The sequence below is a fragment of the Sphingobacterium sp. MAE genome (assembly GCF_056711605.1).
Genome location: NZ_CM160044.1, coordinates 5,014,994 through 5,072,664, shown reverse-complemented (window position 1 = coordinate 5,072,664; position 57,671 = coordinate 5,014,994). Strand labels below are relative to the sequence as shown.

Here is a 57,671-nt window from a genome sequence, read left to right as displayed (position 1 = left end):
AACCAGGTTTATTTTTAATGGTAACAGACACCCCTACCATAGGTTCGTTTTTGGTATTTGTCACAGTACCTGTAATCACAACAGGTTTACTGCTTGCTTCCTGTGCAATTAATTGGGTAAAAGACCCAATTAAGATTATAAAAAATATTATATAATGCTTCATTGATTTATATTAATATGTACTTGATCTGTCAGAATTATTCTACCGAAATTGTGCGTATACGCTTGTTCACTTCTTCGGTAATGTAAAATATCTTTCGTTCAGCATCGTAAGCAATGCCACTAGGTTTATTGAATCTCGCCTCTAATCGTAGATCACCATCAATATATCCTTCCTTTTTTCCATCGGAAGATGGACTACCTTTGCCAGCATAGGTAGAAACCTCGCCTGTTGGAGTTACCTTACGAATACTATGATTATTAATATCTGCCAAATAAAAATCATACTCATCTACTTGTCCAGCATATAATGGATTTTTGACAAATACACCTTGTCTGATATAGCCAAATTTCGCCGTTGTACCAATGGCATCGACATCTCCAGAACTACCGCCAGCAAATACAATAGGAAACTCCAACTCTTTTGTATTCCAGTTATATTTACTCTTCCATATTGTCTGTGCAATCATAAAGTATGCATATTCTCCTGAAGGGTGAAAGAAAATATTAGGTTTAATATTTGAAGTACCTCCAACTTTAAACAATTCTTTTGAAGCCAGTTCCTTCGTAATTGGATCTGTAAAAGCCTTGAGAATTCCCCCTCCTATGTAGGTGTTAAAAAACATAATATTATCAGTCGGATGTGGAGCACAGGCATAACTTGTATAGTCATATATATAAGGGTGTACTCTTCTGTAATTTTCACTCCGTAATGTATATGCAATAGCTACCTGATTTTTATTATTTGTCTGTCCATTATCATCGGTCAGAAATAAGCTGTCATTATCAAAACTCAAAGAAATAGTTTGCATTTTCTTAAAGGAAGCCTGTCCATTGGTTATTAGAGTGGATACTCGTTCTTCATTCAAATCCACATGACGCACAGCGAACTCTGTTTCAACAACGAATAAACTATTACTTAAAGGTTCGAATAAGGCCCACATAGGGTTCCTAAAACGAGCCGCCTCAAATGTTCCATCGACAATAGAAGAATTCCCTAATTCATCAACCTCACCTACAAGCGTACCAACTGTAGAAGTAGCACGATACGTAAAATTTTCATCAAAGATATGTTCAACACCATTGCCTCTATCTATAACCACCCGAACAGCACCCGACTCTACTTGCTTCGTCACCATACAGTAGATTTGATTACCATCAGATCCAATTACTTTCAATTTCTTGTCACCAACATAAACATGTATCTTGGTAATATCTGTACCAAAGTTTTTACCTTCAATAAATAAACGAGTTCTAACTGCGCCGGTTTTCGGAAGAAAATCGGAAAATACAACAGGACTATTTGATTCATAATCAGTCCCGGTTGATTCATTTTTACCACAGCTCCAAATGCCAATAAGGCAGATAAAAACAAGCAATAAATAGTTTGATAATTTTTTCATTTCATAACAATTAAGATTTATTTCGTAAAGTTCTACAAATATGTCTTACTTTAATCTGCTACTATGCTGTGTCAAAAAAAATCTAGATAACATATAATATAAATAATTGATATACAATTAATTGTGTATTAATCAAAATTCTAAAATCTAAACTTTAACGTGGGAAAAAGTTTAAAAAAAATGAAAAATATAGACAAAACAAATCGCTTAAGCTTAAGCTTAAAAAAATGTAAGTCATCTACCTACTGTAATACTAAATTTCAAAAAAAGGAAAAGGAATTTGAGGTATAAAAGAAGGAGTGTAACTCAAACTCACATCTTTGAAAATAATAGATAATTAATAATTTGTAACCTCCTGGTTTAGCATTTCTCGACAATGCTGCGTTATTTTTTACTTTTGTTTTCATATTACAAATCAAGAATATGGAACAAAAAAGAAGACGATCATCACGTCAGTTAGTTCATCGTAGTCCATCTGAGATCTACGGTATATTGCAGAATTTCGAAGAACAAAAGGTCAAGATGACCACATGACCACAAGTTAATTTTGCACTAGTCACGTAGTTGCCTCAGGCAGTTTTTATACATCACGTAAGGACGAAGATCTGCATAGTAAATATTCCAAAAGTTCAAATTTCGTAAAAATAAAACCTGAAGCATCATAATTTATTAGCAGTGTTGAAACTGATGGACCGATGCCCGTATCTTCCATTTTTGCAAGCGTGAGTTTAGTAGCATTTCAATTGGATATCCACGGATAGGTGGATGCGGAGTATTTACGCAGACTGCTCATTGGATAGGGCATTAATATTCCTACTACAAAAAAAATATTTCGTTTATCATGAATGCGTCGATGGCCGTAAAAGTTTCAACGGGATATCAAGTCTGGTGAAAAGTGAACGCTTTGCCAGCTCGCAACAAAATCCTGATCAATTGCGGATTGAGCTAGAGCAAGAAGTCCTTGTCGAGCAGATCAGCATTGAGAAAATACAGAAACCATAAACTGATAAAAAAAAAGTTTCAAACATTTCGTAATTCCTGAAACACTTATCGATGAAGTAGTCGAACTCGATCTTATCAACCTTCCTCCTGGAAATGCGAAAATAGGCAATGAGGTAACTTATAAACTCAAATATACGCCAGCAAAGCTGAGCGCAAAGAAAATAATCCGCTACAAATAGCTCTTGCCTGTAGATCCCGCAGATGCTGGACTTAAGAACAAGATCGTTATTGCACCAATTGAACCGGGGCTGATCAGGAATTGTATGGACGATGCTTCATTGCTGACAGCTTTAGTAGTAGAGAAATATGCCTACCATATGCCCGTTTATCGCCAGATGTAATGCTTTGCACAAACTGGTGTCAAACTTGCTCACTCGATTATTCTGGGGATTGGGTGGCCAAGGCTGCAAATCTGCTAGAACTGCTTTAAAGATGAAATAATCCGTTCTGATTACCTGATGATGTACGAAACGACGATGAAAGTATTGAATAAAACAAAAAATGGAACAACACATCGCGGGTATTATTGGGCAGTACAATCCCCTGGAAAAAAATGGCATAATTTAAATATCATCCCAGAAGAGAGCAGCAAATACCCAAAATTATCCTAAAAAGATTATAAAGATATCTCCAATCGGACGCCGATCAAGTATATCAAAATCTAACAAATGAACATATAAAATTGCTCTGTTACATCGCACATGCAAGGCGCTACTTTTTCGATGCTAAAAACAATGACCCAGATCGGGCTGCATTGTAGGTATTCAGGTCACTATATGCTATCGAGCAGAAAATTAAAGATGCGGATTCTAAAGATTGTCTAGAAGCTGGACAAAATGAGGCAAAACCTATTTGGAAGGATTTTGGAATATGGTTAATCGAAAATATCGTGCTCTTAAATGAAAAAAGTACCACTTACAAAGCTTTTGCCTATACCATGGCCCGATTCAAGCGTTTAGCTTTGTATATTGAATGTAAAAAATTGAATATTGATAATAATCTCATCGAATCATCTATTAGAGGAATTGCATTGTGTTGTAAGGATTTTTTATTCTGCGGATCACATCTGACAGCGTAGCGCTGTATTTTACTCTTTCATCGCCACATGCAAAATGCACTAGGTAAACTTAATGGATTGACTAATTGATATCCTCGGTCGTATCTCCAACACTACACAAAAGCAGTTAAGCCAATTGTTACCTCATAATTGGGTGAAATATCAAAAAAATCTAACAATAACTCCCATTAAAGAAATAATAGAAATCGGTGCTTAACATATATTAAAAGCTAATTTTAAGCATTCATATACTATGAACATGTGCTAAACCGGGTGCTTACAGATATCTGTAAGTACTATTCCGACTCTTCAGAAAGAGACTAAAGCAGGTTTCTCTGTATCCCAGTATCCTCAAAGAAAAGTGCCTAGTTTAATGTTCAAGTTACTTCTTTAGCTCTGTTAATTTTTAATATAAAATTATTTTTAAAGATATGAGTTTAATTTACACTCTCATAAAAGTCGACTCCTAGGTTACGATATAAATGAAAAGATATTTTTCTTATTTAAACTCTCGTATTTTCTCTTCGAATGAGTTGGGAAAAAAAGACCTATTTTTAATCTTAGATCTATATGTGTATACTGTTGTAATAGAACAATGCAGAAATCGAGCTATTTTATTATTATCTGTGATTCCCAATAATATCAGTGCATAAATCCGCAGTTCTGTCGTCAGCAATTCATTTTTCTTTACGTCTTGTTTCTCTTCTTTAGGAAACAAGTTATTGAATTCGGTTACAAAATTGGGATACAATTTTAAAAAAGTTTCATCGAAATTTAAGATGAAACCTTTATACTCAGCTTCGATAAATGCTTTGGAGTCGAGTTCCTTTTGTAGTTTATCCATATTTCCAATCTTAAATAGCCGTTTAAAGACTCTTCTATAATCATCAAGTTTGTCAATATAATCCGAACATAAATCGATAAATTTGATTAGATAAGTTTCTTTAAGTAAACTAGCTGTTATCAACTCATTATTTAAAATAATAAGCTGACTATTAACAACTTGAAATTCTGCATTGGATAGATTCAAAATTTCACTGACATTATTAAGTTCCTTATTAACTAATTTGAGGTCTTCATTGATCTGTGCCAACTCCTTCTTATTGTTTTTCAATTTTAGATATTGCCTGACAATACCTACCAATAATAAAGCTATAATCAAAAAACCTCCAAATATTGCGTTTCGCTGTTGTATGATTTTTGTATTATAAGCTTTGTAAATATTAGGAAGAACTTGTGTAATTTGTTGTATCCAACGATATGCACCTGTGGACATAGCATCTTGAAGCGATATTTCTATAAATTTATATGATACTTCAATATCTCCCTCATGATACAATATGATTCCCAATTTCCATAAAGAAACATACTCTTTAACCGAATGTTTCAAATCGGCAATAGCCGAAATACTCAGATATAATTTTTCCTTTTCGCTATCTCCTTTTATTCTATATAGGTCTCCTATATAGAAGGCGACATGTGCCATCTCTCGATCTTCCGTCGTCAGCTTATTGAATACCTCAAAGAGAACGGTCAAAGCCTCATCATACTTACCATTTATTTTTAATTTATTTCCATAATAAATTGCCTGCCATATTGGATTTTTATCAAAAAGTAAGATCAAAGAGTCCAAATTTACAACAATCTCTTTTCGAATTTGTTTAAGTTTCCAATCAATAGTAACATGATCAGCCAAACTCTTATACAGTTCCAAGTTCACTAAAAAATAGAGTTGCTTTACATGCACTGGCAGGAACTCTGAATATACAAACTGTTTATTAAGGAGTTCCTCACACTCTCTATACATTCCTTTATAAGCATAGGAACGAGCAATATACAATATAGACTCATTTCTTTTATGCTTATCATAATTTAAAGATGTTTCAGCAATAGAAAACATTTTTTCCGCATAGTATAATGCGCTATCTATCTGAAGGTCGTAGTATTTATTAAATAATGCTCTACCTGTATCAAATTGCTTAATCGGATCATCACTATGGTCCAACTTATATTTGATTTCGGTTATCTGTTCACATTTTTTATGGAAGTAGGTCTCTCTACTTGCCAATACAGTATGGAGTTCTTTTAATGACTCTTCCAAAGAAATCGTCGACTGTGCATGCACTCTTAAGTTTGCATACATCATAATTATCGTTAGAATAATCAAAAATACTCTCATACAACTAACTAAATATTATTAAAAAAAATCCTGAAATTATAGATTAATACCCTCTTCGCTGTTATTCACTAGATTATTACGTAAAAGTAGCATCTTGACATTACTTAAAAACAACATTTAAGTTAAAAAAATATTAACGTAAGTTTCATTAAATGCAAATTAATTGGTTTACTCAGTCCTAGATTTTAAAATTTAGCATATTTTAAAACACGAAATAAATAGGTTTATTTTATTAGTGAACTCAAATAAAATTATTTTAAACGACATTTACAACTTTTCCTGTAAATAATTGAATCAGTAGCGTCCTAAATAAAATTTAGACTCTTAAAAATCACTTATTTTGTGACAAATAAGCTTGATTTTTTACTTAGTATTTTTTTGAACCCTAGGTTCTTTTCAAAAGACTGTAAATTGACCATTTTTATGAGGCACCTTTTCCTTTATAAATGGATCGTTTGCCCATTTCCAAAAATCAATTTTCACAAAAATATTCATCCTTATAAATCCGACCAAATTGGACAGGTTCCATTTATAGATGACCTTCTTTTGGATGTATTTCAATAGAAGTATTCCGATCAGTGCCGTCCATATCTGTATCTGAACCGCATTCTCTGAAGTTCCAACAAAACTGGTCACTTTGAGGCGCTGTTTGAGATGTTTGAAAAAGATTTCGATCTGCCACCGCTGTTTATATATCATTGAGACCATTGTAGGCTTCCATTGCAGGTTATTGGTTAAAAATTCATACTCATCTCCGGTTGTGCTGTCCAAAACGTGGACAAGTCTGAGCTTTTTGTTACCATATCGTTTTGCAGTAGCCCCATCCAATGTAATGAGCTGATCTTTAATGATCCCACCTCCTAACATAGCTTCACTCTGATAGCTCTTGATCACGCTATATTCCATGTTAACCTTACTGCGCGTAACAAAATAACATCCCTTGCTGTCCAAAACGTTCATCCACTGAAAATCAACATAACCACGATCCACAACAACAATAGAGCAAGCGGAAGTTGGGCAGAGCCCTACTTTACTTGCCGTATGCACTGCAAACGGGGTTTTGGGTATCCTCCGGGGATACCCATCTTTGTTTAAGACCCCATCAGCGTTATTTTCAGTATACTTAAAGGTATACCCGATTAATTTTTTAGATATAACTTATATCTTCTTATAAGGTTATATCGATTTTTCTGTATGTAGTTCTAACTATTTTAAAACTTGAATGTCCATCAGGAATACTTAACTATTGTAAATGTGAACAATAACAGCTTCCCTGTCGATCGGATATAGATGCCGAGTCAAGAAAATATCGGCAGAAAGTTGAAAGTTTAGCGTTTTGTACCTGGCGCACCAGCACACAGCAACGAACTCTATCGGGACATGTTACGGATGACCTGGACATGTGAACCAAAAGCCTTTCCGAAGGTCTTATATTCCACGTACATGATGTCGTATTCCCTGCAGGTCTCCTTGACGATGAGATTGATTGCAGGATAGTGAACATGGCTGATCTTTGGAAAAAGATGGTGCTCCACCTGAAAATTCAGCCCGCCCAATAGCCAGGTCAATATCTTACTCCGTGTTGCAAAATTAGCCGTGGAGTTCAATTGATGAACCATCCACTCGTCTTCTACCCTTGATGACTCTACTGTCTTTAGTTCCGTGTCGGATACGACATGTGCCAACTGGAACACCGTGGCCAGGCAAAGTCCGCAGGCAACACCTGTGATAAATAGACCGATAAGAACCGGTAACCAGCCTGCAACAAGGACCGGAACAATGATAAACAGTACGAAATGCAGGATCTTACTGATCCAAAAAACCAACTTTTCACGCAAAGGGAAAAGAAATGGTTCCGAATTTCTGCCAAGCTTCTGCCTGAAATATTTTTCATAGTCCTGGTAAAATATCCATGCAAGGTATGATACGCTGTACAGCAGCAGAAAATAGATACTGCTGGAAGCGGTGGTGCTTCCGCAATGGCTGATCGGGGTGTACCCTCATGAACTTGATCTCGATGTCGTGGTCTTCCCCCTCGATGTTGGTATAGGTGTGGTGGGCAATATTATGCTTCAGCTTCCAGAAATAGATATTCCCTCCCAGAAGGTTCAGGGAATACGAGAGGAAAGAGTTTACAGTTTTGTTTTCGGAAAAGGAACCATGGCCGGCATCGTGCATAATGTTGAAGCCGATCGCAGCAAGGTTTACGCCGAAGGCGATACAGAGCAGTACACCGATAGACCAATGCGGCTGGACAAATACCAAAATGGTGTACAGTACCACTGCTAGACCAAGAAGAACCGCTGCCTTGATAAAGATCCTTCCGTCTCCGGTTTTTTTTCTGGAATTTTCTTTAAAATAGTTGTTTATTCTTTCCTTCAGCGCTTTGGAGAACAATGTGTTTACATTGTTGAATTTGACCATGGTTTTCATTTGAACTTGAAGTGGATTTTAAATTGTTATATTTTAATCCGAAAATTAATCAAACCATTAAAATACACCAAATAAATTTTAAAAATTTACAAATCAGTCCTAGAAACGGTTAGCTTTGTGAGCAGCCCGCGCCCAGTTTCCACCGTGGCATACTTTATGGTCCTTCGTAGCATTTGCCCTCCGTCCTTATGCTATGTAGCGGATCCTTGATCTTTTTTAGTAAATTTGGTTTATGTCGTCAAAGTACTTTAAATATCGAAAAGCATTCCAGCGTAATGCACACCCGTACGATCTGGGCGTATTGACAGGTCTGAGAAGGGGCAGTGACGACAACCATTTTCTGTTGAAGATCTATAAGCTTGAGCTTTCTTCTTTCGAAGATTATTACCGCTACCACCTCGATCATTATCTGGCAAGGGATGAAGGAAACAGTGAAAAGGAGTTTTTTGCACATGTCTGGCAGCGTGTTGCCAGAAGGATCGAATATTTTGAAAGAAAGGATCCGTTCTCCTCCAAACATGCCCTGCATATGTCCAACATCGAAAAGCTACAGGAGTTTCAGAAATTCCTTTTGCCGAGGGACAAATGGAATATTGCGCCCAGTGATGTCCTCCTCAAGGAAAAAGATGCAAAGATTGCCGAACTGAATGAAAAGATCGAAACCTTGGAGAAAAAGCTCGAGAAACTCGAAGCGTTCAACGTGTCCGGCAAAGCGATGATACAGGACGAATACCTCTCCACCTTTATGGACCTGATCCACCAGATAAAAGTCCTGTCTCTTCCAAATGGGAGAAAGCTCGTGAGGAGTGATTTTGACAGCCCCTATTACAAACTCGTTGCCAAGTACTTTAGCCACAAGGGGAAAGCCATATCCATCGATACCGCCCGCAACTATTTTGTCAAAAAGGATCCCAAAGATGCCGCCAAGGGCGTGAAGATCGAAGAGCACGAAAAACTCTTCAGGATCGTGCCCAAAGACCAAAAATAACCCTCCCGTCCACTATCTGGACATGACCAAGCAAACTTGGTTGGTCATCCAACCTCTCGTAATATCCCCCAATTTTGTTCCGTGGCACCGCCCATATCGGTGGCCGCTACGAATCGGAAACAAATTTGGAAAATATGCATATAGACATCGTAACGAAAGAAGATCTCTGCAGGATGCAAAAGGAAATGATGGAGGAGATCAGGCAACTTGTGAGGGGAAATGTGAAAAAGGAAAATGACCGCCAATGGCTGCGCAGTGCCGAGGTAAGGAAGATGCTCGGTATATCGCCGGGAACTTTGCAGAACCTCCGTATCAACGGGACGCTGCCCTACAAAAAGATCGGTGGGAGTATGTATTACCGTGGGGATGATATCCAAAAGATGATGGAAGGGGGACATGGGAATGGATAGACACATGGGGATGCCCGGACATCTTTTCAGCACATACTTCGAGGAAATAACCGGCGCCGAGAGACTGTTACCTTCGCACATCGGTCTGGTCATGGCACTTTTCTATTACCATGACCCTATTAGCCCTTTCGACTTCTTCCATGCCAGCCGGAGCAGACTGATGCGCTTTTCACGTATAAAGTCGATAACGACCTACCATAAATGCCTTTCGGAGCTGGTAGCGTACGGCTATCTGGAATACATCCCCTCGTGGCATCCGATCAATGCCAGCAGGTTCCGGTTTATATTCGATGACACAGGAGGTAGTAATGGTCAGGGTTGATCCCAACAGCAAATCGGTACGTTACCCCAAGGAGGTGGACGAACGGCTATCGTTACTGGCACGCAAGCTGGGACGGACAAAACGGGAACTGGTGATACAGATGGTGGATTATTTCTATAAGAGCAAAAAGGATCCAGCAGACCTGAACGATGAAATGCTGAAAAAGGAACTGTCCAGCGGAATCAGCAGGATACTCTCCTTTATCCGTAAACAGGAGGGTGATCTGTTGGTGCCGATCTATTCGATGGCGAGTGAACTCTCGACTCTGGCAAAATTACAGGGTACGGTCACCAAGGCGATAGCCGAAGCGCAGCTCAAGGGAAATGCGGCTGTCGGGGAAAGCGTCAGTCACCTCAAAATTTTGGACAGCGACCTGAAACGGCTGATCGTAGCACTTGCGGAAAGGGATAAACTGAAATCCGGTTTCAGAAAGATACTGGAACATTATATCGCCCAAAGGGAAACCTTAGGTTGGCCGGTATCAGCCGCAAAGAAGGAAGAACTGGCAAAACAGGTGCGTCAGGCTTTAGAAAATTTATGACAAGAGGAAAATATGTTTATCAATATATCGGCATCCGAAACGGGAAACAACAAAGCTAGCTCCGCAGGGCTGGTGAACTATCTCGAAAAAGAGAACAGAAATATGAAAAGCATGGCCGAACATGAAAAGTGGTTCAATGGGAACAGGGACGACATCAGACCGCATGAGGTTCGGATCGGGCTGGACAACAATATCGCTAAGTTGGGAAAAGATGACAGCAAGTTCTTCCTGATCAACATCAGTCCAAGCCAGAAGGAACTGGCGCACCTCACCTCCCTTTATGGGGAAGAGGGCGCAAAAGGAAAAGCTGAAAGAGTTTGCTGTCAAGGCCATGGACGAATATGCAAAAAATTTCAAGCGGGACAATATCAGTAGTCACAAAGATCTGCTCTGGTTCGGTAAACTGGAGAACCATAGATACTATGGACACAACGACAAGGAAGTCAGGAACGGAACGAGGCAACGGGGAGAGCGCAAGGATGGCCAGCAGCTGCATATCCAGATCATTGTAAGCAGGAAGGATATTACCAATACAATTAAGCTCAGTCCGCAGAATACCTCGCGGGGTAAGAATACTTCCCATTCCAGGAAAATGGGGCAGTTTGACCGTACCGCATTTAAGCAATCGGGCGAAACCCTCTTTGATGGGGTGTTCGGATTTGAGCGTGGGCTGAAAGAAAGGATGCATTATGCCAATATGATGAAGAACGGAACGATGCAGCAGAAGGTACAGATGCATGCACTTGGAAATTTTATGCAAAGATATCCGAAGTTGCATGACGGCCATGTAACAGATGATCTCATGGCCAATATCCACCATGAAAAATATCCGGATGTCGGAAGTATGCTGTCCTCCATTGCAGGAGGGGCATGGGGTCTTTTTGACATGTTGTTAGAACCTGCATTCGATGCATCGGGTGCACAGCAGACTGTTGCGGGTGAGGAGGAACGGAAACGCAGGCGCAGAAAAAAGAATCAGGGGATGAAAAGATAGAACTGCCCTTTCTCCCTGCGGTACACATGCATTCCTTCTTCGTCGGAAAGCACGTAAACCTCGGTCATGGATGCAAGAGGTGTTTTGCTCTGCTCACACCACTTGTGATGTACCATAATATTGTATAACCTAGACCGGATTCTAGTTATTCCCATCTGCACCGCTCTGGCAAATTTACCCGCTGAGTCGGAAAGGTAAAGGGTATATGAACGCACCCACGCTCTTGTCCATCACACGTGCGCCCTTGACCCGATTCCGCCTCCTTGCGTCTTAGTTGCCTAAGCGGTGAAAATGGGATGGTGTGTACGAGATTGACGATAGATCAGAAATTTATCGAAGGATTACAATAATCATCATATTTATTTATCCTATGCCTAATGAAAAATAGCGAAACTATTTTATTATCCGATATGAAGATGCACGATTATAAACCGAAAAGAAATAATAGGAATCGTTTTTTGTATTTTATTTTTTTCACAATTTCCAGATTGAATATATGAAAGTATCATTTTAAGCGATTTGTACTTTTTAAAAGTGGAAGATGTATAGGGCCACTAGACATCTTCCTGGTAATGAATTTGTTTTCTTTTAATTATTAATCCATATTCTTTGAATATCCTTTGTTGTAAATTTTTAAACTTCTGGTCAGCGGCTTTAGGGACAGCGCTGGATACTACGATACCGGTATAATTCTTGAAGTCTTCTCCGATTTTTTTATTGATAATCGAAAAAGTGCTTTTGATCTGTTCCACAGCATCATCAATAGACTGACCCTTTAGTTCAACCAGATAATATTTTTTGGTTTCTTCTACTACAAAAAAGAAATCACATTTCTTTATTCTTTTATCGACGATTAAGCAATCATCAATCCGAACCCTACAGATGGTGTTCTGGGTTTTATTATTTAAGACAAACCTTTTACCTTTTTCCAAAGCAGATGAAGAATTGCTATAACATTCAGGTGTTCCACCTAATTTATTAAAAATGTCCTTGCAAACCATATTACGAATATCTTAAAGTCAGTAGACTTTCGAAAGTTTCACTAAGACCGCCTGAAACATCGTCAATATTTGAAGGACCGATTGATTTAAGTTCATCATCCATGGTGGATCTAGCAGTTCCGTTATTGAAATAATAGCAGGAGACATTATCATAGTCAATCCATTTTGAACTGGGAACCAGCTCTTCAACGTCCTTCTTCATTTCTGGATGCTCTTTTACTACATTTCCTGCTTGTATGAGATTATCAAGGGAAGTCAGTAAATAAGGACTGTGCGTAGTGATAATAAGTCGATCTCCAGATTGATTAATCCTTTCTACAATAAACTCTAATAAATCTTTCTGAGAAGACGGGTAGAGATTAAGTTCCGGTTCTTCTATAATAAAAATGTCATCTTCTTTTTTTTCCGAATTGGTATTATGTTGAACAACAAGTAACAAAGGAACTATAGATTGGATGCCACTTGACGCCTGAGATAATTTTATTGTGGTGTGATTCCCAACTTTTATATAGTCTGTTCCGTCAACCCATTGATATTGAGCTTGAAGAAACTCAATTGAGAGTTCTTTGATCTTTGTCCTTGCATTTTCAAACTTAGCTCCAAAATCAATCAACCATTTTGGAAGTGCTACATCGCTGTTCATCAAACTGAACACTGATTGAGAGAGCGTGGTAAAGAAAACTCTCTCGGCTGGAATATACAGAGGATTCAACGGTTGAATATGTTGATTGTCCTGAATGTTTGTTTTAAAATTTAATCCTTTAACCTCATAATATAGTCCATTGTTTTCATAACGGATCTGTGTGTCACCACTTATTTTAAAATCAATATTAGAGTTAGCCAGTGCCTTTTTGAATAGTTCAAAAGGATTCGCAGTCGTGCTTAAAGATCCAGCTTTAAAAATCGAAATAAGTTTTGCAACAGTACTTTTCCCGCTGGACGTGGTGCCGATATAGATATTAATATCTTTCAGCTGTACACTTATGTCGATCAATGGACCAAAATTCTTTACTATTATTCTTTCCATAGATTACTTTCCCCTTTTTTTTTCGCGTTCATTCTGTTCTTTAGCTTCATGCAGTGCAATGACCTTTTTCTGTGTTTCAATTAAATCCATTAAATGTCTAAGATTTTCATTTTTGCTCTCTAACTCATTGCTGATTTCAAGCACAGACTGCTGAAGCACCTGAACTTGTTTATCAAACATACTTTTGATAGGTTCTTCTTGTAGATAATGCAAGAAGAGATTATTATTGAACAATTGTGAGAATTTGATTAATTTTTCAATGTCTATCGATGGACGTTTGTAAATATCATATAAAGTGGATTCACTTACGCTGACAAAATCTGCGACAAATTTGACTTTGAGCCCCTTCTCTTTAACAAGACCATGTATTATTTTTCCTATGTGAACCGCCATAAACAAAGCTCCCGAATTTTCGTTGTTTAACAGGCTTGGCTTACTATCAAAATATTGCAGTAAATACTATGATTATTTTGTAGTATTGATAATAATTAAGTATATTCGTCTATTATATAAATAATATAATGACAATTAACATGAAATGATAGGTAAATAGACAGTAATTATAGTGTAATAAACGAGCCTTGTTATCGAAAACTACCGCATTTATCGAGAAACCCGAGGCGATAAGGGAACCACCCTACTTATTTTGTATTTTTGCAGAAATACGGGGTGGCTCTTATTGAAATTGGGTTTTGGGTTCTAGCGGTAGTACCTCGATACAACGTAGATAGGAGTTCACTCCGTTCTTGCAGTTCAGGCTTGTAAAACTTTATGAGCCATGAACATAACGAACTTTTCTTATATAAATCTCATCGTGCCCCCTGATTAAGGATGGCAAAGCCATTTAATGGCTTTTTCATACCTATATATGATTGGGCGCCCATCAAATAGGTATTTTTTAAATAACAAAGTTATGAACGTTATAAATCTATTTACATATGAAGCTATTTTACAGCTACATGAGGCGCTTATTTTCCAATATTCCGGACTTTTCAAAAATTGCTGGGATACTTCTTAGAAGATTTTCGCATGCCGCTAAAAGGCATAAACTGGTATATGTCCGGCAGGCATTTTTTACACCGCTTTTTTGTTTCGTATTGTTTAGTTATGCTCCTGCGCAGTCCGTTGGAGAGCGGACTGATGCAGGGCTAAATGATGTAAAGCCGTTACAGATCGGCGACACCATTCCTGAAGCGACAATTTCAAACCTACATGGCTATAAAGATATCAACGGAAAGCCAGCGACTACGGCAAAACTATCTGATTTCAAGGCGAAACTTCTGATCCTTGATTTCTGGGCAACGTGGTGCAGTCCATGTGTGGCCATGATCCCGAAGATGGACAGCCTCCAAAAAACTTTTGGTGAAAGTGTACAGTTTCTGTCCGTTACCTATCAAAACGAAAAGGAAGTAATGCCTTTTTTGGAGAAGTTCGAAAAGCAAAGAGATCGGCATTTCGACATTCCAGTAATGACAAATGACACTGTACTGCGTAATTTATTTCCCCACAACTACTTACCGCATTATGTCTGGATTGATGGAGATGGTATAGTAAAGGCCATTACGGAATCCTTTTATGTTACAGAGGACAACATCAAAAATCTGTTGAACACAGGGACCATAAATGCCCGAATGAAAACTGATGTTCCGATCACTATTGACAAGACAAAACCACTTTTTTATACGGAAAGACCTTACGGAGCATCCGGTTTCAAGCAATCCACCTTCTCGGGATATGTTGACGGAGCGTCAAGCGGATACTGGCAGAATATTTACGGATCGGATTCCGTACCAATAAAAAGGTTTACGGGCAGAAATTTGACCATCCCAGCGCTTTACAGGGCAGCATACCAAAAGCAACGCAACGAGACTATCCTCGAAGTAAGAGATCCGTCAAAACTAACATCAGAAACAACAATTTCTTCCGAATTTACGGATTGGCTCCGACAGGGCAATGCCTTCTGTTATGAACTTGTGTTGGACAGTGCACTGGCTAATAACGGCTACCACTTCATGAAGGCAGACCTTGAGCGCTATTTTCCCCAATATTCAGCGAGTATCGAAAATAGAAAGATGAAATGCCTGACCTTGATCAGGACATCCGATATTGACAAACTGTACACAAAGGGTGGTAAACCCGATGTACAGATCGACCGCTTCGGCGCAAAATTTACTAGTTGCTATCTTTTTGTCTTCATGGGAAGGATGAAATATTACTTACAGAAAAACCTTCCGCTGGTCGATGAAACGGGCTATACAGGAATGGTTGATCTGGATTTGGCAACCAACATGAGTAATCTGGAAGAATTGAACAGGGCATTGGCAAAATATGACCTCCAGTTCGTCGAAAAGGAGTCTTATATCGATGCATTAGTAATCAAGGACAGAAATCCTTAACCTAACCCAAACACATTATGAAAGAAAATATACTTTTAATTGCTTTATTCTTCTGTTTTAATTTAGCACATGCACAGCATAAGCTGAATGGTATCGTAGTTTCGGGAAGCACTAACAAGCCTCTTGCTTCCGTATCCATCAATGTCGATGGTGCAGCAGTTGGTATGACACTTTCAGATGGAAACTTTTCCCTTAACGTCAGGAATAGAACACCGACAGTCGAGTTCACTATCATCGGGTACCGAACAAAAGTCATACGGCTTTCCCTGCCTTTGGACACCCTATTATCGGTTGGTCTGGAAGAAGAGATAAACCAGCTTTCAGAAGTCACCATAATCAATACCGGCTACCAAAGCCTACCGAAAGAAAGAGCCACCGGATCGTTTGTACAGATAGACAATGAACTGCTCAACCGTCGGATCAGTACCAACATCCTGGATAGACTGGAGGACGTTACGCCCGGATTGCTGATCAACAGAAACGGAAGAACCGGTGAAGGGGCATTGGCCTCCATCAATATCCGGGGTCAGAATACGATCTACGGCGATGCGAGCCCATTGATCGTCATCGACAATTTTCCCTTCGAAGGAGATATATCCAATATCAACCCGACCGATGTGCAAAGCATTACCGTGCTGAAGGATGCCGCTGCGGCATCGATATGGGGGGCAAAGGCCGGTAACGGCGTGATCGTGATCACAACTAAAAAGGCAGCTTACAACCAATCCGCTCAGATCAGTATCAACAGCAATCTGACAATCGGTCAGAGACCGGATCTATTCTATCAGCGCCGGATGTCGTCGTCCGATTTTATCGAGATCGAAAAAATGCTTTTTGGGCAGGGCTATTATAATGCAGCGGAATCCGACATCGCAAACCCCGCGCTAACACCCGTGGTTGAACTATTGGTTGCCAAGCGCGATGATCCGACATTGGCCAATGAAATAGATGCGCAGATTGACGCACAGAAATCCCATGATGTACGGAATGATTATGAAAAATACTTCTATCGCAGCAGCAGTAGGCAGCAGCACAGTCTAAATATCAGTGGCGGTAGTCCGCAGCACCGCTATATGCTGTCAGCGGGTTACGATAAAAATCTGGACGATCTCGTACAGAATGGGTTTAACCGTGCGACGGTCAACGCTGGGAACACCTTCTCCTTTTTGAAGGACAGGCTCGAGCTGACCACAAACATCTACTTTACGCATAGCAGAACGATGATCGATAATCCCGGGACAAATCTGATCGGTCTCGATGGGAACAGTGCCTCCATGTATCCCTATGCCAGACTGGTCGATGATCAAGGTAATGCTCTTGCCATAAACCGGGATTATCGGAACAGCTTCAAACAAAGGGCTCTTGAAGATGGCCTGTTGGACTGGACGTATCGGCCTTTGGACGAAATCTATCTAACGGACAATACGGCCACTTCGAAGGACTACCGGATCAATGTGGCGCTTAACTATAAAATATTACCAAGCTTGACAATCGATGCTTTGTATCAATATGGCGGTACAGAAAGATTGACCCGAAATCTGCGGAGCGCCGAATCGTACTATGCACGGGACCTGGTCAACAGGTTTACACAGGTTAGTTCCGCAGGTGTATTGTCCTATCCGGTACCTCCGGGAGGGATATTGGATCAGACCAATACCGATCTGGACAACCACAGTATCCGGCTTCAGCTAAACTACGCCAAAAACTGGTCCGATATCCATGAAGTGAATGCCATTGCAGGCTATGAGCTTCGGGATTACCAGACCAGGGCAACAACCAACCGCATGTACGGTTATGAGGATGAACATGCTACCCTATCGAAAGCAGATTATATCCGTATCTACCCCCAATATTATAATACAGGCTATTCTACAACCGTGCCTTTTTACGACGGCGCTACCGAACTGACGGATCGCTATCTGTCCTATTATAGTAATGCTTCGTATACTTATTTGAAAAGATATATTTTATCGACCAGTGCCCGTTTGGACAGGAGCAATCTCTTTGGTGTGAATGCCAACCAACAGGGGGTTCCGCTCTATTCGGCAGGATTGGCATGGATAGCCAATAATGAAAGCTTCTATGATCTGGATTTTCTGCCATACCTAAAATTGCGTGTCACCTACGGTTACAACGGCAATGTAAATAAATCGCTATCGGCATACACGACTGCACGATATCTTTCAGGAAATGCCATTAACCAGACCTATGCCGCAATTGTGAACCCACCGAATCCCGAACTGCGTTGGGAACGGGTCAGGATGATAAACCTCGGGATAGACTTCGCCACCAGGGGAAACCGCATCAGTGGCGCCATAGAACCTTATTTCAAAAAAGGTATCGATCTAATCGGGGATATTGCCTATGCACCCTCCAGCGGGATAACAACATTCCGTGGCAATACGGCCAATACGCAGGGTAGAGGTTTGGATATCACCTTGAACAGCAAGAATATTAATGGCAGGTTCAAGTGGGAGACAAATTATTTATGGAGCTATGTCAGGGATAAAGTGGTGGACTATGAACTGACTTCGGGTACGACGAACTACCTTTATTATAGCGAAACTACCATCTATCCCTTATCGGGAAAACCGTTCTATTCTGTATATAGCTATCAATGGGCCGGTCTTAACCCTGAGAATGGCAATCCCCAAGGGTATCTCGATGGAGCGGTAAGTGAAGATTATACTACAGTCCTTGCTGCTGCTACACCGGAAAATCTGGTCTACAATGGTCCGGCACGTCCGACTACATACGGTTCCTTGCGCAATACGTTTTCATATGACAGGTTTTCGTTATCGTTCAATATTTCCTACCGGTTCGGATATTACTTCAGACAGAGAGGCATATCATACAATACCATCCTGACCGGACAGAGTTATCTTTTCGGAAGATATGCAGACCGTTGGCGGAAGCCCGGTGATGAACTTCATACAACCGTCCCTTCCATGCCCGATGGGCAGGTGTCAAACCGGGATCTTTTTTACATCTACTCGGGTGCCAATGTGGAAAAAGCCGATCACATACGTTTACAGGATATTTCTTTCAGTTATTCCCTTGCCCAAAAACAACTCTCAAAGATTGGCCTTGGCCAAGCACAGGTATACATATATGCCAATAATATCGGTATTCTCTGGCGAGCTACAAAATCCGGTCTTGATCCCGATTATGCAAATGCAGACTATACACCTGTCCGTACTTTAGGAATGGGCATAAGATTGGGACTTTAACGTTTAATCTCAAATCAAAAATTATGAAAAATAGCATATTTATCCTTTTATTTCTCTTTGGTACACTGCAGTCCTGCCAGGATGAATTCTTAGAAACGAAGTCTGATAAGTCCCTATTGGTTCCAACTACACTATCCGACTTTCAAAACCTACTGGACAATTTGGATGTTTTTAATATCACGCCAGCTTTACAGATAATCTCATCTGATGACTATTATAGTACAGATCTAAAAGTGAATTCATTTAATAATCTGTATGAAAAAAATTGTTATATCTGGGAACAGGATATATTTGAAGGAGCCTCTGCCCCAGACTGGAACTCCCAATATAAACAAATCTTTTATGCTAATGTAATATCTGAGGGATTGAAGAAAATATATCCTTTGTCCGAAACTCAGGAAGAATGGAACGCTATTAAGGGAAGTGCACTGTTTCATCGCGCATTTGCTTTTTATAATCTAGTTCAGATGTTTGCCAAACCGTATGATAAAAATACCGCAGATCAGGATTTGGGTATACCTATCAGACTTGAAGCAGATGTAAATATAAAATCTACAAGAGCAACGTTACAGCAAACCTATGATCAGATCATTAATGATTTAAAAGAAACTGAAAATCTTCTGCCTTCAGAATCGACCTATCAGACCCGACCCAACAAAGTTGCGGCACAAGCGCTTCTTGCAAGGGTGTACCTTAATATGGAAGATTACGAGAATGCACTCTTTTACGCCAAGAGCTGCCTGAAATACAATAGCACCCTCATTGATTATAATACTTTAAGCAAGACTGCTTCAAGCCCATTTCCGTCTTTACCAGGCAATAAAAATGATGAAGTAATCTTTTATTCAAGATTGACATCGTATACCTTTTCAACCTCCAGTAACACCACAGTTGATCCGAAACTTTATGATAGCTATAATAATGATGATTTAAGAAGAGTAATATTCTTTAATGCAACGGCAAATCCTGCATATTTTAAGGGAAGGTATACAGGAAGTACTTTACGTATATTTGGAGGTTTGGCAATCGATGAAATGTTTCTAATAAAAGCCGAATGCGAAGCTAGAGTCGGTTCACATTACCTGGCAATGAATGACTTGAATACATTATTGAAATCAAGATGGTCAAATTTAGTCCCTTATCCGGTATTAGCAGCATCACATAAAGACGACGCATTAAAACAAATTTTGGATGAAAGACGGAAGGAACTTCTTTTCCGAGGGCTGAGATGGGGCGATCTCAGGCGTCTTAACAAGGACAGTCGATTTGCAGTAACTTTAACACGCACTTTGAATAATCAGACTTATGTGCTTTTGCCAAATAGCAATAGATATACATTTCCTCTTGCTGCAGAGGAAATAAATTTTAATAATCTGGAACAGAACCCAAGATAATTTATAAAAGGTGCGGAACAAACATCTCCGCACCTTAAACACATAGCAATATTATAGACACTTATTGGGCGAATGTGCCCTCTTCGGTTTCTCTAATAATTGGGTTTGAAGCGGTATTTGGATCTACTCCTGCATCATACGAATTAGTGCAAACAAGATTCGAAGTATTACATTCATATTCCCCAGTTACCTGAACCCATTGATTATTTACAGGATTACGAGTCCACTTTACCGTACTTTGTTTGCTTTCGGCAAAATTGAAACTCATTAGCATTAAGGCTGCCGCTCCAATTAGAGCCAAACCTAATTTATTTACTTTTTTGACTGTTGCTATGATCTTTTTCATGGCATTATTATTTAAGGTCCTGTTCCCTTTCTAATTTGGAGACAGGAAAGTTGTTAACGCTACAATCCCCAGAAGCCCTGATTTTCACGTTGTATATTGTTAATTAGCTTTCAGCAGGAGGGGCTTTCCTCCTGCATAAATAAATCATTCAATTCCGGGCAATCTCCTTTCTAAGTTTAAAACCTGTTAAAATATCTCTCCTCCAACCATAGTGTGCATTCAGTCCAATAAGTGCGATGACAATCCATAGGATATTGAAGATAAGATGGACACTATAAGGTAATTTGCCGATTATTCCCCCACAAGAGCAGGGAATGCGTCCGAATATATTGGTCATTACGATGGCTAGGTAAAGCGTAAAAGTAACAAGTAAAAAGAGTGATCCCCACAGCGCTTTGATCTGGATCGTTGGAAAAAGTAGTCCGAGCATAAGGACGATCTCCACCGAAGGCACTAGCCATGTAAGCATATTGGCTACAGATTTGGAGAATACCTGATTTTGCATTTCCCATTGTGATCGGTCATAGTCCATGAGTTTACTGAATGCTGCATAGAAAAACAACAGCGCGATAAGTGCGGTGGTAACGACAAGTATTGTCTCTCTTTTGCATGTATGTTCTGTTAAAACTTTCATTTTCCCAATTGTTGTACCACAAAGTTACTCATGAAGTTGTCGCCAAACACAGTCGATTTTCCGAAGAAAAGTACAAATTTTCTGAAACTAACGGAAAATGGACGGTACCCGTTCCAAGATGTTCATCATTTCTTATTTCTTTCCCTGTAGTTTGCAGGTGAGAGACTATAGAAGCCATAAAATACTTTAAAAAAGTGTGACCCTTCTGAATACCCTACAGCTAATCCAATTGCGCTGGTTGTAAGATCGGTTTCTTTAAGCAGCTTCGCCGCCTTAGCCATACGCAGATCCCTGATATGCTTATGCAGGCTTTTTCCAAATAGGAACATAGCATATTCCTCCACTTTATGCCTGGCTATACCGAGATCCTGAACGATCTGGCTAACGGATGCGCCGCTTTCCATGCAATAATTGGCTTCAACGTACATGATCAGCGCATTGGCGATCTCCGCGGAAAGCTGCCTCTTTATATAGTTTCCGCTTTCAAGCAGTCCGTGGTATAGGGTGACCAGCCTGGCAGCGTTAACCACCAGTTCAGCATGGTATGTAAAAGGATCGGAGCGTACGATACGCATAGCTTCCCACAGGTCGGCCATGGGCTGTGCCAGACGGCACATCGGCAGCACGGCTATTTTATCGGTGCCTTCGAGTAGACAGTCCACCAACGGAGCAATCTGCGGAAAAGGCGTTCTGGTTTTCGTCAACCAATCCCTGTCCAGCGACACGACCATCATGTTATGCTTTCCCGAACTTGCCCTGAGCCGAAAATCAGTCTGCGGATTGTAGCTCATATACAGTACGCCGGCCATAGCATAGGATACCAAGGTATCCTGCAGATAGAATTTGACAAAGCCTTCTATCATGATGACGACAAATACGGTCGGCTTATCAACGCTGAAGTTGATCGATACCTCGTCCAGCGCCTGCATCTCGATCAGCTGCATATGGTTACGCAAAAAACTGGTCTGCTGGATCGACATATTATAATCAGGGTGAGCGACAGTATCCCAGAGGATCCCCCGGATGGGGAAACTGACATGATCGGGGCGGTCTGTGACACCGGACTGCTTTGCTAGTGTTCTTTCGTCGTGGTGTATGGTTACAGGATTATGCATAATTTGAACTCCATTCCTTTTTAATCAGCCATCCAATAGAGAGGGGAATATAAACAGATCCGTCCCGTCCTTCAAATTTATTCGACGAATGCGTAATTTACCAGGATAAACTGCAACCCGAGCCCCTGAAATCAAACTGGTCTGAAATCTTAAAATTAACACTTTTACATCATATAATTTGCTTTATTAGGGAAGGAGGTTACCGTTTCTGTGATCTGGTCACTTAATTTTTTTGACCCGTCCGGCTATTTTTGTTAAATTAGAGTATTCTGTAGCAAAAGGTGTGTCGGGGAACAGAAGATACTTTGGCCGCTCCGAAAGGCAGTTTCAACGAACCAGAACACCCAAAGTTACGGCTTGCAAAAAAGCGATAACATGAGGAACATCTTGCGTGAACACCCCCTTTTTGTGGATATAGGAGAAAAACCTGTCGCACCGCCTTTCCTGCTGGAACCGGACAGAAAGGATATGGGTGAGCGCTATTTCGTGGCGGAATCCGTGCAGGAGTCGCCAAGCTGCACGCTCAGTGTCTTCTCGGTATGGGAGGGCAGCTCCCATCTGCGGATCTGCAGGTATACTGTCAAAAAGCCGGTAAGTATTTTCTCTGTTCCCAATGAGGAGGTTGTGACGTTCCATCTGCAGTTCGGCAACGTTGCTGTATGCTCGTTCGGCAATATGCCTCCAAAAACCTGTCATGCGGACATGGGACAGCTGTTCTGGCAGGGGAAACAGACCCTGGAGTACCAGCTGACCCCGGGAGAGCATTTCCATGTAGATCTTTTTTTCAAAGGACCGTTCGTACCCCGTCTGTTACATGAAGGCCAAAAGATTGTCTTCTGGGAACAGGACCTCGAAGAGATCCCCGTTACGACCGTGTTTTACGAAACCGGACTTGAGAAAGAATGCCGGGTGCAGATCATGGATTTTGCCGAGAGGATACGTTCGTACGCTGTGTCGGAGTTCGGGTATGATAGTTTCTGCCAGTTTCTGCTGGGGAGTTATTTCAAACCGGACAGGGCTAAGGCAAGGGAGTCACTAAAGCATCTCCTCTATGGGAGTTCCGGGCAGGGCATCTCCAAAGACTATGATGGCCACACATTCTACGAAGGCATATACGGCGACGCTCTTTCCCGTCTGGAGCGTCTGGACAGGAGTCGCTTGCTGCAGCGCTTCCGGTATATGAGGGGAAAGTTAAACGTACAGCTCGCAGATTACGACAGTGTCCGCTCGCTTCTCCTCAGACCAAAGAGAGCCAGTACAAAAATCCACTATGACACCAGAATACTGTTAGGACTGTACTATTGGCTCGGAGATCTGATCGTTCAGGAGATCGAAGAACAGACGCATACCCTGAAAGACAGGGAAATGTTGCGGCTCTGCCTGATCGGCGTCTACCAGGAGGCGTTCGGCCTTCAACCTCCGGACAGTTTACGCATGGAAAATTATCGGCAGCGTGCAAGACCGTGGGAGGATGAGGACAGAACGGTCATCTATCCTGTCTACGAAAGTGTCCTCAGATCGGCAAATACTCCCAGGGCTGAGAAAGAGGAGCTGAACATGCCCAATTTCATGAAAGAAGTCTATTTCCACTTCCCCGATCCGGAGGAGAATGCCAACAGCCTTCGACACCCCTGGAAGGAACTGGCTTCGTGCTATGCACGTATACGGTCCGGACTGGAAACTGCAGAAGGGAAACTACCGGACGCCCTGCGCAAGGAAATTGCATCAGAATCATATCTCAACTATGTCGAAGAGGAAATGGAGGCTCTTACGGTTCTGGAAATACGTTATCTCTCCATGTTGCGCGACTACATGGAAACCATAGATGACAATACACTCCGCTGGTTTCTGGTGGTTCTCAAGTCTGAGCTGAACGAGCAGTCTACCAGACAACTGGAACTATGCCGCTTGCAGGGATACCATCTGCTGGTACTTTACAGGGAACTCCGGAAATGGCCAATAACGGATATTTCGGGATTTCGTGGGGAATACGCAACCATAAAGGAAATGGCGGAAGATGTACGCACATTGGCTACGGACATCTTCCTTATCGGCGAAAGGGAACTTGTCATGTGGTTCTGCAATATTCTCTGCCGCTCATTATGGAGGTAGCGTCGATTATGCACGGCAAACAATCTTCGTGTCGTCATTACATCGCATTTAATTCCCGTTTATTTACTTTCCCTTTCTCAACAGCCACCGCCTTTTCCATCAGGACAAATACGGATATTTATACACCAGTGATTACCGAAATCGGACTTACCCCGTCATTCGGTCTTTTCCTTCCGCAGGTAGGGTGAAAGGACAAAAGAAGGCATCGATCCGGAGTTTAGTCTTGGTATTCTTGTATCATATTTCGGTGTTTTATTACCGAGTGCTTCCTCCAGCTTGGCCATGTCACGACCGATCCGGGTATCCAGTAGTTTGGCGTAATGCTGGGTGGTCTTGATATCGGTATGCCCCAGCATCTTGGATACGGTTTCAATAGGCACATCATTGGATAAGGTAATCGTCGTGGCAAAAGTATAACGTGCCATATGGAAGGTCAGTTTCTTCGTTATGCCACATAGGTCTGCGATCTCTTTAAGATAGCTGTTCATCTTTTGATTACTGAGGACGGGAAGAAGTTTACCTTTGGAAACACAGGGCGGATAATCGCTGTATCTGGAAAGGATTTCCAGTGCCTTTGGCAGTAGGGGGATATTCGAAGCCGTTTCCGTTTTCTCCCGGTTGGTGAATATCCATAGTTTTCCTCCGAAACCTCTTCCGATATCATCATCAGAAAGCTTTTTGACATCGGCGTAGGATAGCCCCGTGTAGCAGCAGAACACAAAGATGTCACGAACATGTGCCAATCTGGGGATGGTTAACAGCTTGCGTTCGATACGTTCCAGCTCGTCCTCGGTCAAAAAATCTTTTTCTTTCGCTTTGGCAGAATTCTTATAGAATGCAAAGGGATCTTCCATAATCCATTTATGTGCAATGCAAAGTTTGACGATCTTTCGTAGATGCTTGATGTACTTTGCCGCGGACACTTCCGAACAGCCGAGTGCGGAGCGAAGGAAAAATTCATAACCGGCAACAAAGCCATGATCCATCTTTCGTACCTCAATATCCTTTAGGTTAAGACTTTCGTTCAGATACTTTCCGATATGTGAAAGGGAAGTGTTGTAACCCTTCAGTGTATTGGGCTTAAAACCGTTTCCCAACAGCACTTTCATCTGCTCGTTGTGTTCAAGAAAAACAGCCAGCAATGATTTTCTCGGGATATCCTTTCCGAGATACTTCATTTTAATGGATTCCGCAGTAATATCCTCTTCGCTTTTGGTCATCTGCAGATGGGTATCTGCCAATTTGTGTTCGAGGGTGTCCAGATAAGCGTTCAGGGTTTTGACATCCTCTTTGGTTCCCTTGGCACGGTTAGCCTTTGATATCCACTTTGCAGGATCGCATTCCCGTCCTGTGGAAACCTCTTTAGGTATTCCATCTACGGTAATACGCATGTAGATCGGCTTAGGGCCGTTTACGTAATTTTTTGGTTTCTTCAAGTAGAAGAGCAAGGAATAATTTGTACTCATGATCAAGTCATTTAAGTGAAACAAAATTAGCCTTGCAGCCGAACGAAATCAAGATGTCCATTTTTTAAACAAGCTGTGAAACAGCAGGTTAAACCATTTCCAGTGAGTAGTCTAGATTTAAAAAATGACTCACCGAATGACTCACTTTTTTATTGGGAAAAGTTGAAAGTTTTGTAGATACCGATAAAACAAAAAAGCCTGCAATCATTTGATTTGCAAGCTTTTAGTATGTTTTGACGTTTAAGTCTGTAGCCCGTAGGGGAATCGAACCCCTGTTTCTAGAATGAAAATCTAACGTCCTAACCCCTAGACGAACGGGCCATTTTGTTTATTAATGTGATGCAAAGATAAGCGCATTTTTTACTCTTCCAAAATAAATGTCACACCTTTTTCGTAACTGTTTGAATCTGAATAAAATTATTTTTTTTTCTCTTACGTTTTGAATACAAAATTGGCCTTATTCGACCACATATGCTAATAAATAGTCATTGAACTTCTCATAGTAGACATCAAAGGAGCGATTGTGCTTTTCACTTGTTAAGTATAATCTCAATATTCCTTCTTCTTCATATTCAAAGGGGGCGATGGTCATATTGTGTAGGAAGGAAACACCGATGTTGCCCTGCAGTTTGTAGACTGCTTCTTTTGCACTCCAGCAAGCATATAGTTGTTCGATACGATTTTTATCGTTAGAAATAAAGCTAAGTTCTTGTTCTTTGAGAAATTTATGTGCGATGCGCTCTACTTTTGATTTGATCAATTCCATATCAATGCCTACTTCGCCAGTTGAACTTACAATTGCGCCTGCGTAATCAAAAGAGTGCGTAAGGGATATTTTTTCAGGAAAATTGGCTAAGTAAGGTTTTCCATTTTTATCCGAAGGGCAGTCAATGTAAGCCGTTGTATTGAGCAATGTCCGCAATAGTACACGAGTAGCGAGCCAGTGCAATCGTCGCTTACCATTGGAGAGACTCATGAGTTTCTGTTCCTCTATTTCATCCAATTGTAATTGCTCAGCTAATGTTTGTTCATCTTCTTCAATTCGCCAAATTGCAAATTTGGTATGCTGATCCAATTCTCGTAGGTATACTAAGCTCATACTCAAACTTAGATAAATTTGATTTGATAAGCAATATTATTATATGGATAAAGCAGTAAAGATTTTGTTTGAGCCTATTTATCTTCATATTCTATATCCTGTTGTCGTTTTGTTTGTGTTTTCCTTTATTTTAAAACTTTTCATGACAGAAATTCTACTATAAACTATTATAAATCATGTAAAATTTCAATAATACTTTTCCTTTCACACTAAAATGGTTCTTGATGGAAGCGGAGAAATAGATAACTTTGTTGCTGATATAGCATATTTTAAATTGTAAATAACACAAATTTATCTAAGTTTGAAAATAAATGGTTAGTGTGGGTTCAATGGAAAAATTTGAAATTCAGTTTTAATCATATGTAATAAAGAAAAATCATGATTTTATCAGATAAACGTATACTTGAAGAAATTGAAAAAGGCCATATTGTTATAGAGCCATATGACCGCAAATGCTTAGGAACAAATTCTTATGATGTTCACTTAGGAAAACATTTAGCGACCTACAAAAGTCGTGTATTGGATGCTAAGAAACATAATGAGATTGATCACTTTGAAATTCCTGAAGAAGGATTCGTTCTAGAGCCCAATACATTATATCTTGGAGTTACTTTAGAATATACAGAAACACACCAGCATGTCCCTTTCTTGGAAGGAAAATCAAGCACCGGTCGTTTAGGTATTGATATCCATGCAACAGCAGGAAAAGGCGATGTTGGATTTTGCAATACTTGGACATTGGAGATTTCCTGTGCGCAGCCAGTACGTATCTATGCTGGTATGCCAATTGGGCAGTTGATTTATTTTGTTGTCGAAGGTGAGGTGGAAACGCTTTATAATACCAAGGGCAATGCTAAGTATAATACGAAAACGACAAAACCTGTGGAGTCGATGATGTGGAAAAATTCATTTTAAAGAAAAGGTACACGGCAATTAAAATCAATATTTCCGGTATTGCCTTCTTATAGCACATATTAAAAAAAAACACCAGCTTATCAAGCTGGTGTTTTTTTATCCTTGGATATAAATATGCAAAAAAGATTAATTTTCAAGGGTGCAAGACATAATCTATAAAAACTTTTTTTGATCTTTTATCCTCCGAATTCCATTAAATATGATTTTAAGAATTCATCCAAATCTCCATCTAATACAGCTTGAGTATTGGACGTTTCGTGATTGGTTCTTAAATCCTTAATTAATTTATAAGGATGTAAAACATAATTTCTTATTTGGGAACCCCATTCGATTTTCTTTTTGTTGCCTTCTATTGCGTCTGTTGCTTCTTGACGTTTTCGCATTTCAATTTCATACAACTGTGACTTCAGTAATCGGAAAGCATTCTCCTTATTTTGCAACTGCGATCTAGATTCTTGATTTTTGATGATGATACCAGTCGGTTTGTGATGCAGTCGCACAGCAGTTTCGACTTTGTTCACATTTTGACCACCAGCACCACCGGCACGGAATGTATCCCATTCGATCTCAGAATCTTTTACTTCGATTTCAATATTGTTGTCGATTAGTGGGTATACATATACCGATGCAAATGACGTATGGCGCTTACCATTAGAATCAAAAGGTGAAATTCTAACCAAACGATGGACACCATTTTCTCCTTTTAAATATCCGTATGCAAAATCTCCAGAAATTTGAAGTGTTACTGTTTTTATTCCTGCGACTTCACCTTCTTGAGAATCCTGTTCAGTCACTTTGTACCCGTTTTTCTCACCCCACATGATATACATGCGCATGAGCATAGCCGCCCAATCACAGCTTTCTGTACCTCCGGCACCTGCAGTAATTTGTAGAATTGCATCGAGCTGATCTTCTTCAGCACTTAGCATATTTTTAAATTCCAACTCTTCTACTGCTTGTAGCGCAATATGATATTGTTCATTAAGTTCTGCCTCTGTAGCATCTCCAGCTTGGTAGAATTCATACAATACTCCCGTATCATCGACAGAGGCGGCGACTGCATCGAAATGATCTGTCCATACCTTCTGTACTTTGATCGATTGCAATATTTTTTCTGCTGCTTTTGAATCGTTCCAAAAATCAGGTTCTAAAGTAATTGCTTGGTCTTTTTCTAATGCTTCTTTTTTGACATCAATGTCAAAGATGCCTCCTCAGGGAAGTTACACGATCCCTCAAATCTTGAATTTGTTCTTTGGTCATAATAACAAAGATACAGCTTTCTGCACTAATTGCCCAAAACCTCCTTGATCAAGTGTGATGATCGTGATCAATTTTTATATTTCCTCTAATCGTATACTTAGATAGTAGGGGAGAAATCATCAAATTTCTTGTATATATGCTACAATTAACATGGTAAATAAAACAAATTTATCTAAGTTTGATTAAAATAGAAATATATGTTACCAAAAATAGATTTTACACAGACTGCTGCTTACCGTTATTTAGCAGATCATTACATCAGTATCAATGCGCATAGCTTAAGAGATTTGTTTCAAGAGGATTCATTTCGATTTGAAAAATACAGTATTGAATTTAATGATCTGCTGTTAGATTATTCAAAGAATAGAGTGAACGATGAGACTTTAGCGTTGTTACGTCAATTGGCTAAAGAATGTCATCTAAGTGAAGCTATTGATGCGATGTTTGCCGGAGAGAAGATCAATGAAACAGAAGGAAGACAGGTGTTACATACGGCTTTACGTAATCAATCCGGAAAAGCAGTCTTAGTTGATGGTAAAGATATCATGGAAGACATCAATGCGGTGTTGGCGCAGATGGAGTCCTTTACGCAGCGTATACTTTCTGGAGAATGGAAAGGCTACACCGGTAAAACGATTACTGATGTGGTCAATATTGGTATCGGAGGGTCGGATTTAGGTCCTGTGATGGTGACTGAAGCTTTAAAAGCTTACCGTACACATCTCCATATGCATTTTGTATCAAATGTAGATGGAACGCATATTGCAGAAGCGATTAAAGGTCTTGATCCCGAAACTACTTTATTTTTAATCGCTTCAAAGACTTTTACAACTCAGGAGACAATGGCTAATGCCAACACGGCTAGGGATTGGTTTATAAAAAGTGGTGCCAATAAAGCTGATGTTGCGAAGCACTTTGCCGCTTTAAGTACGAATACGGCTGCGGTTGCTGAATTTGGTATTGATACAAAAAATATGTTCCAATTTTGGGATTGGGTTGGCGGTCGTTACTCTTTGTGGTCAGCGATCGGTTTATCGATCAGTTTGGCTATCGGTTTTGACCATTTTAAAGAGTTACTATCAGGAGCTTACGAGGCTGATGAGCACTTTAGAACTGCGCCATTTGAACAGAATATTCCGGTTACGTTAGGTTTATTAGGAATCTGGTATAATAATTTTTTCGAAGCAGAGAGCCATGCCATCTTACCTTACGATCAATATTTACATCGTTTTGCTGCTTATTTTCAGCAAGGTGATATGGAAAGTAATGGTAAGAGCGTAGATCGCAACGGTAATGCGATTGATTATCAGACAGGACCCATTATTTGGGGAGAGCCAGGTACAAATGGCCAACATGCCTTCTATCAATTGATACATCAAGGAACCAAATTGATTCCTTGTGATTTCATTGCACCTGCGATTAGTTTAAATCCGATTGGCAAACACCATCAGATGTTATTGTCCAATTTCTTTGCGCAGACAGAAGCATTGATGAACGGTAAATCTGAAGAAGTTGTTGTTGCAGAATTAAAAGCATCTGGTAAATCAGAAGAAGAAATTGAACGTTTGAAAAACTTTAAAGTATTTGAAGGAAATAGACCGAGCAACTCCTTTTTACTTAAAAAAGTAACACCACGTTCTTTAGGAACTCTAATAGCCCTATATGAGCATAAAATTTTTGTGCAAGGAATCATTTGGAATGTATTTAGTTTTGATCAGTGGGGAGTTGAATTAGGAAAACAACTTGCTGGACAGATTCTTCCTGAATTGGAGTCCGAAGATATTATTACGACGCATGATTCATCAACCAATGGATTGATCAATCAGTATAAAGCTTGGCGATCAGCATAGCTAGACAAAAAAAAGCGAGGTTAAGTGTACTTAATCTCGCTTTTTTATACGTTATTTATTATAAAAACTTATCGATATATCGCTTTCTTTTTATAAAGAAAGAATCTCCACGATTCTCAATAAATTTTGATTGATCGAGTCTATATGTTTAATTGCTTTTTTGAAAGATATGAATTCAACCTCACCATGGACTAATCCAGCCATTTCACCTTTGCGACCTTCTAATAAAGCCTCTACAGCAGCAACTCCCAATCGACTAGCCAACACCCTATCCATACAAGTAGGGCTTCCACCACGCTGTATATGGCCTAGTATAGAAAGGCGAACATCATATTTAGGGAAGTTTGCTTTAATTTTTTCAGAAACCACCATTCCTCCTTCAGCATCGCCTTCGGCAACGATGACAATGCGAGATGCTTTGCTTTTACGCGTTTTATCTAAGCGTTTCATAATGGCATCATAATCGACGTTAAATTCGGGTATCAATACCGCTTCCGCACCCGTACTGATGCCAGATCTGAGTGCAATCAATCCCGAATCTCTACCCATCACTTCTATGACAAAAAGTCGATCGTGTGATTCTGCTGTATCTCTAATTTTATCAACAGCTTGTACAACCGTATTAATCGCTGTATCGTATCCTATCGTAAAATCCGTCCCTGCAAGGTCGTTATCAATTGTTCCTGGGAGACCAATAATTGGAATATCAAACTCTTCAAGGAATTTAGAAGCACCAGTGAACGTTCCATCACCACCAATGACAACTAGGGCATCGATCTGATGTTGCTTGATGTTTTCATAAGCTTTTTGGCGGCCTTCTACCGTTCTAAATTCGTCGCTTCTCGCTGTTTTTAAGATCGTGCCACCGCGCTGAATGATATTAGCGACAGATTTTACATCCATGGCAAACATATCGCCATTGACCAAACCATCATAGCCTCTCCTTACCCCAAAAACATTCAAATCATTATATATACCTGCTCTAACTACCGCGCGAATGGCAGCATTCATCCCCGGAGCATCTCCTCCAGATGTTAATACTGCTATATTTTTAATATTACTCATATTTCAAACTTAAATAAATTGTCTCTTATATGCAATATAAATCAGTTGAATATAAAAAACAATAGTGGTGATATGATTTGTTGTAGGTGTAGTTGAGTACATATCCATGCTCTACTACATTTTTTCTTTTCCTAATTACAGACCTATTCTGTTCTTAAGAATAGCTTATTTTTTAGCGTTGAAGGCATCAATGCCACTTTGTAAATACTTAGCATATTCAACAGGATCATAGTTTGCTCCTGAAGGTGGGACTAAAACATTTCCTTCCGTATCAACGATAACATAGAGTGGTTGCGAATTGCTATTGAATTTAGAAGCTTGGAAATCGGAGTTTTTATTTCCGATATTTTTTATCTTTTTACCAGAATAAGCAGATATAATCTGTTCTTCAACGGGCAATTCCGTACGATCATCTACAAAAAGTTCCGCCATTACAAAACCTTCTTTTAATAATTTCGCGACATTTGGATCTGTCCAAACGTTTGCTTCCATCTTTCTACAATTGACACAGTTCCAGCCTGTAAAATCAATTAAGACAGGTTTTTTTAATTCTTTGGCTGTTTCTAAAGCTTGGTCATAATCATAGTAAGGATCAAATCCTTTAGGTGTACCACGCTCGTGAAATATCTCGGCATATTTTTTTACCTTACCATCTGAGTGTGCTGGTGAAGCATTTGCTATTCCTGCCGATAAATCAAAATCTTGAGTGGCGGATGGTGGTAGGAAAGCGGAGATTGACTTTAATGGTGCTCCCCATAATCCGGGAATCATGTACATCACAAATGAAAAAACGACAATTGCTAAAAATGTACGAGGAACCGATAAAAATTTTAACTCACTGTCATGTGAAAACTTAATTTTCCCAATTAAATAAAGACCCATTAAACCGAATATGACGATCCAAAGCGATAGAAAAACTTCGCGATCTAACCAGTTCCAATGATAAGCTAGATCCACATTGGATAAGAATTTTAGTGCTAGTGCTAACTCTAGAAATCCTAATACAACCTTTACACTATTTAACCAACCACCAGATTTTGGAAGAGATTTTAAAAGAGAAGGAAACATGGCAAATAAACCAAAAGGGATAGCGAGTGCAATTGAAAAACCAAGCATACCGATTGCTGGTCCTAATCGTTCACCCTTTGATGCGGCTTCTACCAATAAAGTTCCTATAATAGGTCCAGTACAGGAGAATGAAACTAGGGAAAGACTAAAAGCCATAAAGAAAAGACCTACTAAACCACCTTTATCCGATTTGGCATCCATTTTATTAACAAATGAACTTGGGAGTGTAATTTCGAAAGCCCCAAAGAAAGACGCTGCGAAAGCCACCAATAATAGGAAGAATATAAAATTGAACACCCCATTTGTTGACAAAGCATTGAGCGCATCCGAACCAAAAAGAATCGTGATGATCATTCCTAAAGCTACGTAGATGATAATGATAAAAAGACCATATAATAAAGCTTTACTGATACCATTGGCTCTCGATCCAGACTGTTTTGTGAAAAAACTAACCGTTAGCGGCAACATCGGGAAGATACAAGGCATTAATAGCGCTGCAAAACCCCCGATCAGGCCCGCAAGAAAGATTCCCCATAGTGATTTTTTTACTTCAGGAGTTGCTGTAATGGCTATATTTTGTGTGTTTTTAGCCGTATCTTGAGTTATTGTGTCGGGACTTTCAGAAAAAACCAAATCTGTAGGCACTTCTGATAGTGTTGAGGTATCGGCAGATTCGGAAAATTCGATTCCTTCTACACTAAGCAATGAGTCTTGCGTCGATGCGAAAGAGAAAATAGGAATGAATAAACTGAAAATAACGAAGTAGAGTAAAAATAGTTTCTTTTTAGCCATTTTTTGTAGAGTTCATATGTAATTTGTAAAATTAGAAAAAGGTGATGAGAATCCTCTTATCTTTTAGTAGTTGTAAAGTCAATTTTACTTCATGAAGACCAATTTATGGACTCTTCTTACTTGAAAGCTATCTTATTAGGGGCTATTTTTATAAAATTAACATCTTATTAAAGATCAAAGTGATCTTAAACAAAATAGTCGACGATCTCAACCGAACCTTGGTCAAAAGAAAAACGCTATTTAGATCGTTTTTTTACATGATCTAAATAGCGTTATATGTGTTGTAATTAGTTTTTACTATTTAATAGTAACTGTAAATGCATAATCGGTTGGAGGCAGACATTGTGTTTTATCACATGCTTGGTATTCAACAGAACCCTTTACCGTTGTAGTTCCCTTATTCAGTTTTACTTTTTGTTGGAAAACAACTTCCTTATTAAAATAACCTACATTCATTTTAAATACTTCTTCATACTTCATTGCTGGTTTTGGTTCCGCAGTTTTACCGTTTAAAGTATAATCTTTAGAAGCTGTATATGTAAATGAAGTTGGAATAGGACCATTTTCACCTATGTTCTGAGAATAGATATGCCAACCATCCTGAATGGTAGCTTTAATAAAGATAACAGCTTCCTTACTGTTTAATTTTTTCGAAGCAACAGTCCATTTCACTGGATTATGGATCTGAGCTACGGCACCTGAAATAGCAAAAAATAATACTGCTATTATTAATGTTAATTTTTTCATGGGTATATATTTGTTTTTTAATTTATAAAGCTATCATAAGCATTTGTTTCACTGTTTGTTATTGCTTATGATGGTTTCATCAGAATAATTTGTTATTATAGTTATTTAAATCGTTATTGTGTTTTAGTATGACATCAAAACATAGCTAAAGTTTAATTTAGTTTAGCAAATTTAGTGCTTTGATGAGATATATTTATCTGAGGATCGTAAATATTTTTTTACTTACAACACATACTTGATCTCATGAAGATTGAACGTCATTATTTCGCCATCTATTTCTGATTGTAATTGACCATTAGGCAATACCTGAATGATTTTTCCCTCTATTTCTACATCAGCAATTTTATAGGTCTTTATTTCATTTTTTCTAAAAAGATATTGATTGAACTCTTGCAGTTGCTGCACTTGATTTCCTTGTTTCAAGCGTTTATACTCCTGGTCTAAAAATAAATATAGTTCATTTGCTAAACTGGCTATATCATAATCCTCGTGGCTATCATTAATAGATTTTAGTGATGTAATATGTGGATTGTCTATAAATGTGGTCTGATTTATATTGACACCTATTCCGATAATACTCGTTCCAATCAGATCTCCTTTGATGCTGTTTTCAATTAGTAGCCCAGATATCTTTTTTTGGTTTACATAAATGTCATTCGGCCATTTAATTTGCACGACTTCCTTCGTTTTGGTCTTTAACCATTTCATTATTCCAAGACAGATTGCACATGATAAGGCAAATTGCTGATCGATTTTCAGAAAATGGGGGTATAGTAAAATTGATGTAATAATATTTTTACCCGGTTCTGTGATCCACATATTGCCCCTTTGACCTTTACCAGCATATTGTTCAACTGCTAAAATGGCAGAACCCTCATCCTGTGGCGTGAATTTTGACAAGTTATCCTTGAAATAATCATTTGTGGAAGACACTCGGTCGATAGTAATTACATTTTGACCAATGATAAGTCCTGAAAATGTGTTATTTTGCAAAGTGAAAAAAATTTAATTGTATATAATAGCAAAACTATAATATTTTTTAATGGATAAAAATAAAAGTTCGGAATTGTCAACGCGTCTGTCAGAGGTTGTTGTTTATGGTATGCAAGAGAAGAAAGCAAGTGAAATAGTGCGATTGGATTTGAGAAATATTAACAGTTCTGTTTCTGATTATTTTGTCATTTGCCATGCCGACTCACATATTCAAGCCAATGCAATAGCAAAAAGTGTGGAGGATGAAGTTTACAAAACATTTGGTCAAGATCCTCAATATAAAGAGGGTCATAGTATCGGAGAGTGGTTGATATTAGATTTTGTAGATGTGGTCGTTCATATTTTCAAAAAGGAAAAAAGAGCCCTCTATGCGATAGAAGATTTATGGGGTGATGCTCAAATTCAAAATTTTCAAAGTGCTTAGATTAGTAGAAAAATAGATTTAAAACGATATAAATAAGATAGAATGAAGAAAATACCAACTGGTAAAATAACCCCAAAACCGCCCAAGTTTAATATCTTGTGGTTAAGTTTTGCTTTGATAGTGGTCTTTTTTGCCTTACAATACGTTTTTAGCGATACAACGGCTAAAAAGATTACTTACAGTGAGTTTGAATCTACAATCTTACCAACAGGAGATGTAGAGCGGTTAGAAGGAACGAAGAAAAATGACCTCGTACAGATTGACGTTTATATTAAGAAAGATCGTTTAAAAGATGAAAAATATAAAGATGTTGCTCCTGGACCTAATGCGTTAGCTTTAACGCCAGTTACGGGACCACAATACTTTTTCACAGAAGCTTCTGCAGAGATTTTAGCTGCTAATTTAAAGGCCGCACAAGAAAAACTGCCTGCAGGTACACCTCGATTAAGTGTCAGTTATGAAGATCGTTCCAATCCTTGGGCTAATTATTTTGTAACCTTTATTTTACCATTAGTCGTGATGGTATTATTGTGGTTATTCTTAATGCGTCGCATGAATGGTGGTGGTGCTGGAGGTGGTGGCCAAATATTTAATATTGGTAAATCTAAAGCGCAACTTTTTGACAAAGAATCATCCATTAATATTACATTCAATGATGTCGCTGGTCTAGAAGAAGCAAAACAAGAAGTCATGGAGATTGTGGATTTCTTGAAAAATCCGCGTAAGTATACCAATTTAGGTGGTAAGATTCCGAAGGGAGCTCTGTTAGTCGGCCCTCCAGGAACAGGAAAGACATTACTTGCCAAAGCAGTTGCTGGTGAAGCGCAAGTTCCTTTTTTCTCTTTATCAGGTTCTGATTTCGTTGAAATGTTTGTCGGTGTAGGTGCTTCTCGTGTACGTGATTTATTTAAACAAGCGAAAGAAAAGGCACCATGTATTATTTTTATTGATGAAATTGATGCTATTGGTCGTGCTCGTGGTAAAAACTCGATGATGGGTGGTAACGATGAACGTGAGAATACTTTAAACCAATTATTGGTGGAGATGGATGGTTTCGGTACAGATTCAGGTGTTATCATCTTGGCCGCAACAAACCGTATTGATGTATTGGATAGTGCTTTACTTCGTCCAGGACGTTTTGATAGACAAATTTCGATAGATAAGCCAGATTTAATTGGACGTGAGCATATTTTTAAAGTACACTTAAAGCCTTTAAAATTGTCTCAGGAAGTTGATGCTAAAAAATTATCGGCACAAACTCCTGGATTTGCAGGCGCTGAAATTGCCAACGTTTGTAATGAGGCTGCTTTAATCGCTGCACGTAAAAATAAGACAGAAATCGATATGCAAGATTTCCAAGATGCAGTAGATCGTGTCATTGGAGGGTTGGAAAAGAAAAATAAAATTATCTCTCCAGAAGAGAAAAAGATTGTTGCTTATCATGAAGCAGGCCATGCGATTGCTGGTTGGTTTTTAGAGCATGCTGATCCATTGGTCAAGGTGTCTATCGTACCGCGTGGTGTTGCGGCATTGGGTTATGCCCAATACTTACCGCGGGAGCAGTTCTTATATACAACAGAGCAGTTAGTCGATAGTTTGTGTATGACTATGGGTGGCCGTGTTGCCGAAGATATTACTTTCGGACGTATATCAACTGGAGCTCAAAATGATTTGGAACGTATCACAAAATTGGCATATGCTATGGTTGCGATCTATGGTATGAATGAAAAAGTAGGAAATGTTTCTTTCCGTGATGGATCCGAACAATTTCACAAACCTTATTCTGACAAAACGGCAGAGTTGATTGATTCTGAAGTTCGTAACTTGATCACTGATGTTTATACGAGAACAAAACAATTGTTACTTGAAAAACAAGATGGCTTAATCGCTATCGCAGAGAAATTATTAGAAAAGGAAATCTTGTTCCAAAGCGATTTAGAAGAAATATTAGGAAAACGTCCATTTGATACGAAGACCACTTATGATGAATTTGTGAATAGTGGAGATGGAGGTGGTGTTCCACAAACGGATCTACCTTTAGATGTTTTACCAGAAGAAGCTAGTGTCGCAGACCCTAAAATTGGGATCAAAGAAGAAGATAAGCCAAACACATAAATTTAATTATACAGCGCTTCTTTTTATAAAGAGGCGCTGTGTTTTTTATTTCCTCCGCCACATGAATGTTAAAAATAGCAGTAGCAAAGAGCAGATGTTAGGCAAGATCAGACAGGCTCTAATTCAAAAAAGTGAAAATCCACATCCTAAATTCAAGAAATCTCCTTTATATCAGAATGAAGATGAGCTAGTTGACGTTACGTTTGCGCGAGAACTGACAGCTGTTGGAGGAAAGTTTTTGTATTGTGATGGTGAGATCAATCTCATCGAAAATTTGATTCATTTGACCGAAGAAAATAATATTAAAAAAATATTTACATGGGAAAAAGGTGTTCAAGATCTTTTAAATCCTTACGGGTTTCCTATACACACCAATGAAATTGAATTCGATGCTGCAGATGCTGGTATTACGTCTTGTGAAGTTCTGATTGCACGCAATGGAAGTGTTATGGTCAGCAATGCGAATGCTTCTGGACGTAGACTGGGGATTTATCCGCCTATTCATATTGTAATTGCAAAAGCTTCCCAAATGGTTTGGGATATAAAAGATGCTTTATCTTATATGCAGCGTCGCTATGGTAGTCAGATGCCCACGATGGTTTCTACCGTCACGGGACCATCACGCACAGCAGATATCGAAAAACGCTTAGTTTTGGGAGCGCACGGTCCAAAAGAATTATATGTTTTATTATTAGAGGATCGTTTTTAATTATATGATACAAGAATATCTGTTTTTAACTCCCGTAGCGAGTATTATTTTTGCTTTAACCATAGCTTCAAGTATTTATAGTTTTTCAAATCCTCAAGTACTGGGTGAAATGATGTTGCACCCTTATAGTATCTATCGAAAGAAAAGAGTCTATACGATCTTAACGAGTGGGCTGATTCATAAAGATTGGGGTCACCTTTTATTCAATATGATCACGTTTTATTATTTTGGATTTGGTCTAGAAAAGATACTCATTCAAATTAGTGATTGGGGTCATTTGCAATTTGCCATTATCTATGTATCAAGTTTGATTCTGAGTGATATTCCCACCATTTTTCAGCATAAAAATAATTCTGGTTATTACAGTTTAGGAGCCTCAGGAGCTATCTGTGCCGTATTGTTTAGTTATATTATGTTTGATCCAAAAATGATGCTCGGCATCTTCATGATTATTCCTATGCCTGCGTATATATTTGCAGTGCTCTTTTTAGGTTATTGTGTGTGGGCATCTAGAAATTCAAGAGACGGTATCAACCATGATGCACATCTATTTGGGGCATTATCTGGTGTGATTCTCACGTTGATACTTTACCCCTGGATTTTTAAACATTTTCTAAGCCAGTTTTAATTTATCCTGTCCAACTTTGGCGGTCAAGGCTTCTAAATTGGATAGCCTCCGCTAAATGATGGTTTTTAATATTCGCTTCTTTTTCCATATCGGCGATTGTTCTAGCGACCTTTAAGATACGATCATAGGCCCGCGCAGACAAGCCTAATTTTTCCATGGCAGTTTTAAGTAATTTCCTTCCCTCGGCATCAATTTGACATCTTTCCCGAACTTGTGTACTGCTCATTTGAGCATTATTATGGATATGTTGAAGGGTCTTAAAGCGTTCATTTTGGATTTTTCTGGCAGCCATCACCCGTTCTCTGATGTCCATGCTTTTTTCGGATTTTTGATCAGATGCTAGTTCTTTAAAAGCTACTGGGGTGACCTCTACATGCAGATCGATACGGTCTAGCAGAGGGCCCGATATCTTACTTAAGTAGCGTTGCACGGTACTCGTGCCACAGGTACAATCTTTTTCGGGATGATTATAGTAGCCACATGGACAGGGATTCATAGCTGCTATAAGCATAAAACTAGCGGGATAATCAACCGAAAATTTAGCTCTTGATATGGTAATACTACGTGATTCCAAAGGTTGTCTCATCACTTCTAATACCGTTCTTTTAAATTCAGGGAGCTCATCCAAAAATAATACACCATTGTGGGATAAGGAAATTTCGCCTGGCTGAGGGCTGGTGCCGCCACCAACCAGTGCCACGTCCGAAATGGTATGGTGTGGAGCTCGAAAAGGTCTTCTCGTCATTAGGGAATCTTTTGCCGATAATTGACCTGCCACAGAGTGTATTTTAGTTGTTTCCAAAGATTCCTCTATGGTTAGTGGTGGCAATATCGTGGGCATGCGTTTGGCAAGCATTGTTTTGCCCGCGCCCGGAGGGCCTATCAAAATCACATTATGACCGCCAGCGGCTGCTATTTCCAAGGCTCGTTTAATATTTTCTTGTCCTTTGACATCTCCGAAATCGTCTTCATTTTGATCGGTCTGATTTGTAAATTCATCCTCAATAGCAACAGTTGTAGCTTTTAAATTAGTCTTGTCATTAAAAAAATGAATCACTTGCAATAAATTATCCACACCTAAGACAGTTAAGTTTGAAACGATAGCTGCTTCTCTGGCATTTGCCTCTGGTAGGATAATACCCTTAAATTTGTCTTTTACAGCTTGAATAGCTATCGGTAAAATTCCCTTTATAGGTTGAATACGACCATCTAATGATAGCTCTCCAAGGATCAGGTAATCTGCTAGCCGATCCGCTTCAATTTGATTTGAAGAAGCTAATATGGCAGTTGCAATCGCCAGATCATATGCGGAACCTTCTTTTCGAATATCTGCAGGGGCAAGATTGATGACTATTTTTTGCCTTGGCATACGATATCCACAAGACACAATGGCACTTTCTATTCTTTGTAGACTTTCTTTAATTGCATTATCTGGCAAACCAACTATATAGTACCGCGTCCCTGCAGTTATATTTACCTCTACAGCTACAGAGGTTGCCTCAATACCATATACAGCACTACTATAGGTTTTTGTTAACATAAAAATGGTCTAAATGGTATTTAAAGTTAATAAAATTTATTTAATAATTCTGAGAATTATTTTTTTACCTTGAAAAATAACTCCAATTGTATTTTTTGTTCAAATTTGTTATATTGTAGCTGATGGTATTTATCATATATCAAAAAATATTGGCTTTTGGCAAACGATTTGCTTAGCTAATTGTATTATAACTGAATAAAACAATTACAAAGGATTAACATTTAAAGTTTAATAATATGAACGATAATAGTAAAGTAGTATTGGCATTATTAGCAGGTTTGGCAGCAGGAACCGCTTTAGGAATTTTATTCGCACCTGATAAAGGAACAGAGACAAGAGACAAGCTTAATGAATCCTTAGCTGATTTGGGAGACGCTATTCGTGAGCGTGCCGAAGAGCAGTTTGATCAATTAAACGATTTTAAAGAAAAAGTTGTTGCTACTCTCAAAACAAAAATCAATAAAGGAGAAGAAATTTTCGAAGATGAAATTACAGAGCATGCTTAGATCGCAGTAATTTTTTACCTAAAGAAATTATTATCAATACTATAATCAGAGGCCTAGCCTCTGATTCTTAAAATAGAAATAAATGGAAGAAGAAAAATTCTCGCTAAGTGGTACATTCCAAAAGACAAAGGAATATTTAGATTCGCAATTAAATTTAATTCGGCTAAAGACAGTGGAGCGATCTTCTCGTTTAATTGCAAGTTTGATTGTTGATGGTGCAAAAATAATTTTAAGTTTATTTATTGTATTCTTTCTATGTCTTGCTTTGGGATTTTATTTAGGAGAAGTATTAGGAAGCAATTCTTTAGGTTTTTTAGCTACGGCAGTTATATTTTTGCTTATACTCGTTTTGATTCGGGTATTTGAGCCGACGTTGGAGTCTAGATTTATGGATTTGTCAATTCGTCGATTTTCTGCCAAATGGACAGATGAATTAGAGGAAGAAGAAAATAGTGTGAAACAAGAAAATGTAGAAGATGACGAAACAAAGCAAAATTCATAACCTCGCAGAGCTTAAGGCGGAAATCACTCGTCTTAAAGTTTTAAAAAGTGAACAAGAAGCGTATTTGAAGTCGCAGATGACCTTGTTAAATCATAAAATTGAAACTCCCATGCGTATTTTTAATGTCGTGAAAGCCAATGTTCCGGGATTAAATTTGATTACGGGACTTTTCTCTCCGGCTAAAAATAGTGGAGGTACAGATTCTGATTGGTTAACCAAAGTATTGCGCATTGGTGTTCCTTTTGTCATGAATCGATTTTTCTTTAAAAAAGCTGGTGTTTTGAAAAAAGCACTGTTGTTATTAGCTTCAGAAAAAGCTCTCGGTCAAGTCAATCAGGATAGTATTTCTGGTATTATAGGAAAAGTTACCAATTTTATCAAACCTAAAAAAAATAAGAAAAGAAAAGGTACCATTCAGAATCCTCCTGTCATTGAAGATCAGGTCAATGAATATGGTATTCCATCTTATAGTGAAACCTATTAGACTAGATTTTTTTCTTAAGTTGAGATCATTTTGGCTTTTTATTCTTAAAATTAAATCTATTTACATTCGATGATTTTGATCTGGTTAGTAGAGTAACGCCAGATCAATCAATAGATGATCGCAATTTCTATTCAAGTACAACTTGTCATTTTTGTTAAAAGTTACCAATGCTTGAAAATACCAATCACATCGATTGAAGTCAGTAATACGGGTATCAACTAAAATTACCACATAAACTATTGATTAGTGCAATAATAAGGTTATTTTTGCAGGATATTTTATTGTAATGGGTAAAGACAAACTTAGAAAATTTGCGGAGATTGGTACTTTTGACAATGTGGTAGAACTGGATGCAGGTAAAGCACTTAAAGGTCAGTGGGCAAAATCGCACTTTAAAAATGATCATCCAATCGTTGTAGAATTGGCTTGTGGAAAGGGTGAATATACGGTCAATCTGGCAAAGCTTTTTCCCGAGAAAAACTTTATTGGTGTGGACTATAAAGGAAATCGTATCTGGAGAGGTGCTAAAACAGCTATTGAAGAAGGGATTCATAATGTTGGTTTTCTCCGGATTCAGATCGAGACTATATTGGAGCACTTTGATGAAAATGAGATTTCTGAAATTTGGATTACATTTCCAGACCCGCAACCACAAGAAAGCCGTGAGAAAAAACGTTTAACAAACCCCACCTTCTTAGGTCGTTATAAGTTTGTATTAAAAGAAGGTGGATTGATGAATCTTAAAACGGACAATGATGGATTCTACAATTATACTTTGGAACAGATTGAAATTTTGGGATTGCATAAACACGCACAAACTGCTGATTTATATCATTCTGATTTAGTCAATGAAGTATTATCGATTAAGACATATTATGAAAAAAAATATTTGGCCGTCGATAAGAACATCAATTATGTAAAATGGTCTTTTGATCAGATTTAATTCATAAAGATTATGATATAAGAGGAGTAAATTTTAAGTTTACTCCTTTTTTTGTGCATTTTAATTAACATCATCTTTATATAGCCCATCATTTAGTAAAATAATGTTAACATAAAACTAGGGCTATCTTAATATAGTGATTGCATTTTTGTGCAGAAGTAAAACCCGTTGACAAAACAATTTTGCATGAATCATTATTACCTATCACATTTAAAAAACGCACTGCTTGTATGTAGTATACTCAAATGCAGTTCTCATTCTCTTTTTGCGTCAGATCTCGCGTTCAACACTCAAGTATTACCAACAATTTTGGAACAAGAAAGTGTTTCCTTTCAAGGAAAAGTAGTGGATGGAAATGGGCGACCACTTGTTGATGTTTCTATTCTAAATGGCAATAAGAGCATTGGAAAGACGGATAAAGATGGGGCATTTTCATTGCATGTTACTAAGGGAACTGTTTTGACTTTTAAGTCATTGGGGCATCGCACCTATGAGGAGCATGTCAACAAACAATCAGCACATGTCGAAATCAGATTGCATGCTATCGAGCGCGCTCTTGAAGAAGTAGTTGTTACAGCATTGGGCATCAAACGTGAAGAAAAGTCTCTTGGTTATTCGGTTAGTACGGTAAAGGGTGAAGAGCTTACGAATGCAGTTTCGAGCAATTGGATGGATGCGCTGTCGGGTAAAGTGGCGGGCCTCAACTTGATGCGCTCAGGAGCTGGGCCAGTAGGATCAACAAAGATTATTTTACGTGGAGAGAATAATCTTACAGGAGAAAATCAAGCATTGATCGTTGTAGATGGTGTGATGATCAATAGTGGATCAGGTCGACGATCAGGCAATGCCTCTGATGCTATTTATGGTACTGGTGGTGATAATATGCCTGCAGATTATGGTTCTGGCATGGATGATCTAAATCCTGAAGATATCGAAAGTGTTTCCGTATTAAAAGGACCGGGAGCAGCAGCTCTTTATGGACAAAAAGCAGCCAATGGTGCAGTGATCATCACGACTAAATCAGGGGCTAAAAGAAATGGAAAGTCATTAGGGATAACATTAAATTCAAACACTTCATTTGAAAGCGTCAATCGTTGGCCAGATCTGCAATATGAGTATGGCCAGGGTACAGGAGGCTCAGATTATTACTCATATGGAACTTCGATTGATGGAGGGAGTACAAGCGGTACTAGTTCTGCTTATGGTCCTAAGTTTGATGGTCAGTACTTTTTTCAGTATGATCCCAATGTTCAAGCAGTAGGAACAGAGCGGACACTTTGGAAACCTTATAAAAATATCAATAGTTTTTTTGACGTTGGCAAAACGTATATGAATACCATTTCGATCGATGGTGGAACAGAAAAAACCAATGCACGTTTCTCTGCAACGAATGTTCGTAATACATGGATTGTTCCCAATACAGGTTATGATCGCAATACCGTCGCTTTATCGGTCAATTCTAGAGTTAGTGATAAATTGAGTATCACTTCTAAGGTCAGTTATAATAACCGTCATAGTGATAATCTTCCTGGAGCAGGTTATGGTAATCAATCGTTGATGTATTGGTATATCTTTTGGCAACCTAGTGCGGATGTGAACTGGTTACAAGATTATTGGGTAAAAGGCAAAGAGGACCGGAAAATCATGTATCCATTCAGCAGTTACCCTGAAAATCCGTATGCGATCTCTTATGAATTTATCAACCGTAATAACCGTAATACATTTACCGGAAATGCACAAGCCTCTTATCAGTTTTCAAAAGAATTTAGTGCACAGATCAGAGCATCTATAGATTTTTCCAGTGAAGACCGAGGACAGTTAAGACCTTATGATGCTGGTTCTAAATTGGCCGAAGGAAGTTATCGTACACAAGAAATCTTTTCTAAAGAAACCAATCTCGATTTCTTATTGAAATATGATAAAAAAATACATGAAGATTGGCAAATAACTGCTACAGGAGGTGGTGGTACACTGCGTAATAATTACCGAATGACATCCCTGGCCTCGGATGGCTTGACTTTTCCAGGAGTATATAACCATACCAATAATAAGTACGGTATCAAAAGTGTTCAGGATATTAGAAATTTTGAAATTAATAGTTTTTATGGTTTAATTACCGCAGGGTTCAAAGATTATTTATTTTTTGATGCAACGGGGCGTATGGACTGGTCAAGTACCTTAGCAACATCCATCGTTCCTGATAAAAATGTTGGGTTCTTCTATAATTCTTTCAATAGTAGTTTGGTACTATCAGAAGTATTTTCATTACCCAAAACTATTAATTTCGCAAAATTGCGTGCCTCTGTTGCTTGGGTAGGGTCGGGTGTTGATGCTCCCTATATGACACAATTTGGATATGTCGGTGGTAACCCACTGATTGGAGGCTCCTTGCAGAACCCAGCTACACTCGTCAATCCGTATATCGAACCGCTTTCAACACGATCAATAGAATTTGGAACAGATGTTCGCATGTTTAAGAATCGTTTAAATATTGATGTCGCAGTTTATCAGGGGAATACAAGTAAACAACATCTTTACCGTACAATAGATCCATCATCAGGTTACTCCAGATACCTGATGAATATGGGAGAAGTTCGTAATAGAGGATTGGAAATCGCTGTCAATACCAATCAGTTAGTCAATAAACACGGATTTAATTGGTCATCGAGTATCACCTATAGTGCTAATACCAATAAAATTATGTCTATTCCCGACTCTTCGATTGTGCTTCAGTATCGCTCAGTCGGAAGTGGTCAAATTGTAGGCTTACAAGGGGGAAGTATGGGTGATATGTACGGTATAGGATATCAACGTGCTCCAGATGGCCAGGTGATATACGATGAAAAAACAGGTGTAGCGTTATTAACAGAGCAAGTTGTCTATTTAGGTAACACAATTCCTACAGGTAAATTAAGCTTAGGAAATACATTTAGTTACAAAAATTTTAGATTAAATGTCTTATTCGACACGCAGTGGGGAGCAGTTGGTCATTCTTTGACACATTATAAACTCGCTGAACAAGGAAAAACAAAAAATACACTTCCAGGTCGTTATAATGGTATTATTGGAAATGGAGTTGTTTCCAATGGTGATGGTACATATCGCAAAAATGATGTAGTAGCAACCAATATTGACGAATATTATCGTTCACATTATGGTCAAGACAATGCCGAAGGAAGTACATTCCCAACCGATTTTATCAAATTTCGAGAAGCAAGATTAGATTATTCTTTCAAAAAAGATGTTTTAAAACGATGGGGTCTAGATAGGGCGACAATCGGTCTTTATGGAAGAAACCTATTTATTTGGTCTAAATGGCCAGCCTTTGATCCTGAGTTTGGAACATTAGATGGTGGAGATATTGTGAAAGGTTTTGAAATCGCTCAATTTCCTTCAACACGCACAATAGGGTTTAATTTAGTCTTGGGTTTTTAAGCTGAAATACAATGAATAATACGATAAAAAAAATATCTTTTGCTTTCTTGGCATTATCGATCAGTCTTCAGGCCTGTGATAAGGGTTTCATAGACTTAAATACAGATCCTGTAAAAACAACACATGCTTACCCTTCGCAATTTATGGCCAATGCATTTTTAAATGCAATCACAGCCAATATGAGTCGAAATAGAAGTTTTACCAATGAATTGATGCAAGTAACGGTTTCTATTGGTGAAGGAGATGGTAAAGTGTTTCGTTATGACTTTAGACCAAGTTGGTCAAGCTATCTGTGGGATCAACATTACAAGCAGCTTATGAACTTTAACGACATGTATCTGGCAGCCTCAGAAGGAATAGGTCTTAATAGATCCTATCAAGGAGTTGCACTACTTGGTCAATCATGGTTATTCTCCATATTGACAGATACCTACGGTGATGTCCCGTATTCAAAGGCATTAATCGGGAGAGATTCCCTTATTTTGGAACCACAGTTTGATAAACAACGGGATATCTACACCGGTATGTTTGAAAAATTTGAAGAGGCAAATCAATTATTCAAAGCAGGTGATGCTCTTGAAGCATCTAGTGATCCCATTTTTTCAGGAGATGTTCTGAAATGGCGCAAATTTTCAAATTCCATGTACCTGCGGTTATTGCTTCGTATTGCACACAAAACAGAGGTCGGTCCCAATGCAATTAATAAGATAAAAGAGATTCTAGAAGATAATCCAAATGAGTATCCGATCATGAGCAGTAATGCTGATGTTGCCGTTTTAAGATGGACTGGGCAAGGAGCTTATGTATCACCATTTATGGGAACTAGGGCACAGGATTTCCGTGCTACTTCTCTTGCATCTTTCTTTATTGATCATCTACGAGATTGGAACGATCCACGTCTCAACATTCCGGAATATGGGATTAGTAGTGTCAACAGATTGGGTATTGCACCTGTATCTGGAAACTATATAGGCGTAGAGAGCGGCTATGCTGCTGGAAACGCAGAAGATTACACAAAGTTGAGTTATTTCTATTCTTACGATCAAAATGCAGGGGTGAATAGTTTACAAACCGAACCATTGACTGGTATGTTGATGAATTATGCTGAAGTCGAGTTTATCAAAGCAGAAGCAATCATCAGAGGTTGGATTTCCGGATCTGCCGAAATTCACTATAAGAGTGGAGTAGAAAACAACATTAAGCTGTGGATTCCCAATTGGGCACTTCCGGTGCAAGATTACCTAACGAATGCGGACATACAGTGGGACGATAGTAAAACTGTCGCCCAAAAAATGCAAAGTCTGCATTTGCAGAAATATTATGCACTTTTTATGGTGGATATGCAGCAATGGTTTGAACATCGCAGAACCGGTTATCCAATTTTACCAAAAGGTCCAGGTTTGAAAAATAATGGTGAAATGCCAGCAAGAATGGTGTATCCAGTTATCGTACAGTCCTCAAATCCGAATAGCTATAAAGAAGCGGTTGCTAATCAAGGAGCTGATCTGATTAATACCAAAGTCTGGTGGCAAAAACCTGAATAGCTGATTCAATAGAAATTAAGATGAAAAAAATATTATTTAATACTATTAAAGTGATGGTGGTTCTGGTGGCCATGACATCATGTCAAGACACCAATTATCCAGGAGCAACAATTAGTTCATACATTGGTATCTTTGATCTTCGGGCTCTATTTAAAGGAGAAGTAGTAACACTAGATGCAGAAAAACTAGGTGGTTCCAGTAAGTTAGCAGCACTAGTCGTATCCGATCATAAAGGCGGCAATCTGCCTGATGGATTATTAGTCGTACAAGATACAAGACGTTTAGGAAAGTTGCGTGGTATTTCAATCGATCTTGGCGATGCTGCAATGAATTATCAACCTGGAGATTCGGTCATTATTGATATTATAGGCAGTCAACTTTTGAGGGAGGATGGTCTATTGAAACTTAAAAATATCAGAGAAAATCAAATTTTAAAGGTAGCTTCTGGACGACCGATTAAAAACAATGTGGTGACCTCAAAGGCCATATTGGAAAATCCCGAGGCCTATGAAAGTACTTTGGTTATTATTTTAAAGGGAGGGTTTAATCCAATTCCGAAAGCTGGAGATGTACTATCTGGAACTAAAGTCTTGAATGACGGTTTTGCAAACATAAAGTTAGTAACCAATGAGAAGGCTGAATTTTCCCAACAATCACCATATATTCTCGGGAATTATTATGGGATTGTTTTTAGTCAGGAAGGTGGTACAGGTCTACGTACTCCTTATCTGAGATGTCGGGCAAAAGAAGATATTTTGATGCTAAGTTCTGAAATTGAACTCGCATCCATTGTGATCACAGGTTTTGCTAGTGATGTTAAAGGTGCAGATACTAACTATGAATATATGCAATTCATGGCTACAGAAGATATCGATTTCTCGAAAACACCTTATGCCGTGGTTGTGAGCAATAATGCCAATGCTTCAACGCCTACGGGTGCACCAGCAAATGGGTGGGCAACTGGAGGTATGAGAACGTACAAGTTTAATTTAACAACAGGTATCGCTCGTAAAGGTACGTTCTTTTATGTCGGAGGAAAATATCAGATGATCAATGGAAGCGCTTCCACAAGTTTGGAAACTTCCAATTGGGTGTTAAATTATGATTACAATGAAAATAATGGATTTGATTTTGGAAATAAAACTTCAGGATTGTTAGCCAACAGTGGCAATGCCTTTGGCATTGCTGTTTTCAAAGGAACCACCGTGACAAAAGATTCCAAGCCCGTCGATGTGCTATATAATTCTGGTGGAGGAGCCCTTTGGGAAGGAAATAAAGGTTATCGTATTACAAATAATGATTTTTATGATGTCATCAATCCTTTAACGATGGAATCTCAACCCTTCTTCAAACAAGGAACAAATCAATTATTTCTAAAGTACAATACGGCAGATGTGGGTTATTTCGTAAGTTTGGGAGGTGAATATAATCTAACATTAGGACGCTGGACAGTAGCTCGTAATCAAAATAATGTAGAGATGAGCAAGACCTCGACCATTACGGAAATAGAGCATGAAAAAGCAACAAAACTGGTGGAGCAATAGCTGATTATAGAATATTAAATAACAAAAGGCTTGAACAATCTGTTCAAGCCTTTTGTTATTTATAAGGAATTTTCTAAACTAACTTTAGGTGGAAAGTTTTTATGTTTTCTTTTGCTTATTTTTTCGATATTAACAGGTTGAGGTATTTTTACATAATAACCTGTACCATCATACGGACGCTTTAATGGATCTTCTTGACAAGCTGTTGAACAACAGCCTTCTAGTTTTTCTCCGCATTCGTCGCATTGTGTAAAGTGCTCATTACAACTTGGACTAGCACAATTGATCATCTTGGGAGTTTGTTTACCGCAATTTTTGCAAGTAGATACAACCACTGGATTTATCGAGTTAACATCAACGGTCACTCTATTATCAAATACATAGCACTTCCCATCAAAATCTTTACCACCCGCTTCTTTACCATATTTGATAATTCCGCCATGTAGTTGGTAAACATCTTCAAAACCTTCGGCTAATAATAGCGCTGAAGCTTTTTCACATTTTATACCACCAGTACAATAGGTTAAGATTTTTTTTCCTTTGTATTGTTCCAGTTCTTTTACTTTTTCTGGAAATTCTCTGAAATTTTCAATATCCAATGTCACCGCATTTTTAAAGCGCCCCACATTGTGTTCGTAATTCGAGCGAACATCGAGCACAACAACATCATCACGATCTTTCATTTCCATGAAGTCTTTCGGTTCAAGATGAATCCCTGTTTTCAGTGTTGGATCGATTATTTTTGGATCACGTAAACCCGAGTGTACAATTTCAGTTTTGTAACGGCAGTGCATCTTGATAAAAGACGGTTCTGTTACATCATCAATCTTGAATTCGGTATGATTAAATCTACCATCGGCATAGATAGCATCCATGTAGGCTTGACAAGACTCAGGTGAGCCCGAAACCGTACCATTTAGACCTTCGTCAGCAACAATAATACGTCCAACTAGGTTTAATGATTTACAAAATTCTAAGTGATCCGCCGCAAATTTTTCTGCGTCAGCAATGGGACTGTAGCAATAGTACAGTAATGTTTGATAGTGTGCCATAGTTTTCATTGATACCGCTGCAAACGGCGTTTAATGCAAATGAATTATAGCGCAAACTTAGTTAAAAATTGGAAATTATGCAATTTTTAACATTTTCTCATCAGTCCATGAAGAACAAATATCATGATAAAATAAAAAAATATGATTGAAATAAATGATATTCATTACCTTTTCTTCAAAGGGTCCAATAGATATTCCAATCCATTTAATTTTATCTCATAAAGAGTGCCCAATTGAATTCCCAACTTTCCTGCTGGAAAACCCTTTTGGTGAAACCACACTAGATAAGGTTCGGGAAGATTACATAACGTATAGCCTTGGTATTTTCCAAAAGGCATTTTTACTGTTACGAGTTCTGTTAATATTTCAGGATTCATCATTAGTCTGCGGGATTACCATTTTTGATACGATATACAATCATTTTGAAAGCAATGACAAGGTGATTAAATAGATTGGGAATCGTACCATAATATTTTTGAAAGATTTCAAAACGTTCCTTTAAAGATTCTCGATGCCTTTGTTTGGACATGCCTCCGACCAGATAGCGAGCGACATGCTGATTGGCATTAACACATATATTAGCTTTCTTAGCAGCTTTTATTACCCAATCAATATCTGCACATAAGATATAACGGAGATCATAGGGTTCGGCAATGGTACGCTTGACATAAATTGCTTGATGACAGATGTTCATGCCATAACGAAAACTTTTCCAATTAAAATGTGCAGGAACTTGATGTCTACGTTCACCAATGATTTCACGTTGATCGTTTATCAAAAAGGTTTCACCGTATAAGATATCAGCACCTTCGCTTACTTCAGCGAGATTAGCCAATGTTTCTTTGCTGTACAGTTCGTCCCCCGAATTTAAAAAAAGAACATAATCCCCAGTTGCACGTGCTAGACCCTTATTCATCGCATCATAAATTCCTTTATCTTTTTCGGACACAAGAACAGCGATATTTGATTTGTATTTTTCGATCACATCCAAGGTACCATCGGTAGATACGCCATCAATGACAATGTATTCGATATGTTTATACGTTTGGTTAACAACGGATTTGATGGTATGTTCGATATCCCGTACATTGTTATAAACGACTGTAATGATGGAAAACGTAGGATTGTTATACATACTATTTTTTTAGTTCGTTGATTTTCTTTTTGGCAAAACGGATTCCTCTTTGCAAGAGTGAACCTTTTCTATGGGCATAAAAATACTTAATTGATTCATAAGCTTGTGTATGCTCTTTTATTTCTAGTGGAAATTCCGTTATTTTTTTATCAGCAAGTACCACCCTGTAGGTATTTTCGGCTGCGGTATGTGTACCAGAACCATCATTGCCAATATTTTGGGTTAATGAATTTCTGGGATAGAGTACCAAACCATTCTTTTTAAAAACAGAGGCATACCAGCGGATTGCCCAAGAATTAATCTTTCCCGCTTTAAATTCCTGCACCTGTTTCCAGAAATTCTCCTTTCCTTCTATACTGAATTGATGAATTTGTTCTGTCGTAAAGTCATCGGTCAATTGATGAATATCTGCGTTGAAATATTTCCAAGCACGATCCCATGTGGCCCATCCCCAACTATTTGCCACCCTGAAGAAAAATGTTTCAGGTAGATTCTCTAAATCTTTCAAGGGGTAGCCGTATCCTGATATTTGCATCACACGATCTTCATCCTGATAACGATCCAGAGCATCGTTAAAATAGCTGAGCGCGAATGGGGAAGTGGTGAGATCATCCTCTAGAACGATAATCCGACCATACTGCTTGACAATGTTGGAGACGCCATCAATTACATTGGCTGCCAGCCCGCAATTTGTATCGCGGAAAATGAGGTGTATTTTTTTAAACTTCCAATCGCTCTTGATGATCTCCCTCACCTGATCTACGGCAGGTTTTGATTTTTCATTCTTTGGAGCATCCGAATAGATAAACAGTTCGGAAGAAGAAGCTAAATCATTCTTCTCTAGAGCCTCTAAGGTACGTAATGTGTGATCCGGTCGATTGTATACAAATAAGATAATAGGTGCTGTTGACATTCTTATATTCCTAAGCAGTTATTTTCTTTATAAAATAGAGAGGTTACCTTTCTATGGATTGCACCTATTGCAATTCCTGAGAAGGGGATGTGTTTAAATCCTTGTTGTAGCAGATAGTCTATAGCGGGCTGATAGTGTTTTCTTTCCGCATCGTCTAATATGAGGACACCGGTATCATTTAATCTCTTAATAGCGTTTCTGCAACAAGATATTCGTTTCCTGCCATCAACAATAACGATGTCAAAAAGCTGATCTTGTTGTAGGATTTCATGCACATAATCATCTGCCTCTAAGCCAATATTTTTTATTGTTACATTTGCAGGCATTTGATTTTTAATACGTTCAAACCAATTTTTATCATGTTCGACAGCGGTCACATTTTTGACATGCTTTGCATAAAATAAGGTGGAATTACCTGCACCATATTCAAAAAGTAATAATTCTTTATTTAATCTACCATCGATAAAGTCTAAGAACGAATAGGTTAACCAAGGAATAGGATTACCGTTGGGATCTAATGATTCTTTTTTTAAATAGGAGTTTGTCCAGCCTGTTTCTACGAAATATCCTTTAAAAGCCAAAGAGAGCAGGCCTTTTATGAGTTTGCTATTCAGTAAGGATCGATAACTACCTGTTTTTTCCATATTTTTAAGTTTATAGTAGAAATAAACTTAACGATTTATTTTTAAAAATTTATCTTTTACAGTAGATAATAATCCTAGTAAAAAAAGTGATCTGATCATCAGAATCGCATTTGGCCGAGTTCTCTTAATGAATAGTAAGAAAAAAGTAGAAGCAAAATAAGCGATTAAAGTAGCATAAGCCGCGCCAATAATTCCAAATTTAGGAATTAAGAAGTAGTTCAATACAACATTGATAAGCGCTCCGAATGCCGTGCGGTAGAGGGTGATTTTGGTAAGCCCTTCAGCAATGAGAAACTGTGCGCTCGCTGTGCCTAAGAATGTAAATACACCTGCCCAAATATGCACTTGGAGCGTATGTAATCCTTCTCCATACTCTGGAGCATAATAATATTTAAAAAGAAAAGGTGCGAGTAATGTAACTACCAAAGCAACTGATAAACTGATAAATACCATGAGCTCGTATAAGTTACCCAATCTTTTCTGGTATAATTCAGGGCTTCCTTTCCTGGCGTTCATAATAGCAGGAAATAAGGATGTAGAAATTGCTACAGGCATGAAATACCAACTTTCACTGAGACTTACTACAATAGAATAAACCCCTAATGCCGATTTCCCCAATAGAGCGTCGATCATGAGTTGATCTATCTTCATATAAAAGGTGATAAACAAGGAGGAAAATGCTAGTGGCCAACCTAGTTTGATCAGCTCTCTAGCAGTCGCTTTATCATATTTCCAGGATGAAATACGATGACCAAGTTTACGGTAAAGCGCTAGATAGCCAATCTGTAAAATAATGACATCAAAAACTAGTGTCCAGATGAAAGCATCTAAAGGAGCTTTTACGAGGATGAGTATCAATTTTATTGCAGCAGAAAGTACATTACCTCCAACTTGTACCATCATAATCATTTTTCCCTTTACCTGTGCCTGAAAAAAGCTATCGATGATCTGTACGGCTTGAATAATACAGATTAATGATACAAGTGCAACCTGTTTGAAAGAGGCCGCAGGAGCTTCTGGTGCAAAATGAGCGATGAGGAAATAGGTGAGGTAAACAAGTGGCAAAACTAAAAAACCAGTTATGATCCGAATGCGTAGGGCAGAGCCCAAGAGTACATCTTCTCTTTCTGGATGCTGTAATAGTTGTCTCGTGATCAATCCATCGGTACCCATGGTGGCGATTCCAGTAAAAAAGGCCAATAAGACCAAAGGATAATTGTAAGTACCAAAGTTTGCACTTCCAAGATAGGAAGGCAAGGCAAATGAGGTCACCAACATTTTAACAAAAAGAGATCCAACACGGGCTAACAAAAGCCAACCTGTGTTTTTGAAATATTTTTCGAATGCTTCTGGATTAAATCCTGGTAATGCTGGTATTTTCATTATGATGCAAACCTACTGATTTTTTTTAGAGGTTTGCATGAGAATATAGTCGTAAATGATTAGAGTACATTAATAGCACTCTTGAATTCAGATAGACTAGGATGTTCTGGATCTAGATCTGTGACAAGATAATTGACATCATGAAGCGGTACCACTTTCATCTTTTGAACCGAGTTCAATTTTTCTGCAATACTGAGGATCACTAATTTATTGGAACATTTAATCATTGCTTTTTTGATCTGTACAACTTCCCAATCCGAATCTGTTACGCCATCCTGCGTGGAAAGGCTATTTGTTCCTAATAAACAAATGTCAACTTTAATATCAGACAATTCGTTTGTTACTTGGGATCCTGATACAATATTCGTATTTCTGGATAATTTGCCACCAATTAAAATAACCTCTAAATTTGGCTTTTCTGCTAGCTCTAAGGCCACTAAGGGGCTGATGGTGAAAATAGTACATTGAAGACTATCTGGAACAAGTCGAGCCAACTCGATCATAGTTGTTCCACCCCCAGCAAGAATTGTCATTCCATTTTGAAGTAGAGAAATGGCTTTTCTTGCAATTTCTTTTTTAGCTTCTTTTGCATATACATTTCCATCTTGAAATGGAAATTGAAAAGACTTTGATAATGCACCTCCATATACCTTTAGTACTTTTCCATTTTCTGCCAATTCATTTAAATCACGACGGATTGTATCTTCAGAAACATTGAGCTGAATGCTTAAGTCTGACGATAATACTTTATTATGTAAATTGATTTGGTGTATAATGAAAGCTTGTCTTTCCTCTTTTAACATGACAGATAGTTTATATAGTCGAAATTATTTATATACAAATGTAATTAAATGAAGGTATAAAAAATAAATGTTTTTTTAATCCGTATCCTTATTTTTTAATTTCGTCACCCCAGCTTTAAAACGAGGCTTAAATCCGGCAGGTTTGCTGCTTGGTTCTGTCGGAAGATCAGCTGCTGTTTCTTGTGCTGCGGTATTGGATGCATCAGTTGGATCAGGTTGTGCTTCGGCCTGTTGACCAACAGATGTTGTATCCTGTGCTGCTGTCGCCGGTTTCGTTACTCCAGCTTTAAAACGAGGCTTAAATCCGGCAGGTTTGCTGCTTGGTTCTGTCGGAAGATCAGCTGCTGTTTCTTGTGCTGCGGTATTGGATGCATCAGTTGGATCAGCTTGTGCTTCGGCCTGTTGACCAACAGGTGTTGTATCCTGTGCTACTGTCGCCGGTTTCGTTACTTTAGCTTTAAAACGAGGCTTAAATCCAGCAGGTTTGCTGCTTGGTTCTGTCGGAAGATCAGCTGCTGTTTCTTGTGCTGCGGTATTGGATGCATCAGTTGGATCAGCTTGTGCTTCGGCCTGTTGACCAACAGGTGTTGTATCCTGTGCTGCTGTGGCCGGTTTCGTTACTCCAGCTTTAAAACGAGGCTTAAATCCGGCAGGTTTGCTGCTTGGTTCTGTCGAAAGATCAGCTGCTGTTTCTTGTGCTGCGGTATTGGATGCATCAGTTGGATCAGCTTGTGCTTCGGCCTGTTGACCAACAGGTGTTGTATCCTGTGCTGCTGTGGCCGGTTTGGTCACCCCAGCTTTAAAACGAGGCTTAAATCCGGCAGGTTTGCTGCTTGGTTCTGTCGGAAGATCAGTTGCTATTTCTTGTGCTGCATTATTGGATACATCAGTTGGATCAGCTTGTGCTTCGGCCTGTTGACCAACAGGTGTTGTATCCTGTGCTGCTGTGGCCGGTTTCGTTACTCCAGCTTTAAAACGAGGCTTAAATCCGGCAGGTTTGCTGCTTGGTTCTGTCGGAAGATCAGTTGCTGTTTCTTGTGCTGCATTATTGGATGCATCAGTTGGATCAGCTTGTGCTTCGGCCTGTTGACCAACAGGTGTTGTATCCTGTGCTGCTGTGGCCGGTTTGGTCACCCCAGCTTTAAAACGGGGCTTAAATCCAGCAGGTTTAGCTATGTCCTCTTTAGTGGTTGTCGATTCATTAGCTTTTTCAAGAGTACGTTCTGGATTTTCAAGTTCTTGAGGTATGCTATCCTTTGCTGTTACGGGAGCTTTAAAACGAGGTTTAAAGCCTGTAGCTGTAGTAGTTGCAGGACTGGCTTGTGCTTTCACAGGCTGCTGTTCTTTCTCACTAGCTGGTTGCACTTCT

Annotated in this window: 54 protein-coding genes, 1 tRNA gene and 2 pseudogenes (2 of these 57 running past the window's edge); 28 read left to right on the top strand and 29 right to left on the bottom strand. The window is 38.8% G+C overall.

The annotated features are described in order from the left end of the window. A protein-coding gene (locus AC06G9_RS21620; protein ID WP_480957204.1) for a SusC/RagA family TonB-linked outer membrane protein crosses the window boundary here: on the bottom strand, positions 1-163 show its 5' end (the start). It extends 2,942 nt beyond the left edge of the window; only the first 163 of its 3,105 coding nucleotides appear in the window; it begins with the start codon at positions 161-163; its stop codon lies off the left edge, out of view. A gap of 34 nt (positions 164-197) precedes the next feature. Beyond that, a complete protein-coding gene (locus AC06G9_RS21615; RefSeq protein WP_480957203.1) occupies positions 198-1,562 on the bottom strand; it encodes an IPT/TIG domain-containing protein in 1,365 nt (454 codons plus the stop codon). Between the two features lie 765 nt (positions 1,563-2,327). Between AC06G9_RS21615 and AC06G9_RS21610 the strand changes: the two genes are divergently transcribed. From AC06G9_RS21610 to AC06G9_RS21595, 4 genes and pseudogenes are all read left to right on the top strand, one after another. After that, positions 2,328-2,564: a hypothetical protein gene (locus AC06G9_RS21610; protein ID WP_480957202.1), complete on the top strand. Its 237-nt coding sequence runs from the start codon at positions 2,328-2,330 to the stop codon at positions 2,562-2,564. A gap of 182 nt (positions 2,565-2,746) precedes the next feature. Continuing rightward, complete coding sequence (locus AC06G9_RS21605) at positions 2,747-2,905, top strand: hypothetical protein (protein ID WP_480957201.1); 159 nt, start codon at positions 2,747-2,749, stop codon at positions 2,903-2,905. A 117-nt stretch (positions 2,906-3,022) separates the two neighbouring features. After that, the gene (locus tag AC06G9_RS21600) at positions 3,023-3,175 is read left to right on the top strand and encodes a hypothetical protein (protein WP_480957200.1); all 153 of its coding nucleotides are present in this window, start codon (positions 3,023-3,025) and stop codon (positions 3,173-3,175) included. 26 nt (positions 3,176-3,201) lie between these two features. Further along, positions 3,202-3,642, top strand: a pseudogene (locus tag AC06G9_RS21595) (IS66 family transposase); the annotation flags it as partial. Between the two features lie 478 nt (positions 3,643-4,120). On the opposite strand, the gene AC06G9_RS21590 reads toward AC06G9_RS21595, so the two are convergent. The 4 genes from AC06G9_RS21590 to AC06G9_RS21575 form a co-directional block, all read right to left on the bottom strand. Continuing rightward, positions 4,121-5,767, bottom strand: coding sequence for a DUF6377 domain-containing protein (locus AC06G9_RS21590; RefSeq protein WP_480957199.1), 1,647 nt, complete (start codon positions 5,765-5,767; stop codon positions 4,121-4,123). A gap of 429 nt (positions 5,768-6,196) precedes the next feature. Next, positions 6,197-6,847, bottom strand: coding sequence for an IS4 family transposase (locus AC06G9_RS21585; RefSeq protein ID WP_480957198.1), 651 nt, complete (start codon positions 6,845-6,847; stop codon positions 6,197-6,199). A 323-nt stretch (positions 6,848-7,170) separates the two neighbouring features. Further along, complete coding sequence (locus AC06G9_RS21580; RefSeq protein WP_480958202.1) at positions 7,171-7,710, bottom strand: fatty acid desaturase family protein; 540 nt, start codon at positions 7,708-7,710, stop codon at positions 7,171-7,173. Beyond that, complete coding sequence (locus AC06G9_RS21575) at positions 7,691-8,233, bottom strand: fatty acid desaturase family protein (RefSeq protein WP_480957197.1); 543 nt, start codon at positions 8,231-8,233, stop codon at positions 7,691-7,693. The genes AC06G9_RS21580 and AC06G9_RS21575 overlap by 20 nt, the downstream gene beginning before the upstream one ends. A 232-nt stretch (positions 8,234-8,465) precedes the next feature. On the opposite strand from AC06G9_RS21575, the gene AC06G9_RS21570 reads away from it, so the two are divergent. From AC06G9_RS21570 to AC06G9_RS21540, 7 genes and pseudogenes are all read left to right on the top strand, one after another. Continuing rightward, on the top strand, positions 8,466-9,221 hold the full coding sequence (locus AC06G9_RS21570) for a hypothetical protein (protein ID WP_480957196.1): 756 nt from the start codon (positions 8,466-8,468) through the stop codon (positions 9,219-9,221). A 22-nt stretch (positions 9,222-9,243) separates the two neighbouring features. Next, positions 9,244-9,459 (top strand): hypothetical protein, encoded by a 216-nt coding sequence (locus AC06G9_RS21565; protein WP_480958209.1) that lies wholly within the window; start codon positions 9,244-9,246, stop codon positions 9,457-9,459. After that, the gene (locus AC06G9_RS21560) at positions 9,356-9,631 is read left to right on the top strand and encodes a helix-turn-helix domain-containing protein (protein ID WP_480957195.1); all 276 of its coding nucleotides are present in this window, start codon (positions 9,356-9,358) and stop codon (positions 9,629-9,631) included. The genes AC06G9_RS21565 and AC06G9_RS21560 overlap by 104 nt, the downstream gene beginning before the upstream one ends. A 263-nt stretch (positions 9,632-9,894) precedes the next feature. Next, complete coding sequence (locus tag AC06G9_RS21555; RefSeq protein ID WP_480957194.1) at positions 9,895-10,494, top strand: BfmA/BtgA family mobilization protein; 600 nt, start codon at positions 9,895-9,897, stop codon at positions 10,492-10,494. A gap of 12 nt (positions 10,495-10,506) precedes the next feature. Further along, complete coding sequence (locus tag AC06G9_RS21550) at positions 10,507-10,869, top strand: DUF5712 family protein (protein WP_480957193.1); 363 nt, start codon at positions 10,507-10,509, stop codon at positions 10,867-10,869. Beyond that, positions 10,775-11,188: pseudogene (locus tag AC06G9_RS21545) on the top strand (DUF5712 family protein); the annotation flags it as partial. The gene AC06G9_RS21550 and the pseudogene AC06G9_RS21545, both read left to right, overlap by 95 nt. A 3-nt stretch (positions 11,189-11,191) precedes the next feature. After that, positions 11,192-11,488: a hypothetical protein gene (locus AC06G9_RS21540; RefSeq protein ID WP_480958208.1), complete on the top strand. Its 297-nt coding sequence runs from the start codon at positions 11,192-11,194 to the stop codon at positions 11,486-11,488. A gap of 554 nt (positions 11,489-12,042) precedes the next feature. Here the strand turns inward: AC06G9_RS21540 and AC06G9_RS21535 are convergent. The 3 genes from AC06G9_RS21535 to AC06G9_RS21525 all read right to left on the bottom strand — a co-directional run bounded on the left by AC06G9_RS21535 (position 12,043) and on the right by AC06G9_RS21525 (position 13,909). Further along, positions 12,043-12,420 carry a hypothetical protein gene (locus AC06G9_RS21535; RefSeq protein WP_480957192.1) on the bottom strand — a complete coding sequence of 126 codons (378 nt, stop codon included), beginning with the start codon at positions 12,418-12,420 and terminating at the stop codon, positions 12,043-12,045. Positions 12,421-12,490: 70 nt separating this feature from the next. Continuing rightward, positions 12,491-13,516, bottom strand: coding sequence for an AAA family ATPase (locus AC06G9_RS21530; protein ID WP_480957191.1), 1,026 nt, complete (start codon positions 13,514-13,516; stop codon positions 12,491-12,493). Between the two features lie 3 nt (positions 13,517-13,519). Continuing rightward, on the bottom strand, positions 13,520-13,909 hold the full coding sequence (locus AC06G9_RS21525; protein ID WP_480957190.1) for a hypothetical protein: 390 nt from the start codon (positions 13,907-13,909) through the stop codon (positions 13,520-13,522). A gap of 545 nt (positions 13,910-14,454) precedes the next feature. Here AC06G9_RS21525 and AC06G9_RS21520 point away from each other — a divergent pair. Genes AC06G9_RS21520 through AC06G9_RS21510 form a run of 3 tightly spaced genes read left to right on the top strand, consistent with a single transcriptional unit; the run spans position 14,455 to position 20,536 of the window. Further along, positions 14,455-15,912 (top strand): TlpA family protein disulfide reductase, encoded by a 1,458-nt coding sequence (locus AC06G9_RS21520; RefSeq protein WP_480957189.1) that lies wholly within the window; start codon positions 14,455-14,457, stop codon positions 15,910-15,912. Positions 15,913-15,929: 17 nt separating this feature from the next. Beyond that, positions 15,930-19,142 (top strand): SusC/RagA family TonB-linked outer membrane protein, encoded by a 3,213-nt coding sequence (locus tag AC06G9_RS21515; RefSeq protein WP_480957188.1) that lies wholly within the window; start codon positions 15,930-15,932, stop codon positions 19,140-19,142. Between the two features lie 23 nt (positions 19,143-19,165). Further along, positions 19,166-20,536, top strand: a complete 1,371-nt coding sequence (locus AC06G9_RS21510) for a RagB/SusD family nutrient uptake outer membrane protein (protein ID WP_480957187.1) — start codon at positions 19,166-19,168, stop codon at positions 20,534-20,536. A 61-nt stretch (positions 20,537-20,597) separates the two neighbouring features. On the opposite strand, the gene AC06G9_RS21505 is transcribed toward AC06G9_RS21510, so the two are convergent. The 3 genes from AC06G9_RS21505 to AC06G9_RS21495 all read right to left on the bottom strand — a co-directional run bounded on the left by AC06G9_RS21505 (position 20,598) and on the right by AC06G9_RS21495 (position 22,631). Next, positions 20,598-20,882, bottom strand: coding sequence for a hypothetical protein (locus AC06G9_RS21505; protein WP_480957186.1), 285 nt, complete (start codon positions 20,880-20,882; stop codon positions 20,598-20,600). Positions 20,883-21,030: 148 nt separating this feature from the next. Continuing rightward, complete coding sequence (locus AC06G9_RS21500; RefSeq protein ID WP_480957185.1) at positions 21,031-21,516, bottom strand: MauE/DoxX family redox-associated membrane protein; 486 nt, start codon at positions 21,514-21,516, stop codon at positions 21,031-21,033. A gap of 125 nt (positions 21,517-21,641) precedes the next feature. Continuing rightward, the gene (locus AC06G9_RS21495; protein WP_480957184.1) at positions 21,642-22,631 is read right to left on the bottom strand and encodes a helix-turn-helix domain-containing protein; all 990 of its coding nucleotides are present in this window, start codon (positions 22,629-22,631) and stop codon (positions 21,642-21,644) included. A gap of 375 nt (positions 22,632-23,006) precedes the next feature. Here AC06G9_RS21495 and AC06G9_RS21490 point away from each other — a divergent pair, with 375 nt between their 5' ends. Then, entirely contained in the window at positions 23,007-24,743 is a 1,737-nt protein-coding gene (locus AC06G9_RS21490; RefSeq protein WP_480957183.1) for a hypothetical protein, read from the top strand. 155 nt (positions 24,744-24,898) lie between these two features. Here the strand turns inward: AC06G9_RS21490 and AC06G9_RS21485 are convergent, their stop codons facing one another. The 3 genes from AC06G9_RS21485 to AC06G9_RS21475 form a co-directional block, all read right to left on the bottom strand. Then, entirely contained in the window at positions 24,899-26,209 is a 1,311-nt protein-coding gene (locus AC06G9_RS21485) for a site-specific integrase (protein WP_480957182.1), read from the bottom strand. A 249-nt stretch (positions 26,210-26,458) separates the two neighbouring features. Then, a tRNA-Glu gene (locus tag AC06G9_RS21480) sits at positions 26,459-26,530 on the bottom strand. Positions 26,531-26,666: 136 nt separating this feature from the next. Further along, complete coding sequence (locus AC06G9_RS21475) at positions 26,667-27,308, bottom strand: 4'-phosphopantetheinyl transferase family protein (RefSeq protein WP_045753745.1); 642 nt, start codon at positions 27,306-27,308, stop codon at positions 26,667-26,669. A gap of 378 nt (positions 27,309-27,686) precedes the next feature. On the opposite strand from AC06G9_RS21475, the gene dcd reads away from it, so the two are divergent. Continuing rightward, on the top strand, positions 27,687-28,223 hold the full coding sequence (dcd, locus tag AC06G9_RS21470) for a dCTP deaminase (protein WP_094771694.1): 537 nt from the start codon (positions 27,687-27,689) through the stop codon (positions 28,221-28,223). Positions 28,224-28,399: 176 nt separating this feature from the next. On the opposite strand, the gene prfB is transcribed toward dcd, so the two are convergent. Beyond that, a protein-coding gene (gene prfB / locus AC06G9_RS21465; protein WP_248755182.1) for a peptide chain release factor 2 occupies positions 28,400-29,483 on the bottom strand; the annotation gives its coding sequence in 2 pieces (ribosomal slippage) (positions 28,400-29,422 and positions 29,424-29,483; 1,083 coding nt in all). 197 nt (positions 29,484-29,680) lie between these two features. Here prfB and pgi point away from each other — a divergent pair. Then, the gene (gene pgi, locus AC06G9_RS21460) at positions 29,681-31,333 is read left to right on the top strand and encodes a glucose-6-phosphate isomerase (RefSeq protein ID WP_480957181.1); all 1,653 of its coding nucleotides are present in this window, start codon (positions 29,681-29,683) and stop codon (positions 31,331-31,333) included. 90 nt (positions 31,334-31,423) lie between these two features. Here pgi and pfkA read toward each other — a convergent pair whose 3' ends face one another. The 4 genes from pfkA to AC06G9_RS21440 form a co-directional block, all read right to left on the bottom strand. Then, entirely contained in the window at positions 31,424-32,398 is a 975-nt protein-coding gene (gene pfkA, locus AC06G9_RS21455; RefSeq protein WP_045755144.1) for a 6-phosphofructokinase, read from the bottom strand. Between the two features lie 165 nt (positions 32,399-32,563). Then, a complete protein-coding gene (locus AC06G9_RS21450) occupies positions 32,564-34,258 on the bottom strand; it encodes a protein-disulfide reductase DsbD family protein (RefSeq protein ID WP_480957180.1) in 1,695 nt (564 codons plus the stop codon). Between the two features lie 297 nt (positions 34,259-34,555). After that, positions 34,556-35,005, bottom strand: a complete 450-nt coding sequence (locus tag AC06G9_RS21445; protein ID WP_045755146.1) for a protein-disulfide reductase DsbD N-terminal domain-containing protein — start codon at positions 35,003-35,005, stop codon at positions 34,556-34,558. Between the two features lie 222 nt (positions 35,006-35,227). Next, on the bottom strand, positions 35,228-35,998 hold the full coding sequence (locus AC06G9_RS21440) for a biotin--[acetyl-CoA-carboxylase] ligase (protein ID WP_052627720.1): 771 nt from the start codon (positions 35,996-35,998) through the stop codon (positions 35,228-35,230). 49 nt (positions 35,999-36,047) lie between these two features. Here AC06G9_RS21440 and rsfS point away from each other — a divergent pair, with 49 nt between their 5' ends. From rsfS to AC06G9_RS21420, 4 genes are all read left to right on the top strand, one after another. Continuing rightward, a complete protein-coding gene (gene rsfS / locus AC06G9_RS21435; RefSeq protein ID WP_045755147.1) occupies positions 36,048-36,422 on the top strand; it encodes a ribosome silencing factor in 375 nt (124 codons plus the stop codon). Positions 36,423-36,464: 42 nt separating this feature from the next. After that, positions 36,465-38,537 carry an ATP-dependent zinc metalloprotease FtsH gene (gene ftsH / locus AC06G9_RS21430; protein ID WP_045755148.1) on the top strand — a complete coding sequence of 691 codons (2,073 nt, stop codon included), beginning with the start codon at positions 36,465-36,467 and terminating at the stop codon, positions 38,535-38,537. Positions 38,538-38,598: 61 nt separating this feature from the next. After that, positions 38,599-39,246 (top strand): LutC/YkgG family protein, encoded by a 648-nt coding sequence (locus AC06G9_RS21425; RefSeq protein ID WP_045755149.1) that lies wholly within the window; start codon positions 38,599-38,601, stop codon positions 39,244-39,246. A 4-nt stretch (positions 39,247-39,250) separates the two neighbouring features. Then, the gene (locus AC06G9_RS21420) at positions 39,251-39,874 is read left to right on the top strand and encodes a rhomboid family intramembrane serine protease (protein WP_045755150.1); all 624 of its coding nucleotides are present in this window, start codon (positions 39,251-39,253) and stop codon (positions 39,872-39,874) included. A 1-nt stretch (position 39,875) separates the two neighbouring features. On the opposite strand, the gene AC06G9_RS21415 is transcribed toward AC06G9_RS21420, so the two are convergent. Continuing rightward, positions 39,876-41,414, bottom strand: a complete 1,539-nt coding sequence (locus AC06G9_RS21415) for a YifB family Mg chelatase-like AAA ATPase (RefSeq protein ID WP_045755151.1) — start codon at positions 41,412-41,414, stop codon at positions 39,876-39,878. Between the two features lie 236 nt (positions 41,415-41,650). Between AC06G9_RS21415 and AC06G9_RS21410 the strand changes: the two genes are divergently transcribed. The 7 genes from AC06G9_RS21410 (at position 41,651) to AC06G9_RS21380 (ending at position 50,372) form a co-directional block, all read left to right on the top strand. After that, the gene (locus AC06G9_RS21410) at positions 41,651-41,920 is read left to right on the top strand and encodes a YtxH domain-containing protein (protein WP_094771691.1); all 270 of its coding nucleotides are present in this window, start codon (positions 41,651-41,653) and stop codon (positions 41,918-41,920) included. 82 nt (positions 41,921-42,002) lie between these two features. Then, positions 42,003-42,422, top strand: coding sequence for a DUF2207 domain-containing protein (locus AC06G9_RS21405; protein WP_045755153.1), 420 nt, complete (start codon positions 42,003-42,005; stop codon positions 42,420-42,422). Then, positions 42,397-42,906: a hypothetical protein gene (locus tag AC06G9_RS21400; RefSeq protein WP_094771689.1), complete on the top strand. Its 510-nt coding sequence runs from the start codon at positions 42,397-42,399 to the stop codon at positions 42,904-42,906. The genes AC06G9_RS21405 and AC06G9_RS21400 overlap by 26 nt, the downstream gene beginning before the upstream one ends. 286 nt (positions 42,907-43,192) lie before the next feature. Next, positions 43,193-43,849: a tRNA (guanosine(46)-N7)-methyltransferase TrmB gene (gene trmB, locus AC06G9_RS21395; protein WP_480957179.1), complete on the top strand. Its 657-nt coding sequence runs from the start codon at positions 43,193-43,195 to the stop codon at positions 43,847-43,849. Between the two features lie 309 nt (positions 43,850-44,158). Continuing rightward, a complete protein-coding gene (locus tag AC06G9_RS21390; RefSeq protein WP_480957178.1) occupies positions 44,159-47,284 on the top strand; it encodes a SusC/RagA family TonB-linked outer membrane protein in 3,126 nt (1,041 codons plus the stop codon). Between the two features lie 11 nt (positions 47,285-47,295). Further along, entirely contained in the window at positions 47,296-48,828 is a 1,533-nt protein-coding gene (locus tag AC06G9_RS21385; protein ID WP_248755191.1) for a SusD/RagB family nutrient-binding outer membrane lipoprotein, read from the top strand. A gap of 20 nt (positions 48,829-48,848) precedes the next feature. Next, a complete protein-coding gene (locus AC06G9_RS21380) occupies positions 48,849-50,372 on the top strand; it encodes a DUF5689 domain-containing protein (protein ID WP_480957177.1) in 1,524 nt (507 codons plus the stop codon). 59 nt (positions 50,373-50,431) lie between these two features. Here AC06G9_RS21380 and trhO read toward each other — a convergent pair whose 3' ends face one another. The 8 genes from trhO to AC06G9_RS21340 form a co-directional block, all read right to left on the bottom strand. Continuing rightward, positions 50,432-51,424: an oxygen-dependent tRNA uridine(34) hydroxylase TrhO gene (gene trhO / locus AC06G9_RS21375; RefSeq protein WP_045755715.1), complete on the bottom strand. Its 993-nt coding sequence runs from the start codon at positions 51,422-51,424 to the stop codon at positions 50,432-50,434. A 164-nt stretch (positions 51,425-51,588) separates the two neighbouring features. Then, positions 51,589-51,804, bottom strand: a complete 216-nt coding sequence (locus tag AC06G9_RS21370; RefSeq protein ID WP_045755159.1) for a DUF3820 family protein — start codon at positions 51,802-51,804, stop codon at positions 51,589-51,591. Next, positions 51,804-52,559, bottom strand: coding sequence for a glycosyltransferase family 2 protein (locus AC06G9_RS21365; protein ID WP_346575540.1), 756 nt, complete (start codon positions 52,557-52,559; stop codon positions 51,804-51,806). The genes AC06G9_RS21370 and AC06G9_RS21365 overlap by 1 nt, the downstream gene beginning before the upstream one ends. A 1-nt stretch (position 52,560) precedes the next feature. Then, positions 52,561-53,472, bottom strand: coding sequence for a glycosyltransferase family 2 protein (locus tag AC06G9_RS21360; protein ID WP_480957176.1), 912 nt, complete (start codon positions 53,470-53,472; stop codon positions 52,561-52,563). Between the two features lie 2 nt (positions 53,473-53,474). Beyond that, the gene (locus AC06G9_RS21355; protein ID WP_480957175.1) at positions 53,475-54,116 is read right to left on the bottom strand and encodes an FkbM family methyltransferase; all 642 of its coding nucleotides are present in this window, start codon (positions 54,114-54,116) and stop codon (positions 53,475-53,477) included. Between the two features lie 27 nt (positions 54,117-54,143). Continuing rightward, a complete protein-coding gene (locus tag AC06G9_RS21350) occupies positions 54,144-55,499 on the bottom strand; it encodes a flippase (protein ID WP_045755163.1) in 1,356 nt (451 codons plus the stop codon). 59 nt (positions 55,500-55,558) lie between these two features. After that, positions 55,559-56,302: a DeoR/GlpR family DNA-binding transcription regulator gene (locus AC06G9_RS21345; protein WP_480957174.1), complete on the bottom strand. Its 744-nt coding sequence runs from the start codon at positions 56,300-56,302 to the stop codon at positions 55,559-55,561. A gap of 75 nt (positions 56,303-56,377) precedes the next feature. Beyond that, positions 56,378-57,671, bottom strand: the 3' portion of a protein-coding gene (locus AC06G9_RS21340) for a hypothetical protein (RefSeq protein WP_480957173.1). Its footprint extends 194 nt past the window's final position; only the last 1,294 of its 1,488 coding nucleotides appear in the window; its start codon lies off the right edge, out of view; its stop codon occupies positions 56,378-56,380.

Excerpts from the sequence above, each read along its gene's own strand:
- AC06G9_RS21615 (WP_480957203.1), bottom strand. The coding sequence starts at position 1,562 with ATGAAAAAATTATCAAACTATTTATTGCTTGTTTTTATCTGCCTTATT.
- AC06G9_RS21610 (WP_480957202.1), top strand. The coding sequence starts at position 2,328 with ATGCGGAGTATTTACGCAGACTGCTCATTGGATAGGGCATTAATATTC.
- AC06G9_RS21600 (WP_480957200.1), top strand. The coding sequence starts at position 3,023 with ATGATGTACGAAACGACGATGAAAGTATTGAATAAAACAAAAAATGGA.
- AC06G9_RS21590 (WP_480957199.1), bottom strand. The coding sequence starts at position 5,767 with ATGATGTATGCAAACTTAAGAGTGCATGCACAGTCGACGATTTCTTTG.
- AC06G9_RS21575 (WP_480957197.1), bottom strand. The coding sequence starts at position 8,233 with ATGAAAACCATGGTCAAATTCAACAATGTAAACACATTGTTCTCCAAA.
- AC06G9_RS21570 (WP_480957196.1), top strand. The coding sequence starts at position 8,466 with ATGTCGTCAAAGTACTTTAAATATCGAAAAGCATTCCAGCGTAATGCA.
- AC06G9_RS21565 (WP_480958209.1), top strand. The coding sequence starts at position 9,244 with ATGACCAAGCAAACTTGGTTGGTCATCCAACCTCTCGTAATATCCCCC.
- AC06G9_RS21560 (WP_480957195.1), top strand. The coding sequence starts at position 9,356 with ATGCATATAGACATCGTAACGAAAGAAGATCTCTGCAGGATGCAAAAG.
- AC06G9_RS21555 (WP_480957194.1), top strand. The coding sequence starts at position 9,895 with ATGCCAGCAGGTTCCGGTTTATATTCGATGACACAGGAGGTAGTAATG.
- AC06G9_RS21550 (WP_480957193.1), top strand. The coding sequence starts at position 10,507 with ATGTTTATCAATATATCGGCATCCGAAACGGGAAACAACAAAGCTAGC.
- AC06G9_RS21540 (WP_480958208.1), top strand. The coding sequence starts at position 11,192 with ATGATGAAGAACGGAACGATGCAGCAGAAGGTACAGATGCATGCACTT.
- AC06G9_RS21530 (WP_480957191.1), bottom strand. The coding sequence starts at position 13,516 with ATGGAAAGAATAATAGTAAAGAATTTTGGTCCATTGATCGACATAAGT.
- AC06G9_RS21525 (WP_480957190.1), bottom strand. The coding sequence starts at position 13,909 with ATGGCGGTTCACATAGGAAAAATAATACATGGTCTTGTTAAAGAGAAG.
- AC06G9_RS21520 (WP_480957189.1), top strand. The coding sequence starts at position 14,455 with ATGAAGCTATTTTACAGCTACATGAGGCGCTTATTTTCCAATATTCCG.
- AC06G9_RS21515 (WP_480957188.1), top strand. The coding sequence starts at position 15,930 with ATGAAAGAAAATATACTTTTAATTGCTTTATTCTTCTGTTTTAATTTA.
- AC06G9_RS21510 (WP_480957187.1), top strand. The coding sequence starts at position 19,166 with ATGAAAAATAGCATATTTATCCTTTTATTTCTCTTTGGTACACTGCAG.
- AC06G9_RS21505 (WP_480957186.1), bottom strand. The coding sequence starts at position 20,882 with ATGAAAAAGATCATAGCAACAGTCAAAAAAGTAAATAAATTAGGTTTG.
- AC06G9_RS21500 (WP_480957185.1), bottom strand. The coding sequence starts at position 21,516 with ATGAAAGTTTTAACAGAACATACATGCAAAAGAGAGACAATACTTGTC.
- AC06G9_RS21495 (WP_480957184.1), bottom strand. The coding sequence starts at position 22,631 with ATGCATAATCCTGTAACCATACACCACGACGAAAGAACACTAGCAAAG.
- AC06G9_RS21490 (WP_480957183.1), top strand. The coding sequence starts at position 23,007 with ATGAGGAACATCTTGCGTGAACACCCCCTTTTTGTGGATATAGGAGAA.
- AC06G9_RS21485 (WP_480957182.1), bottom strand. The coding sequence starts at position 26,209 with ATGAGTACAAATTATTCCTTGCTCTTCTACTTGAAGAAACCAAAAAAT.
- AC06G9_RS21475 (WP_045753745.1), bottom strand. The coding sequence starts at position 27,308 with ATGAGCTTAGTATACCTACGAGAATTGGATCAGCATACCAAATTTGCA.
- dcd (WP_094771694.1), top strand. The coding sequence starts at position 27,687 with ATGATTTTATCAGATAAACGTATACTTGAAGAAATTGAAAAAGGCCAT.
- pgi (WP_480957181.1), top strand. The coding sequence starts at position 29,681 with ATGTTACCAAAAATAGATTTTACACAGACTGCTGCTTACCGTTATTTA.
- pfkA (WP_045755144.1), bottom strand. The coding sequence starts at position 32,398 with ATGAGTAATATTAAAAATATAGCAGTATTAACATCTGGAGGAGATGCT.
- AC06G9_RS21450 (WP_480957180.1), bottom strand. The coding sequence starts at position 34,258 with ATGGCTAAAAAGAAACTATTTTTACTCTACTTCGTTATTTTCAGTTTA.
- AC06G9_RS21445 (WP_045755146.1), bottom strand. The coding sequence starts at position 35,005 with ATGAAAAAATTAACATTAATAATAGCAGTATTATTTTTTGCTATTTCA.
- rsfS (WP_045755147.1), top strand. The coding sequence starts at position 36,048 with ATGGATAAAAATAAAAGTTCGGAATTGTCAACGCGTCTGTCAGAGGTT.
- ftsH (WP_045755148.1), top strand. The coding sequence starts at position 36,465 with ATGAAGAAAATACCAACTGGTAAAATAACCCCAAAACCGCCCAAGTTT.
- AC06G9_RS21425 (WP_045755149.1), top strand. The coding sequence starts at position 38,599 with ATGAATGTTAAAAATAGCAGTAGCAAAGAGCAGATGTTAGGCAAGATC.
- AC06G9_RS21420 (WP_045755150.1), top strand. The coding sequence starts at position 39,251 with ATGATACAAGAATATCTGTTTTTAACTCCCGTAGCGAGTATTATTTTT.
- AC06G9_RS21415 (WP_045755151.1), bottom strand. The coding sequence starts at position 41,414 with ATGTTAACAAAAACCTATAGTAGTGCTGTATATGGTATTGAGGCAACC.
- AC06G9_RS21410 (WP_094771691.1), top strand. The coding sequence starts at position 41,651 with ATGAACGATAATAGTAAAGTAGTATTGGCATTATTAGCAGGTTTGGCA.
- AC06G9_RS21405 (WP_045755153.1), top strand. The coding sequence starts at position 42,003 with ATGGAAGAAGAAAAATTCTCGCTAAGTGGTACATTCCAAAAGACAAAG.
- AC06G9_RS21400 (WP_094771689.1), top strand. The coding sequence starts at position 42,397 with ATGACGAAACAAAGCAAAATTCATAACCTCGCAGAGCTTAAGGCGGAA.
- trmB (WP_480957179.1), top strand. The coding sequence starts at position 43,193 with ATGGGTAAAGACAAACTTAGAAAATTTGCGGAGATTGGTACTTTTGAC.
- AC06G9_RS21385 (WP_248755191.1), top strand. The coding sequence starts at position 47,296 with ATGAATAATACGATAAAAAAAATATCTTTTGCTTTCTTGGCATTATCG.
- AC06G9_RS21380 (WP_480957177.1), top strand. The coding sequence starts at position 48,849 with ATGAAAAAAATATTATTTAATACTATTAAAGTGATGGTGGTTCTGGTG.
- trhO (WP_045755715.1), bottom strand. The coding sequence starts at position 51,424 with ATGGCACACTATCAAACATTACTGTACTATTGCTACAGTCCCATTGCT.
- AC06G9_RS21370 (WP_045755159.1), bottom strand. The coding sequence starts at position 51,804 with ATGATGAATCCTGAAATATTAACAGAACTCGTAACAGTAAAAATGCCT.
- AC06G9_RS21365 (WP_346575540.1), bottom strand. The coding sequence starts at position 52,559 with ATGTATAACAATCCTACGTTTTCCATCATTACAGTCGTTTATAACAAT.
- AC06G9_RS21360 (WP_480957176.1), bottom strand. The coding sequence starts at position 53,472 with ATGTCAACAGCACCTATTATCTTATTTGTATACAATCGACCGGATCAC.
- AC06G9_RS21355 (WP_480957175.1), bottom strand. The coding sequence starts at position 54,116 with ATGGAAAAAACAGGTAGTTATCGATCCTTACTGAATAGCAAACTCATA.
- AC06G9_RS21350 (WP_045755163.1), bottom strand. The coding sequence starts at position 55,499 with ATGAAAATACCAGCATTACCAGGATTTAATCCAGAAGCATTCGAAAAA.
- AC06G9_RS21345 (WP_480957174.1), bottom strand. The coding sequence starts at position 56,302 with ATGTTAAAAGAGGAAAGACAAGCTTTCATTATACACCAAATCAATTTA.